Consider the following 57,671-nt stretch of genomic DNA (forward strand, 5'->3'; position numbering starts at 1 on the left):
CCTCGGCCCGAAGGGCACTGCAGCCGGTGGCGTCGCGGACCGCGCCGACCGCCTCGTTGTCGCGGCCCTCGGCGAGCAGTCCCCGTACGCGCGCGAGCGCGTCGCCGGCGAGCTCCCTCCCGGCGTCCTCTTCGGAGCCTTCCAGCAGGGTGTAGCCGCCGACGGGCGCCTCGTCCGGGGCGGCGGCCCCATGCGCGTCGGCGCCCGGCTCGATGTCCCGGCGCCCGCGCCGCACGTGCGCCGACACCCAGCTGCCCAGGCCGAGCACGGCCAACGCGCCCAGCATCGCCAGCACCATCAGCACCATGCTCATACCTGTCAACTACCCAATGCGACGGCACTTGCACGGATCGCGACCGACGGCCCCTCCGCGCACCCCGAGCGCCGCACCCGTCCCGCTTGGGCGTCAGCGGGGGCGTGCACAGCGAAAGGCCCGGGGCGACCGGTGGGGTCGCGCCCGGGCCTTTCGATCCGGAGCCGCCTGTCGGAATCGAACCGACGACCTATTCATTACGAGTGAATCGCTCTGCCGACTGAGCTAAGGCGGCACCGCCCCGCCTGCGCGGAGCGGTCACCAGTGTAGCGCCTTGCGCGGACGCGTCGGTACGCGAAATCCCCGTCGCGGCCCCCGCGCCCGGGGACGCCTCGCCCCGGACGCCGTGGCGGAGGGCCGGGCCGCAGGAGGCTCACGAGCACACGGTGCCCTTCTCGGGCGGCTCGCCGCGCAGCAGGTAGGTGTCGACGGCCGAGTCGACGCAGTCGCTGCCGCGGCCGTAAGCGGTGTGGCCGTCGCCTTCGCGTGTGAGCAGCACGCCCGACTCCAACTCGCCGGCCATCTGGCGCGCCCATTCGTAGGGGGTCGCCGAGTCGCGGGTCGTGCCCACGACCAGGATCGGCGGCGCACCGGGGGCGTCCAGCGGCTCGGGCTCGGCCACCGCCTCCTCTGGCCAGTAGGCGCAGGTCAGTCCGCCCCAGGTGAGCGGCGCACCGAACAGCGGGGCGGTCTTGTCGGCGCGCTCCGCGGCCTCGTCGAAGGCGCCGATGTCGCGGGGGCTCTGCCGGTCCGAGCAGTTCACCGCGACCAGCGCGGACGTGTAGTTGGTGTACTCGGCGGTGTCGCCGCGGTTGTAGAGGTCGCCGGCCATCCGCAGCAACCGGGTGCCGTCGCCGTCGAAGGCCTCGCTCAGGGCCGTGCTCAGCTGCGGCCAGGAGCTCTCGCTGTACAGCGCCGAGTGGATTCCCAGCTCCAGCCACGAGCGGCCGGCCGTGCGCCCGTCGTCCAGGTCACTGCGCAGCGGCTCGCGGCCGGCCCGTTCGAGCAGGCCGGCCAGCCGCTCGGTCGCGGACGCGACGCCGTCGCCGGGCCCGCCCAGCGGGCAGTCCTCCACCTCCAGGCAGGCCTTGACGAAGGACCGCAGGGCGACCTCCGCGCCCTCGGCCTGGCGCATCCCCAGTTCGACGATGCCGGCCGAGGGGTGCAGCGCGCCGTCGAGGACCAGTGCCCGCACGCGGTCGGGGAACCGGTCGGCGTAGTGCGCTCCGACGTAGGTGCCGTAGGACTTGCCGAGGAACGTGAGCCTGTCGTCGTCCAGCGCCGAGCGCAGCACATCCACGTCGCGCGCCACCTCGTCGGTGCCCATGTGCATCATCAGGCCCCCGGAGTCCTCGCGGCAGCCCTCGACGAATCCGCGGTTGAGTCGGGCGAGCTCCCCCAGCCCGGCCTCACCGACGTCGGCGGGGTCGGACCCGCCGCCGGGGCCGGTGAAGTCGACGGCGATGAAGTCGTCCATCTCCGACCGGTCCAGGCAGGCGATCGGGGAGCTGCGGTCCACGCCGCGCGGGTCGAAGCCCACGATGTCGAAGCGCTCGCGGACCGTCTCGCCGACGGTACGGGCGGCAGAGTCGGCGTACTCGACCCCGGAACCGCCGGGGCCGCCGGGGTTGACCACCAGCGAACCGATCGGGGCGGGGCCGGTGGCCGGGATCCGCCGGACCGCGATGTCCAGCCGTTCGCCGCCGGGCTCCGCGTAGTCCAGGGGGACCTCGAAGGTGCCGCACCGGGCGCCGCCGTCGCCGCAGTCGCGCCAGTCGATCGTCTGGCCGTAGAACCGGCCCGGCGCTCCGCCGGGAACGTCGGCGGCGCCCGGATGCTCGTCGCCGGCCGACCCGGTGCAGCCGCTCACGGCGACCGCCAGAGACAGCACCGCCGCCGCGATCCGCGCCGCGGGCCGGATGAACGGCCGGCGGGAGGCGCTGGGGAACGGCGCCGAGAGGGAGGCGCCCGCGGCCGACGTGGTGTCCATGGCGCCACCCTAGATCGGCGGGCTCGGACCGAGGGCCTCAGCCCTGGTAGAGGGCCGCCGTCATCGCCTCCATGGCGATCTGCGGGTGCACGTTGGCGGCGATGCGCTCACGGCAGAGCATGATGGCGTCGATGCGCCGCAGGGTGGACTCCGGCGCCGAGGAGCGCGCGAGGCGCTGCACGTCGCCCTCGTGCCCGGCCGTGGACAGCTCGACCGCGGCGCCCAACTGGAAGGCCAGCACGTCGCGGTAGAACGCCACAAGGTCCATGAGCGCGACGTCGTAGGTATCGCGCTTGATGCGGGTCGCGCGGCGCTTCTGCCGCTCCTCCAGGTCCTTCAGGGCGCCCGCTGCGCCCCGCACGGCCTTGGCCACGCCCTTGCCCGTGGAGCCCTCGCCGAAGGCGGCCTTGAGGTCGTTGCGCTCGCGCTCGTCCAGGTGCTCGGTGGTGGCCTTGGCCTCGGCCTCCGCGAGCTCGTAGAGCCGCGCCGCGGCGGTCACGCACGCGCCGGTGCCGTCCAGTCGCACCGGTATGCCCAGCACCTCCGAGCGGCGCTCCCGGGCCTCGGGGTCGGTCGCCAGCTGACGCGCGCGCTCGACGTCGCCCGACGCCGCCCGGGCGGCGTCGGCGGCCCGGGCCGGATCGACGCCGTCGCGCCGGACCAGCAGGTCGGCCACGGCGCCGGTCGGCGGCGTCCGAAGGGTCACCTCGCGGCAGCGGGAGCGGATGGTGACCAGCATGTCCTCGGCGGTGGGGGTGCACAGCAGCCACACCGTGCGCGGCGAGGGCTCCTCGACTGCCTTGAGCAGCGCGTTCGAGGCGGCCTCGGTGGCGCGGTCGGCGTCCTCGAACAGCACGATGCGGAACCTTCCGCCGGTGGGCCGCGACGCCGCCTGGAGCACCAGCTCGCGGGTGCGCTCGACGCCGAAACTCAGCCCGCTCGGGCGCACGTAGAGCACGTCGGCGTGGGTGCCGGCGAGTACCTGGTGACAGGATCCGCAGTCGCCGCAGCCGCCGCGGGGGCACTGCAGCGCCGCGGCGAAGGCGCGAGCGGACTCGGCGCGGCCGGATCCCGGCGGCCCGGTGAACAGCCACGCGTGGGTCATGCCCTCGCCCGGCCCTCCGGCGAGCAGGTCGCCGGCGCCGCCGACGGCCGCCCGCAGCCGCTCGACCGCGGCGTCCTGGCCCACGAGGTCGCCGAAGACCCCGGATCGGCCGGCTTCCACTCGTTCGCTCACCGCTGCGCCCCACTGCCGCTCGATCGCCGACTGGGCCCGGACGGTGCGGCACCGCCTCAGGGTCGGCACCCAGGATAGACCGCCCGGCCGACATACCGCCGGCGTTCGGCCGCCGCCTGCGGGAGCCGCCCGGACACGGAAACGGCCGCCGGAGTCGCGGCGGACTCCGGCGGCCGTGTACTCGGACCCGGTCCCCGGCCGACCCGAGGCACCGGGCGGCGGCCCTACTCCTTGATCGTGGGCATCATCCCGGTGATCGCCTCGGCGTCCTGGGGCACCGGGTCGGGCAGCAGCGGGCGGAGGCGGCGCCGGATCTCGCGGCCGATCTCCTCGGCGGACTCCCGCCCGTCGACGACCAGGTACCGGGAGGGGTCGCGCTCGGCGAGCTCGCGGAAGCCCTGCCGCACCCGCGCGTGGAACTCCTCCGACTCGGCCTCCATGCGGTCGGTGCTGCCGCCCAGCCGGGCCAGCCCCTGGTCCGGCGGGATGTCCAGGAGAACGGTCAGATGCGGCGCCAGGTCCTCGGTCGCCCACTCGTTGACGCGCTCGATCTCGTCACGGGCGAGCTCGCGGCCGGCGCCCTGGTAGGCCAGCGTGGAGTCGACGTAGCGGTCGCTGATGACGATCGCACCCCGGCGCAGTGCGGGCAGGATCACCGACGACACGTGCTCGGCGCGGTCGGCCGCGTACAGCAGCGCCTCGGCGCGCGCCGACATCCCGGTGTGCTCGCGGTCCAGCAGCAGGGCACGCAGCCGCATCCCCAGCTTCGTGGAACCGGGCTCGCGGGTGGTCACCACCTCGAACCCCTCTTCGCGCAGCCACACCGACAGCCGGCCGGCCTGGGTGGACTTGCCGGCGCCCTCGCCGCCCTCCAGGACGATGAAGGTGCCGGGCAGGCGGCTCTCCTCCGGCGCCGCCTCGGCGCTGGGGAGCGGCACCCCGCGCAGCGCGGCGAACAGCTCCTTGGTGAGCGGGGCCTCGCCGCCGGTGTCGACCCTGCGGTAGACGACCAGCGAGGCCGACACCACCAGCACGCCCGTGATCAGCAGAACCGCGCCGGTCCCCAGGAACTCGTAGTCGAGGTCGCCGAAGCCCACGGTGTAGTCGCCGACGACCGCGGCGATCAGCGGAGCCGCGACCACCGCGACGAGCAGCTCGGTGCGGGCCACGGCGTCGAGATAGCCCAGCGTGCGGGTGCGGATGTCGTCTTCCAGCTCCTGGTGCAGCAGGGTCACGCCCGTCGCCCAGGTGATCCCCGCGGCACCGCCGACCAACGCGACCAGCACCGCGGCCATGACCATATTCGGGATCAGGCCGGCGGCCAGCAGGGCCAGGGCGGCGACCACCATGCTCACCGAGAACAGCCGCGGGCGGCTGAGGTGGTGCAGGATGCGCGGGCCGGCGACCACGCCCAGGCCCATTCCCGCGAAGACGGCGGCGAAGAGCACCCCGAACCCGGCGTTGCCGGCTCCCAGGGTCGTCACGTGCAGCCGGGCGACGCCGACCACGGCGGCCACGGCGGGGAACACGCTGACCATGCCGGCCAGCAGGCCCCGGACGAACGGGGTGGTGCCGGCGAACCGGCCGCCCTGCCACACGGTCCGCAGCAGGTTCTCCGGCCGGTACCGCGGCTCGGCCGCGGGCGGGGCCGCGGCGGGGCGGTCGGCGGCACCGCCGCTCGCCGACGGATCGGCGGCGGGGGCCTCCGCTGGCTGCGGCACGGGCGGCATCTCGGCGGTGGCCTCGTTGTCCGCCGACCGGGTACCCGTGGCGATCGGGGTCGTGCGCTCGTTCTCGGCGGCGCTCTCGGTGGTCTGCATTTGCGCGGTGGCCTCGTCGTCGGCCGACCGGCCGGCGGCGATCGGCGACGTGGGCTCGTTGTCGGCCGCGTTCGGCGGCGCGGCAGGACCGGCCGGAGCCGCCGAGGGCCGGGCCCGGTCCGTTCCAGTACCCGCGGGCGCCGGGGTCGGCGAGGCCTCCACCAGCCTCCTGCGCGGCTTGGGCATCACCCACGCCGCCAGTGCGGCCGCGAGGAACGCGACCCCGGCCGTGTACAGGGCCGCGTCGGCCTGCGGCACGAAGAAGGCGCCGTCGGTACGCCCGCCGCCACCGGGCAGCAGCGCGCCGAGCAGCCAGCTCATGGACGCCAGCGCCGCGAACAGCACGCCGGCCACGGGAGCGGCCCCGTAGAACGTGAGCACGCCGAGCCGGGTCGCGCGGTCCAGCTTGCGCTTGGGCACCGCCTCGGCGAGCGCGGCGTCCTTGGCCGGAGTCCAGGCCAGGGCCGCGAGCTCGGCGAGGAAGCCGGCGATGAGCAGCCAGTCAAGGCGGCCCGCGAGCGGGATGGACAGATAGAGGAGCGCGCGGGCGGCATCGGCGGCGGCCATCGTCATCCGCCGGTCGAACCGGTCGGCCAGCAGGCCGGCCAGCGGGCTCAGCAGCAGCGGAGGCGCGAGCTTGACCGCGGCCGCGCCGGCGACGGCGTAGGCGCGGATCAGGGGGTCGGAGTCGGCGGTCAGTGCGGCGGCCAGGGAAAGGAGGACGAGCAGGCCGAACCAGTCGCCGAGGCTCGACAGCGACAGCGCGGCCCACAGGCGGCGCAACGGCTTGCTGCTGGACAGGACGCCGCGCGTCTCGCCCGGTGCTCCTAGGGGGGCAGATCTGCTCATAGCGATGAAGGTATCGACTGTTCTGGTGCTGGGAAGGTGGGCTTTGGGCCCCGATCGGTCCGGGACGGCAAACAAGGACCGGCCGTGCTGCGGGCGCAGTCGCCAGCCTAGTGCGAAACGTGAGAAGGGCGATAGCTCGCTCGGCAACAGCGGGATCCGGCGCCCCGCGCCTCGCGCCGCGCGGCGTTCAAGGAGCGTTCGCGGCACTGTAGCGCCGGGCGAACCGGGGCGCCACCCCCGCACCGGCGCGGACGGGCTGCTCCGGCTCCGCTGCCGCGGCGGGGGCGGGCGCCGACCTGGAGGCCTGCGGCGGCGACAGCGGGCGTGAATTCTCCGTCACACCGCACGGACGCCCGCCAAGCCTCCGCAGGTACCGGACTGCGGCTCCTCCGCTTTGCGACGCGGGCGGCCGGTGCAGCGCGGGTAGCGGCCGGCCTGTCGGCGGTCGTTCCGGGGGCGCCCCGGCGGCCCATGCGCGGGGCGCCCCCGGTACGGGTCAGGACTGCGACGTGCCGCCCTTGGGAGTACCGTCCTTGGCGCCCGACCGCGCTCCGCTCCCCGCGGTGCTCTTCTTCGTCGCGGCCTTCTTCGTCGCACCCTTCTTCGTTCCCGTCGCATCGGCCGAGGACTTGGCCGAGCCGGACTTGGCGGCGGTCGACTTGCCCGACGAGGACTTCTTGGCCGGGGCCTTCGCGCGCCGTTCCGCGAGAAGCTCACCAGCGCGCGCGTCGGTGACCGCGTCCACCTCGTCGCCCTTGCGCAGTGAGGCGTTGGTCTCGCCGTCGGTCACGTAGGGGCCGAAGCGGCCGTCCTTGACGACCATCGGCTTGCCGGTCTCGGGGTCGTTGCCCAGCTCGCGCAGCGGGGCCGAAGCGGCGGCGCGGCGGCCGCGCTGCTTGGGTTGGGCGAACAGCTCCTTCGCCTTCTCCACGGTGACCGTGAAGATCTGCTCCTCGGTCTCCAGCGAGCGGCTGTCGGTCCCTTTGCGCAGGTAGGGGCCGAACCGGCCGTTCTGCGCGGTGACCTGCTCGCCGTCGATCTCACCCACCACGCGCGGCAGGGAGAGCAGCTTCAGCGCGTCGTCCAGCCCGATGGTGTCCAGCGACATCGACTTCAGCAGCGACGCGGTGCGGGGCTTGGGCGCGTTCTTGGATTTGGACTTGGCCGACTTGGCGCCGCCCGAGGCCGGCTGGGCCTCCTGGTCCTCCAGCACCTCGGTGACGTAGGGGCCGAACCTGCCGTTGCGCGCGACGATGCGCCGCCCGGTCTCGGGGTCGACGCCCAGCTCGCGGTCGCCGCTGGGCTGGGCGAACAGCTCCTCGGCCTTCTCCAGCGTGAGCTCGTCGGGCGCCAGGTCCTCGGGCACGTTCACCCGCTGGCCGTCGCTCTCGCGCTCCATGTAGGGGCCGTAGCGGCCCACCCGGATCATGATGTCGGTGCCCTGCAGCGGGAAGGAGCTGACCTCCTTGGGGTCGATCTCGCTGAGCTGGTCGCCGACGAGTTCCTTGAGCCCGGCCTCCTCCTCGGCGCCGTAGTAGAACCGGCGCAGCCACGGCACGCTCTCGGCCTCGCCGCGGGCGATGCCGTCGAGCATGTCCTCCATGCGCGCGGTGAAGTCGTAGTCGACCAGGTTGCCGAAGTGCCGCTCCAGCAGCTGGACCACCGCGAACGCCAGGAAGGAGGGCACCAGCGCCGAGCCCTTCCGGAACACGTAGCCGCGGTCCAGGATGGTGCCGATGATCGACGCGTAGGTCGAGGGCCGACCGATCTCGCGCTCCTCGAGCTCCTTGACCAGGCTGGCCTCGGTGTAGCGCGCCGGAGGACGGGTGCTGTGGCCCTCGGCCGCGAGGTCCTCGGCCTTGAGCGGGTCGGCCTCTTCCAGCGGCGGCAGGCGGCGCTCGCGGTCGTCGAGCTCGGCCTCGGGGTCGTCGGAGCCCTCGACGTAGGCCTTGAGGAAGCCGTGGAAGGTGATGACCTTGCCGGTGGCGGTGAACTCGGCCGACTCGCCGGCGGTGGAGGTGCCGACGACCTTCACAGTCACCGACTCGCCCACCGCGTCCTTCATCTGCGAGGCGACGGTGCGCTTCCAGATCAGCTCGTAGAGCCGGAACTCGGCGCCGCTCAGGCCGGTCTCGGCGGGCGTGCGGAAGCTGTCGCCGGCCGGGCGGATGGCCTCGTGGGCCTCCTGGGCGTTCTTGACCTTGCTGGAGTACACGCGGGGCTTGGCGGGCACGTAGTCGGCGCCGTAGAGCCGGGTGGCCTGATCGCGTGCCGCGGCGATCGCGCTCTCCGACAGCGTGGTGCTGTCGGTGCGCATGTAGGTGATGAAGCCGTTCTCGTACAGCCGCTGCGCCACCTGCATGGTCTGCTTGGAGGACAGGCTCAGCTTGCGCGAGGCCTCCTGCTGCAGCGTGGTGGTGCGGAAGGGCGCGTAGGGCGAGCGCTTGTAGGGCTTGCGCTCCACCGAGCTGACCGCGAAGTCGCTGCCGGACAGCCGCTGGACCAGACCGCGCGCCGCCTCCTCGTCCAGGTGCAGCACGCCCGATCCCGAGCGCAGCTCGCCGGCCGAGGTGAAGTCCCGGCCAACCGCCACCCGGGCTCCGTCGACGCTCGCGAGCGCGGCGGTGAAGGTGGCGGGGTCGTCGCCCGCGCCGCCGCCCACGGTGTCGAAGACGGCCTTCAGGCCCCAATAGTCGGCGGAGACGAAGCTAATGCGCTCCCGTTCGCGCTCGACGACCAGGCGCGTGGCCACCGACTGGACCCGACCCGCCGAGAGCTTGGGGACCATCACCTTCTTCCACAGCACCGGCGAGACCTCGTAGCCGTAGAGGCGGTCGAGGACGCGACGGGTCTCCTGGGCGTCGACCAGCCGCAGGTTCAGGTCGCGTGTGTTCTCGGCGGCGTGGCGGATGGCGTCCTTGGTGATCTCGTTGAACACCATGCGGCGAACGGGCACCTTGGGCTTGAGCTCCTCGCGCAGGTGCCAGGCGATGGCCTCGCCCTCGCGGTCCTCATCTGTGGCGAGGTAGAGCTCGTCGGCCTCGGCCAGCAGCTCCTTGAGCCGCTTGACGTGCGGCTTCTTCTCCGGGTTGACCACATAGAGGGGCTCGAAGTCGTGGTCGACGTTCACCCCGAGGCGCGCCCACGGCTCGCTCTTGTAGCGGGCCGGGATCTCGGCGGCCTTGGTGGGCAGGTCGCGGATGTGGCCGATGCTGGACTCCACGACGTATCCCCGGCCCAGATAGCCGGCGATGGTCTTCGCCTTGGCGGGCGACTCGACGATGACAAGCCGGTTTCGGTCCTGCTGTCCGGTGTCCTCGGAGCCGTTCTCGCCGGCGCTGCCCTTCTTGGGTGGCACGCTGTTCCCCTACATCTCGCCTTGCGCTGTCTGTGCGACCGGTCAACGGGTCCGCCAGCCATCGGAATTCCCAGCCACTGACGGTAACCGACGGCGACGGGATTCGCTCCCCCGAGACGGCGTGTACCGGTCGGCGCCGTCGCGAGCGGGCCCGTTGGCCGGTGGGGACCGGTGGTTCACGTGTACGAACGGTATGGCACGAACACCGTCAGCGGTCGCAGAATAAGAAGGATGCTTGAGTACGAATACCGCGAGATCCGCTTTCCACGCGGCACCTCGCGCAGCGCCACCCGTCAGGCGCTGACCGAACAGGCGGAGTACGGGAAGTGGGAACTTGCCCGGGTACGCCTGTTTCCCGACGGAAGTCGCCGCGTGACACTGCGTCGGAAGATCCTTCGACAGCTACGCCCGATGTGATTTAAACCACACTCGCCGCTGCGTCCTGGCAACCGCGAAGGCGGTGGCCGGATCCGGCCCGCCCGCCGACCCGCCGAGTCACTCGGTTCCGACTCCGCCGAGTCCCAACCGCAGGCGCCGCGGCTTGGACTGGCTGCGCCTACGAATATGAAGTTCGGTTTACCCAGTGGCTGAGGGATGTCACGCTCCGAGAAAAAAGGAGTGCTTCGCCAACGGAGGATCACGCGGATGCGCTCGGCTCCCGGCCCGCCACGGCGATCCCGATCCCGCCGTCGAACGGCTACCCGGCCCGCTCGCATACGGCGGCGGCCCTCTCACGAGCCCGAGAGGGCCGCCGCCGCGGCCGTCGCGTCCCCCGGTCCCCGCCACAACATCGGCGCAGGCTGTAGGGCACCGCACCGGCGGCGCAGCCGTTCCATCCCCTGCTTTCCGGACCGTCGCCACCCGGCCTGGGCCGAGAAGGTCCGCGATCCGGCCTAGAGGCCCATGTCGGTGGCTCCCTGGGACGAGAACTGACGCACGGAATCGGTCTGCGTGACCCGGTCCGTCGCCTCGGACAGGCCGCTCAGCTCAGAAGGCACGGAATCGGGGGTCCCGGGCACCTCAGGGGTCTGAGCCTCAACCGCCTGCGACCCCGGAACGGCGTTCATCAAGCCCGACGGGTCGGGCAGCTCGTTGCGCAGCGGCTGCTGCTCGGGCGCCGCGTCGGCGGCATCAGAGCTCTCGGCTGTCTCGGGCGGCGTGCCTTCGACCTCGGAACCCGTCTCGTCGGAGGGAGGGACGGCGCCCTCCACGACCGCGGCACCGTCGCCGTGGGACGCCGCGCCCGCGGTGCCCAGCACCGCGCCGACCGCGTTGCCCGACGCGTTCACCGGCACGTCGCCGTCCAACACGGCCTGGTTGCCGCCGATCACCGAACCGTTGCCCGAAGTCGTGGTGTCTTCGCCGTCTCCGTCGACGACGACCGCCCCCGCGTCGTGAGAGGACGCGCCGGCGACGCCGCCGACGGCGCCGACCGCGTTGCCCGACACGTTGGCCGGGACGTCCAAATCGGCGATCACTTGGTTTCCGCCCAGCGCGGAGTTGCTCCCGGAGGTGGTGGGGTGGGTGTCGGAGAAGGAGACGCCGGCGCCCAGGGCTACGAACCCGCCTGTGAGCACGGCGGCTTTGGCGGTGGTGCGAACCCATTTTTGCATTGGGAGTCCTTTCGAGATGAATGTGCAGCTAGATATGGATGCAGCCAAGACCCGACACCTGCGCCCCTGGGTGAAGCACTCAGTGCCGTGTCCGGTGGCGTTCCGCGGTCGCGCACTTGGGTAGTACGAGTTGCGCGCGGAGCGCGGGGCGTGCGTGCCCCATGCCGGCGCCGGAAGGGCGCCCGGCGGGCGGCGCACGCCGGACCAGCTCCCTCTGGTTCGAGGAGGCTGAGGTGAGTCCCGCGGCGTGGCCGCACCGCGGGGCTCGCGTCAACCCCCCGGTCCGAGGACCGGGGAGCCGAAGCAGGTCAGGAGCAGAGGCCGGCCTTGCGGCGGACGAGGACGAGCACGCCCAGGCCGGCGAGAACCGCGCCCGCGCCGGCCGCCAGCAGCGGCAGCAGCCCGGCGCCGGTTACCGGCAGGCCGCCGTCGCTCATCGGGGGTGCGCTCGGGTCCTCGGGCGGGGTCGTCCCGTGGTCCGGCGGGGTGCTCCCGTCCTCCGGCGGCGTGGTCTCGTCGCCGGGCGGGGTGCTCCCGTCGTCGGGAGGAGTCGTCCCGTGGTCCGGCGGGGTGCTCCCGTCCTCCGGCGGCGTGGTCTCGTCGCCGGGCGGGGTGCTCCCGTCGTCGGGAGGAGTCGTCCCGTGGTCCGGCGGGGTGGTCTCGTCGTCCGGCGGCGTGGTCTCGTCGCCGGGCGGGGTGCTCCCGTCGTCGGGAGGAGTCGTCCCGTGGTCCGGCGGGGTGGTCTCGTCGCCGGGCGGGGTCGGGTCGCTCTCCTTCTTCCCCTCCCCCTTGCAGTCGGCGCCCGCGTTGCCGGCGATGCCGATGGCGTTGCCGCACGCGTTCACGGGGGCGTCGGCGTCGACGCCCACCTGGTTGCCCCCGAGGACGGATCCGTTCCCGCTGGTCGCGGTGTCGCCCTCGGAGCCCGAGACCGACGCGCCGCCGCCGGAGGAAGAGCCGCCGGACCCGGTGGAGGCGCCGCTGCCCTCGCACTTGGCCCCGGCGGTGCCGACGACGGCGATGGCGTTGCCGCACAGGTTGACGGGGGCGTCGGCGTCGACGCCCACCTGGTTGCCCCCGAGGACGGATCCGTTCCCGCTGGTCGCGGTGTCGGCGTGGGCGGGCGGTGCGGCGGAGAGGAGTCCGGCCGCCGCGAGGGCGGCGAGGGCCATGGTGGTCTTCCTGGACATATGGCAATTCCTTGGAACGTCGGACTGCGTCTGGATCGCTGCGGACGGCCGAGCGGGCAACCGTGGGGCCGCATCGGCAGGCTGGCGCACAGGGCGCCGGTGATGGCAGGGCGCGCGAAAACGCACCGCGTTCAGGCGTGCGCGCGAGGCACGCCCGAGCGGCGCGTACTAGTCAGGCGAGAAAGACGGGTCGTCGGCTGTGTAGCGGACGACCACGGCCGGGTCCGCCGGCAGTGCGACACGCTGGGCGACGAGCCGAAGCGTGTGGCCGCGGCTCATCAGGAAGCCGGCGGGCGCGGCGGGGACCGGCGAAGGTGACACCGTGCCGGTGGAGTCGGAGGCCTCGTGCCAGGCCGACCCGGTCAGCGGGGTACCGGAGTCGGCGGTGTCCGCGGACTGCTCCCCTCCGGTGTTCTCGGCTTCGGCGGCGGCAGCAGCAGGCACGGCCCCGGTCCGGGCGTGCTGTGCAGGACGCGCTGCGGAGGCGGCGTCCTCTGCGTCGGACTCGTCGGCCGCAGCGGCGTCGGAGTCGCGGCGGCCGGGACCCTCGCGCCGTTCGTCGGCGGAATCGTGTGCGACCGGCGCCGCGTAGACGCCGTCGAGCCCGCCGATCCCCTCGATTCCGGTCCGCGGGCCCTCCTGGATGGTCTGCTCCAGTCCGCCCTGGATACGCCCGGTTTCGGAGACGATGCCGTCCGAGACGGCGCCCGCGAGTTCGGATTCGGTGAGCGAGCCTTCGCCCAGCGAGTCCTCCGCGAAACCGCCGACCTTGCGGCCGGCGTCCACAGTGCCGGCGACGACCTCGCCGGTGCCCTGCGCCGTGGTCTCCACCACGTCGCGGGCTCCGGCCCCGGCGGCTCCGGCTGCCTCGGTCACGCCGCCGGACTCGGTCACCGAGTCGAGCGCGGGAACCCCGGTCCCGGCGGCGCCGCCCTGTTCGGCGGCGACGCGGTCCGCGACGTCTTCCGGCGCGTCGTCGGCGGTGTGCTCGACAGCGTGCCCGCTCTCCTGCGGTGCGGCGCCGGTGATGTCGCCGGCCTCGGACGCGACCGCGGCGGCGGGCTCCAGGCCCGCGCCGGGAAGGTCGTCCGCGGCGGCCGCGGCTCCACCGAGGAGCCATCCGGCGGCGGCCAGGCCGGTCAGGAGACCGGCTCGGCGCAGGGTGCGCCCCGCGGCCCGGCAGCGCGCGAGAGCGGGGCGAGCCCGCCTCATGCGATCTGCCTGCACCATGGACAACCCTTCACTCTGCGGCGAACACCGGATGGGAGCTGCAATGCGGCGCACCCGCCGCACAGTGGGGTTCGCAAAGAGTAATCATATGCCAACCGAAAGTCACCGTAGCATCAGCGAGGGCAATGAGAAGTGCAAACCCGGGGAACCGGCCGCGGATTTCTCCGGTGCCGGTTCCCCGGGCGTGGCAAAGCGGACGAAGGGCGCATCGGCGGCGTGGGCGGCCGCTGTCGGGCCTCGGGCCGCGAGCAGCGGCCGTGGAGCGGGGCCATTCGGGAAGGGCGGGCAGCAGGCCCGAGCAGCGGGCGGCGCGTGTGGGGCGAACGGGGTCAGCTCATGCCGATGAACCTGTCGAGGACCCGGGCGCCGAACCGGAGGCCGTCGACGGGCACCCGCTCGTCGACACCGTGGAACATGCCGGAGAAGTTGAGCTCCGGCGGCAGCCGCAGCGGCGCGAAGCCGTAGTTGCGGATGCCCAGCGACTGGAAGCTCTTGGCGTCGGTGCCGCCGGAGAGGCAGTACGGCACCGCCTTGGCTCCGGGGTCCTCGGCCAGCAGCGACTCCGACATCGCGGAGACGATCCCGCCCTCGAACTCGGTCTCGACCGATGGCAGGTGGTGGATGAACTCGCGGCTGACGTTGGGCCCGAGCAGCCGGTCGATCTCGGCGAAGTACTCCTCCTCCAAGCCCGGCAGGAACCGCCCGTCGACCTGTGCCGTGGCCGTGCCGGGGATGACGTTGGCCTTGTAGCCGCCGTCGAGCACCGTGGGGTTGACGGTATGGCGCAGCGTGGCGCCGAGCATGCTCGCCACCGACCCCAGGCGGGCGACCGTCGCCTCGGCGTCGTTCTCATCGAACTCGATGCCGAACTCGGCGCAGACCTCCTCCAGGAAGGTGCGCACGGTCTTGGTCAGGTGGATGGGGAAGCGGTGCCGGCCCAGGCGCGCGACGGCGTCGGCGAGCTCTGTGACGGCGTTGTCGCCGTTGGTCATCGAGCCGTGACCGGCGGTGCCGCGGGCGATCAGCCGCATCCAGGCGATGCCCTTCTCCGCGGTCTCAACCAGGTACAGGCGCCGGTTCTCCGCGACGGTGACGCTGAAGCCGCCGACCTCGCTGATCGCCTCGCTGCAGTCGGCGAACAGCTCGGGGTGGCGGTCCACCAGCCACCGGGCGCCCCAGGTGCCACCGGCCTCCTCGTCGGCGAGGAACGCGAGCACGATGTCGCGCGGCGGCCGGCGCCCTTCGCGCATGCGTTGGCGCATGACGGCGAGCACCATGGCGTCCATGTCCTTCATGTCGACGGCCCCGCGCCCCCACACGCACCCGTCGAAGATCTCGCCGCCGAACGGATCGTGCGTCCAGTCGGCGGCGTCGGCGGGGACGACGTCCAGATGCCCGTGCACCAGCAGCGGCGCCCGCCCGGAGTCCTCCCCGGGCACCCGCGCCACGACGCTGCTGCGCCCGGGATGCGATTCGTAGACGGTCGGCTCGATCCCGACCTCGTCGAGCTTCTCGGCGACGTACTCCGCGGCCGCCCGCTCACCGGGCCCGGAGTGGTCACCGTAGTTGGACGTATCGATGGCTATGAGCTCCCGGCACAGCTCCACGACCTCGCGCTCGGCAGCGCTCACCTCGTCACCTGCCCCCACCATGACGCGAACCGCCTCCTCTCCACCACGGACTTCCACGTTGACCCTTCCATGCTCCCCCACGGGCAGAAAACGATGTCCGAGCGGCCCCGGACCTTTGCTATGGTTGATCCAGCCCGCGCACCGAGCGCAGGGCCGCTACGTCCGGGTGGCGGAATAGGTAGACGCGCTAGCTTGAGGTGCTAGTGCCCGTTAAGGGCATGGGGGTTCAAGTCCCCCCTCGGACACTTTCGAATCTCCTATGAGATTGGGGCTGAGGACCACGTCAGCCTGAACGGTCTCCTCACCGGGGTTGTAGGTCGCCCTTAAGCCGAGCTGCTTGTACAGCTCGGCTTTGTCATTGGAGTCGGCCCCGTCCAGAACCCGGACGATGTCGCCCAATTCATGCACCATCTGGGTGATGGTCGCCTCGTCCAAGCGATCGCTGGGGGCTTGCAGGCGCTTCAGCTTGGCCTGGGCGGCTTGGCGCTGGTTCTCGGCCTCAGTGATCCACTCGATCACGGCTGAGGCCGCCGCGCCCCCGTCCAGGGCATCGCGGTACTGGCGAAGCCGGTGCTCGCACTCCTCGATCTCCATACGGATCCGCTGCTCCTCGGCTGCGTGTTCGTCGTGTCCTTGATTGGCCGCCATGGCGGCGATGGTCTCGTCGATGCGGTCGGGGGCGAACTCCCGCGCCAGCCAGGCGTCGAGCTGCGGCACCACGAGGTCTTCGCGCAGGTAGACGTTGCGCGGGTGCTCGATCTTGTTGGCCAGCGCGTACTCCTGGGGGAACCGGCACCGGTAATAAGGAGCGTTGTTGGTCCACTGGCCCTGCATCCGCCGGTTGCAGGACCCGCAGAACAGCAGGGTGCGCAGCACGTAGGGGTAGCGGCGCCGGTGCGGCTTGTGGGAGGTCGGCCCGGTTCCACGCGCGGCCAGGATCTGCTGGGCCTGGCAGGCTCACGGTCGAACGGAGCTCGGCGCCGGGGCTACGTCGCCGGTCCGGGTCGGGTTCGCGGGCGACCGCCCCCATGCCGGCCATCTCGGATTGGCGCGGGCGGCCGGTGAACTCGCCGGCCATGCGGGCACGGTTCTGGCGTTCGACGCCTCCGGTGACGGCGACCGGCGGATGGTCGAGGCCTTCCGGGCCGCTGTGGACCACTTCACCGACCGAGCGCCCCACGTCCATGTCGTCGACGAGGCTCCCGAACTGCGCAGCTTCCAACGGCGGGCCGCCCGCGCGCTGCCGTTGGAGCGCCTGCGGCGAATCTACGGGTTCGACGCGAAGACGCCCCTGACGGTGCCGCTCGATGCCGCCGACATGCTCGGCTACTTCCTCTTCCACCCGGCCGGGAGTGATGCCCCCGGAGTCGCGCTGGTGGATGCGCTCCAAGCGCCGCACTCGGCGGCGCTCCGGCACTGCGCCCGAGCCATCGGTGCGACGCCTCCGGTGCTGCTGTACCGGCGCCTGTCTCCCCACCTGCGCCGCGCCGGGCAACGCGGGAGCGTGCGCGAACCGTCCTCGGTCATCTTCTTGGACGACAGCGAGGAGACTGTGCGTTCCAAATTCGCTACCGCGACCACCGGCGGTGGAGCCAGTGTCGCCGAACACCGCGCCTACGGCGGGGATCCGGTGCGCTGCTCGGCGTTTGCCACCGTGGAACTGCTGTGCTCCCCGCAGCGGGCCCGCACCGTCCTGGCGCAGTGCCGGGCCGGCCACGTCACGTGCGCGCAATGCAAGGACCACAACGCCGACGCGGTCGTGGCGGGCCTGAAATCGATCACCGACCGGCTCCCCACGGCCCGCGCAGGGGTCCCTGCCGGGGTAGGGCCCGCGGTGCAGCGCGCCGTCCCCACACTGCATCGGCCTCCGCCACGCGCGTGCGGCGACCTGGAGGCGGCGATCGCCACGCGAACCCAGGTGACCGCTGAACAGGTCGTGGCGGCCAACGGCTCGACCGAGGTCGTGGACTGGCTGTTTCGCCTGCAGGCCCGGCCCGGGGCCCAGGTGGTGGCGACCGAACCGGGATTCGAGCTCTACCGCGATCTCGCCCAGCGCCACGGGTTCGAGTATGTTCCGGTGTCCTGGGACCCGGCGACGTTCGCCCCCGACCTCGACACAGTGGGGCAAGCGATCGATGAACGCACCCGGCTGGTGGTCGTCGAGCTACCGCATTCGGTGTCCGGGGCCGCCGTTTCCCTCGAGGCCGTCACAGAACGGTTGCTCCCCACGCTGCCCGCCGGCGCGCGCCTGCTCGTCGATCTCGCCTACGCCGACTTCACCGATACACCGCCCCGCATCGACGCCGACCTCCTCGACGACTATCCCGAGGTCGTCGCCTTCGGCACTCTGTCGAAGGCGCACTGCCTGCTGGGAGCACGCGTGGGCTACGGCCTCACTGCGGCACCGCTGGCCACACGCCTGCGCGAACAACGGCTGCCTTATGGCATCGATGCGCTCGCCACGGCCGCGGCACACGCCGCGCTCGCCGACGAGCAACGAGTGCACCGCACGCTCCAGGCGAACCGCACCGCGGGCGCGCCTGTGTCGTGTTCTTGACGAACACGGCATCGCCTATATCCCCGGCCAGGCGAATTTCCTCCTGATCAATCTCGCGGACCGCTATCGGCCGGTGGTCGATAGACTTCGAGCGCGAAACGCCCGGTATCGGGATGGTCACCGGTGGGATCTTTCCGGGTGGATTCAGGTCCATCTGATCGATATCCCCACCATCGCCCCGGTCATCGACGCGATCGCATCTGCTGGGCCGGGCCGACCGTGACGCCTGTGTGGACACCACGACCGACCGACACCTGTGCGAAGGACCCCACCGCCATGACAGATCAGCGGATGCTCACCGGCGACCGACCCACCGGGAAACTGCACCTGGGCCACTACGTCGGCAGCATCGCCAACCGGGTCAAACTGCAGCACCAGTACGAGACCTCGCTCATCCTCGCTGATCTGCACATGCTCACCACCAAGAACGCCCGCAGCGACATCGCCGAGATCTCGGGCAACGCCCGCCAGATGGTGCTGGACTCGCTGGCCGCCGGCATCGAACCCGAACGCGCGACGTTCTACCTGCAGTCGGCCATCCCCGAGATCGGCGAACTCAACACGCTCTTCCAGAACCTGATCACCGTCCCGCGGCTGGAGCGCATCCCCAGCCTGAAAGACATGGCCAGCGACGCCTCCAAAGAGGAAATGCCCTACGGGCTGCTGGGATATCCCGTCCTGCAGGCCGCCGACATCCTCTGCGTCAAGGCCAACGTCGTTCCGGTCGGCAAGGACAACCACGCCCACGTCGAAGTGACCCGGGAGATCGCGCGACGCTTCAACCACCTCTACGGCGAGACGTTCCCCGTGCCCGAACTCGTCACCAGCGAGGTCTCGACCCTGGTGGGCACCGACGGCCACGCCAAGGCCAGCAAGTCGCTGGGCAACGTCATCTACCTCGCCGACAGCGCCGAGGAGGTGCGCAAGAAGGTCGCGGCCATGTACACCGACCCCAACCGGGTCCGGGCCGACGTCCCGGGCACCGTCGAGGGCAACCCGGTGTTCATCTACCACGACGCATTCAACGACGACCCGGACCAGGTCGCCGACCTGAAGGAGCGCTACCAGGCGGGCACGGTCGGCGACGTCGAGGTCAAGGACAAGCTCGCCGCCGCGATCAACCGATTCCTCGACCCGATCCGCGAGCGCCGCGCCGCCTTCGAGGCCCAGCCCGGCCTCGTCGACCAGATCATCGTCGAGGGCACCGAGCGCACCCGCCGCGAAGTCCAACAGGTGGTCTTCGAGGTGCGCAAGGCCATGGGTCTGGCCGGGGCCTACAACCAACTGCGCCGCAAGGCCGAGCGGGCCCAGAAGAAGGCGGCTGCCGAGTCCTGACCCGGCCTCCTCTCATGATCCCCCCACGCCTCGCCTCCGCGGGGCACACGAGCACGAGGAGCGAGGGGCGTGCGCGCAGCGGATCCTCCGGGGCCGCAGTACACATCCTGGAATGCGCCGACGGCTCGCGGGTGGCGGTGAAGATCGCCGCGTCCCCGCGGGTCTCGGCCACGGGCCAGGCGGCAGCCCGGGCACAGATCGCCCCGTTCTTCGGCCAGCGCCTGCCCCGCGTCCTCTATGCGGGACGCCACCAGGACACGGATTTCCTGGTCACCGAGTGCCCCTCTTCGCGCACGTTCGCCGACGCGGCGCGCGACCACGGCCCCGCACCCGACCTGCTGGCAACGTGGGCTCAAATCGTCGACCACCTGGTGGGCGTGTGGCAGCAGTCGGCACAGCCCGGGTACGAGCCGGACCGCGCGACCCGCAACCATCAGCGCCGGCTCGAGCGCGCGATCGACGGCCTCACCTATGCCTTCGGCGTGCTCGGAGCCGAGCTGAGCAGCCGCCACCGGTTCATCGTCAACGGCTCAGACCTGGGCACGTGGGAACAGCTGCAACGGCGGCTGGCCGCATTGGCTCCTCCGGACTTTCGCGTCGCGTGCCTGGGCGATCCCCAGCCGGCCAACGTCCTGCTCACACCGCAGCTCGACTGGTACCTCATCGACTGGGAATGGTCCGGGCGCCACCACGACTGGCGCATGATGGCCAGCCACCTGCTCGGCTGGTGGTTCGTCGAGGATCTCCTCGCCCACGCCCGCGGCACGATCGCGCTCGGAAGCGGCCACGTCATCCTGGACTATCCGCCACCGGGGCCGGCCGCCATACGGCCGTTGCTGGCCCGTCCCACACGCGCCTTCCACACGATGACCACTCCCCGGACGCACGACCGCGACCATGCCGCTCTGTGCCTGCATACGGCCATGCTGCTGCTGCGCGAAATCCCCCGAACGGCGGCCAAGAACAAGCACCTCTTCGCCCCGCTCCTCGGCGAGGCCCTGCGCCTGGTCGACGCGGCCGACCACGGAGCACCGCACCCGCTCCTGCCCGCCCGTCCCCCGTTCCCGAGGACCACGTGGTGATCACCTTCGGACTCGCCCTGCCGCACTACGACGCGCTCTTCCCCGACCGCACCGTCACCGGTGCCCGGCGCACCCAAGCAGCGCTCGACTACGCCCGCCACGCCGAAGAGCGCGGATTCGACCAGATCTGGGTCTCCGACCACCTCGGGCTTGAGCTCGATACCGGTCAGCGGCGGCTCTCGCCCGACTGCTGGAGCCTGCTGGCCGCCCTGGCGACAGCCACCGACCGTGTCCGCCTGGGCTCACTCGTCACCAACGCGCCCTTGCGAGCGAGCGCCTTGCTGGCCCGTCAGGTCGCCACCGTCACCGACATCGCCGGCGCCCGCGTCGACCTGGGCCTCGGGGCCGGATGGAACACCCGCGAGTTCGCCGAAGTGCTGGGTTCGATGCCCCCTACCAATGAACGGCTCCAGGCGGTCGAAGACAGCGCCGACACGGTCCGTCGCCATCTCGGCGCAAACGCTCCTCCGATCTGGGTCGGAGGCAAGCGCCGCGGGATCCTGACGGTCGCCGGGCGCAAAGCCGACGGGTGGAACCTCGCCTGGGACCCCACACCGGAGACCTATCACCAGAGATCGCGCATGCTCGCCAACACGGCCAGAGAAGCGGGGCGCGTCCCTTCTGGAATCCAGCACGCGATCGGGCTGACCACGTTCCTCGGCGCCGACGAGGGCGAACTCCGCCGCCGCTGGAAGCACCTGCGGCGATGGGTTCTCGGCGGCCACCTGGACGATGCCGACTTCGACGCCTGGCGCCAGCGCGGCCTCATCGGCACTCCAGAAGAAGTCCGCAACCGGATCTCCCGCTGGGAAGAACACGGAGTCAGCCACATCGTCTGCGCTTTCGGTATCCCCTTCGGCATCTGCGACGACCAACAGCTGAGCCTCTTCTCCGAAACCGTCCTGGGACGGGTCTCGGCCTGACTGTTACTCAAGCATCATCGTGACGCTAGTCAGCGGTAACTCACCCCCGAACCCGGTGCGGCTCTGCACGCCCACTCAGCCCTAGGTTACTTGGCGGCAAGCCTGCAGATTAATTCGAACATATTTTCGGAAACAGGGCCATTCAAGAGAAGAAGAACATACAGGCAGATAGCACTCAATCGGGCTTCTTTTGGCGAGTTCGTGAAACTGTCAGAGGTCGTCCTTACGCTCCTTCCCATGACGCAGGAGACGACCCTCGCCGACCCTCAACGCCGGGATTTGGCACTGATCGCGTGCTTTGCTGCAGCAAGCGCGGTGGCGGACCCGGACCTCCCGGCGTCGCGTAAGGCGAGCATGCTTATGAGCTGTCTCGGTCAACTCAACGCCGTCCGCGACAGCCATTCGAGCTTGACCATGGAGCAGTTCCGCCGCGGCCTGAGGGGGGCCGTGGACCAGCTTCTTCCCGATGATGTAGCGGACACGTCCCAGGCGTTGGCTGGCACGCCGCTACTGGATGAGAACGGTCTGCTCGGTGACGACGTGGACGCCTTGTTGTCCGAGTACTGGATCCCCAACGTGGCCCTTGAGGAGCACTGGAACCTGCCCCGTGTACGCGCCGAGCAAGAGGAGCAGCGCGTATACCGCCAGCTTCGCCGACTCCCCGCCGAGGACTATTCGGCGGCACGCGCGAATCTGGTCGAGCTTCCCGCCGGTGAACTGCGCACGCTTCGGCGCGGGTGGGACCACCTGTGGACCCGCTTTGACGTGTACACGCCCATCGCCGCCTGGTCATGGTGCCAAATCAGCGGCCACTGGTTCCCCTGCCCCATCTGCCGATGGCCCATGGTCGTCGTGGGAAAGGGTGCCATCGTCGATGTCCGCTGCAAGGCCCACGGCCGCGACGGTGTCTCCTATACCTCCGACGCCACCACCGAGGGAGTACCCCGGGCCCGTCCCGCGGGACCGCGCGCCGAGGAAGTCGAGGCGCTGCCGGCCACCGCGGAATACCTGGCGGTGACGCCGACGGTATGGCGCTACGTCACCCTGCCTGGAGTGCTGGAGTGCCGGCTTCGTGATGTCGCCCTCTCCTATGGCGCGTCCGTAGAGATGTGGCCGCACAAGGACCGCTACGACCTGCGTATCGAGTTGGGCGACTGCACGTGGCGGGTGGATGCCAAGGCTTGGGCCTCCATCGTCGCACTAGGGGAGTCGCTGCGCCCCGGCGGAGAGGACGAGGCCGATACCTCCCTGACCATCGTCATTCCCGACTACCAGCGCACCGAGCGCGAGCTACTGCACAACATGATCTCCGGCTACGGCTACCGCGTTCTGACGGCGACCGGGTTGGAGCGCCAGATCGCGAAGGAGGCACGCCGACAATGACGACAACGTCGGCCACGTTGCAGGATCTCACCGCGCAGATCGCCTGCGCCTTGGGGGAAGCTCTGTTTGCCACCCGCCGCGAGGACGGCACTGTCGCGATCTCGATCGAGCAGGCGCACATCTTCGCGGCCGGCCGCATGGACCTGTGGGAAGACTGGCCCAAGCAGCCCGAGCCCGTGCCCGAGCTCGTCGGGCGATTCCTCCGGATCCGGCACAACGATCTGGGTGCCCCCAAGCGCTTCCGTGAAGCGGTCCTGAGCATGGCGCAGTCCCCGGACAGCCCCTTTCACGAGGAGCAGGTGGTTGATCATCCGGAGTCTTCTCACGTCGTCGCCGTCCATGGGCAACCTCCGCTGGAACTGGCTGAGTCCCTGCTTGTCCAGGCCGAAGGGCACCATGCCGCTTCGCGGCGGCCACTCCCCCTGGCGCCTGCGGGCACCTGGGGATTCGGCTGGGAGCAACTCTCAACAGTCGATATCCCGGACCCGTGGGAACAATCCACAGCCACACCGCCCGCCCTCACCACCGCACCGGCCCTCGATACACTCACGGTCGCCGCCGACGACCTGCGCGTCTTCCTGGAGCGTTCGCTCACCACCCAGGACGGTTCTTTGTGGCAAGCCGAGGTTCTCCACACTCTGCTGAAGCAACTGCGTGACCACTCGGGCGCCCCGGTCGCCCAGATCACGCTGACCTCGGGCTCCCTACGCCTGCTCAACGCCCCCACCGGCGTGGGCAAGAGTGTCTTCACCCGCGCCCTGGCCCTTTACCTTGCAGACCAAGGGATCACGGTGGCCATCGCCGTGGGAACCATCAATGAGGCGCTCACCACCGAAGACAAGATCCGCGCCGAAGCACAAGAAGCACAGTTCGCCGCCGAACAGATCGAGCGAAGCGGCACCGATCTGGGTGTGCAGACCGGTGTGATGATCTCGCCGAGCCGCCTCTGGGAGAAGGCGACGCAGGCGGCCGCCCGCGACGACTGGGACCGCTTCGACCGCGTGGCCTACGGCTGCGAACTCGCCGCCTACGTAACCGACGGCCCTGCCCCGCACGCCGGACAGGAACCCTGCACCAGCCTCCGCAATCTGACCCCCGACGACACGAAAAGCAACCCTACGGGTCCGAAGGCGCCACGGCAGGCGCTGTGCCCCCGCATCCACTCCTGCACCCGCCACCGCGGCGTCCGCGAGGCGACCACGGCCGACATCCTGGTCGTCAATCACCACAACCTCATGCACGGCACCGTGCGGGCACCCCTCACCGTCGACGGGACCCTCTACGGCCGGCTGAGCGTGCTCGAGTTCGTCATGCGCCGCTGCCAGGTTCTCCTCATCGACGAGATCGACCTGTGCCAAAGCAACATGTTCGACACCAGTGCCCAACAACTCCTCCTCGCTGCCAACGGCGCCGCGACCACGAGTCCGCTGACGCGCCTCGATGGCGACCGCGGACGCCTAGCGCCTGCCACCGACCGCCAGATCATGCCGGCGCTGTCACGGACCCGGTTCTTGGCCGAGCAATTCCTCAATTACGTCCTCGAGCACGAGATCTGGCTCGAAGACGACCCGAGCCGTCCCAGCTCCGGATGGCACATTCCCGGTTCCAACGACCGGTCCCTGCTGTACCACCTCTTCGACATCGACACCGACAATGCACCCGGGCCCGAGGCCTATCGCCAGTTCAACGCGCTGTTTCCCGACGCCGACGGCGCACCGGCCTCACCCCCGGTCCCACTGCCTTCACATCTGGCCGAGGTCGCCCGCTTGCTTCGCAGCGCCGTCAGCAACGACACCGGAAAGGACGAACTCCGCGACATCAAGCACCACCTTGCCGAGGCACTGAAGAAGCGCGTCCCCACCCCGAAAACACGCAGCACGGTGGTCAACCTCCTGCTCATTCGCGCCTGGCTCGGCTCACTACACCAAGCCCTGACGCGCCTGACCTTCGCGGCCAGCGCATCCAGCGGCCAACTGCCCGCAGCCGGGGAACTCGCCGGCAAGCTCGGCACGTTCGTCCAGCACGCCGCGATCCCCTATGGTCCTCTAGGACAGCTGCTGTTCGGCTTCAAGATCGACAAGTCGAACCACCCCGGCCCCCAAGGCCAGCTCTCGGCGCAAGTCATCGCCGGCGACCCGCACACCACCACCGCCCAAGTGGGAGACACCGTCGCCCTCGCGGCCGCGGGAACGCGACGCATCGTCCTCGGCCTGTCAGCCACCGCCTTCTTCCCCGGAGCAGCACGCGAGCACATCCACACCGAACCCACCTACGCGATGACCGACGCGGCACCGGGCGCCTTCACCACGCTGCGCGGTGACACCGTCGCCACAACGAACGGCGAGGACACGCGCCCGATCCGCATCAGCGGCCTGGTCGAAGCCGACAAAGCGGTGGAACTCGAGCGCCTCGGGGCCTCACTGTGGGACCAGCGCCTCGACGCCCACTTAGCCAACCTGGCCGAGGCTGACCCGAACCGCGAACGAGCCCTTGTCGTCGGCAACTCCTACCGCCACGCGGCTCTGCTCGCCTCCGGCATCGCCCGGCAGGCCGACGAGCCCGCATGGGTGGCCGTGGTAGTCCCCAAGGAGCACGGGCGGTTGACGACGCAACTGCCGCCGGGCGTCGTCCGCATCACCATCGAGGAGATCGAAGACCTCCCCCGCACGCATCCCAACGTCAAAGTCTGCACAGCGCCACTGGGCCTCGTCTCACGCAGCATCAACATCCTCGTACCAGGCGAGCAACGCTCCGCGCTGGCCTCGATCTGGGTCTGCGCGCGCCCCTTCGCCCAGCTCAACGACCCCGCCGAAATGTTCGCCAGCGTCAACAACCGCGCTCTGCGCATTGGCACCGCGGACTCGGACCCCGCCGCGATCCTCAAGGAACAGCACCAAGCCGCCCATCGGCACCTGCGCCGACTGCTGGCGAGCGACACCCGCTTCAGCCGCATTCCCCGCAATCTCAAGGCCGAAATCCTAGCCGGGATCATGGTCGACCTTATCCAGCTCGCTGGACGGGCACGGCGCGGCGGCACGCCCGTCGAGCTGTACCTCGTCGACCACGCCTTCCACGACACACGGCTGGGTTCCGACGTCCCCGGGATCCTGGCCTTCTACTACAACAGCCTCACCGACGAGGACGCCGCCGCCATGCAACGCATCTACGGCTCCACCCTGTCCTCCTGGCTGGACTTCGCCAAGATCGTGCCCCTCGACGCCAAGGAAGCCATGTGAGTCCCACCGGCAACGACGCCCTGTCCCTGCTCGCCTACCCTCTCGACGATGCCCTGCTCGGCGAGGTCCATGTCTACGAATTCGCCGACCATGTTGGTGAGGCGTGGACCGACCTGCGCGATCGCTACAGCGACCAGACCGGTTCCGGAGCCAACCTGCCCTATGCAGGTCTGGCCACCGCGCTGCGCGGAGCGGGCCGCACCAGCGCCAACTTCCACCCCACATCCAAAAAAGCTCCGCCCCAGCGCCTGATCACCCGTCACCGGCTCGACCCCGACGACCTGTACGACGCCGTGACCATCTGGGAGCAGGCCCTCCTCAACGTCCCCCATGACGACATTCGCCTCAGCTATGCCAGCAAACTCGCCGATCTCATCGCCGGTACGCAACCGCGCCGTATACGCCTTTTCGACGAGATCCGGCTGCGGGGCCGCCAACCCGACGCCGCCGGCTGGGTCTACGAGGCTGCGACCTGGCAAGCGGCCCAATACCTGGCCCGTACCCCGCTGTCCGTCGACGACCGGTCCATCGACCTGCGCGCCGACACCGACGGCAACCTCACCGTGTGGGAACTCGACCAGCTCTGGACGGGGCACTGGCCTAAGAAGCCCGAACCGGTGCACTACGCCTGTCTGCGCGTCACCCTTTCCATGCGTACCCTGCCCGGCGTGACGACGCCGGTCCTGGTTCTGGAACCGGCTGTCTCGCGGCTGAGCCGTTGGATCAACTCATGCCGCAGCGCCTGGCTCACCCAGCTCGACGCCGCCGCGCCGCTGTTGAAGCTCGAGCTCGAGGGCAGGGGACCGGCCACCCGCATCGAGCGCACCAGCGAACTGGCACTGACCGTCTGGTCGCGGCTGCGTATGGAACCATCTCCGCTGCCCGACGACCGCGACCTCTCCGGCCTACCCGGACGACTGCGCGCCACCATTCCCAAATCCACCCACTCGCCCATCGGCCGGGGCGTCGGCATGGAAACCATCCGGCGGATGAGCGACTGGGCCTCGCAGAGCCTGCAGACCAATCCCGTCAGGGCGCACAACGTGGCCGGACACCAGTTCGCAGGTCGCCGCGCACTCAAGGACGGCCGCGATGCCGCGATGCTCGACCCCGCGGCGCTCCCCGGAATCATCGAGGCCTCCGGCCGACACCACCTGCGCATCGTCGCCCTTTACCAGCATCACCACACCCGCGCACGGATGCGGCGTCTGCTCGCCCACCATTTCTCCCGCCCCGACCTCGCGCAGGCCTCCATCGAGGATGGCGTCGCCACCCCCTTGGCGCCTCATGTCGAGCTCGTCTTCCACGAAGCGGATGAACTACTGCGCCACGGCAATAGCACCGACCGCCAGCGCCTCGCGGGAAAGATCACGGCGCTGAAGCCCGATGCCGAGACCCGGGTGCTGGCGTTGTGCGAGACCGAATACGACGCCGAGCAGTGGGACGAACGGCGCAAACGCTCACGCCAACGGGACAGCGACGTCGTCGATCCCTACACGATCGACGCCAAACCAGAGGTCAACCGGATCCTGGCCGCCCTCGGCGCACCGTCGCAGTTCCTGGCCACTGTGGCTCCGGCCGAAGCCGTAGACGTCGCAACGGACGCCTCGGACGAGGAGCGCCTCACCGCCGAGGTCAGGAAGGACCACCCGGGTCACAGCGCCATCGCGGACCTGCTGCGCTCGGCCGGCCTCATCCACCACCGGCTGAGCACAGCGCTGTCCAAAGGCCGACTCGGAACGACCGATCCCATCACACACGTGGGCCTGCACATCCGCCAGCAGAACGACACTGCCGCGAGGCGCGGAGCTCAGCGATTGAGCTGGACGCTCGCCGCACTCATCCCGCTCGAAGACGGTCGGTGGCGCACCATGGCCTATCAGCCTCCGGTCGACGGCGGCGGTGGGTGGATGGACTACGCCCAAGCGAACGCCGCCATGCGCGCCCGTCCGCTTCCCGCCGGCCGACGCTACGACCCTGCCTTCCCGTCGGCTATCGAGACCGCCCTTGATCAGTTGCGTGAGCACATCCGCTGCGGCGCCGGCTATGTCCTCTACGTCTCGGGAGACAGCACTCGCTCGCTGTGGCCGCTGCTGGCCAACCGGAACCTCGAACAGTCCGTGGACGCCGCGGGGGAGTTCGAGGGCAAGATCGCCTTGCCCGGAAACAGTCTCCCCTCGGACGGCCAGCCGCGAGCGCTCGTACGCGTGACCTCCGGCACGTCGGACCTTGCGCGCCCGGTCTCCGCAGTCAAGACCACGGTCAAGAAAGGCGAGCACACGAAAACCCTGATCAAAGCGCCGACCGGCCTTCACCAGGTCGATCAGGCCGTCGACACGTGGGTTCTGTCCAATGTGCCCAGGCAGTTCAGCGGCGGGACCGCCAGCAGCCGTGTCGGAGAGCACTACTCCCGCTGGTCTGCGAAGAAACCCGACGTCAAACGGACCTGGTACGCACTGACCGCCACCGAGATCACCGTCATCCGGTCAATCGATGACGCCCTAGGTCATGCGGTCGCGGCCGCGCGTCTGTGCGACCATGCCATCTCCTGGGACGGCAGGACACGCTATCCGGCTCCGGTGCACCTGGCCATGCAGTTGGACAAGGACCATCCCGACTACCGGAGGAGCACCGCCGAGGCGAACGGCGGTGACGAGTCGTAGACAGCAACCACGATTCCGTTCTCTTCACGATTGCAGGACGGCCACCATACAGCGACGGTGGAATTCATAGGGTCGAAGAACTGTGGGATGTCGGCTTCGGGAGCGGTTGTGCGGTTAGAGGATTTGAAAGCCGGGATTCGGATCGAGGGCATCGTTCCGGGTGAGGCCGTCGCCGTCATCGCGGTGGCCTGGCACGGTATGGACGCGGTGGAGCTGACGTATAAGCGGTTGGACGGATCGTTGGCACAGCAGGTGCTGTACCGCTCCGAAGAGCCGCCACTGGCGCTTGCATCCAGCGGCGGACGACCGTACGACGCCGACGCAGACGAGTTCAAACTGGTGGCCGAGGCGCAGCGCATCAAACTTGCCGGACTGTTCGACCCGATGTTGGCCGTGGCCACGAGCGATGTGCAGCCGTTGCCGCACCAGATCCGAGCCGTCTACGGCGAACTGCTGCCACGCATACCACTGCGGTTTCTCCTGGCCGACGACCCGGGCGCAGGCAAGACCATCATGGCCGGCCTCTACATCAAGGAACTGCTGCTGCGCGGCGACGTGCAACGGTGCCTGGTAGTCGCCCCCGGCGGGCTCGTGGAGCAGTGGCAAGACGAGCTCTTCTTCAAGTTCGGCCTCCGCTTCGACATCCTCACTCCGCAGTTGGTCGAAGCGAACATAGGATCGTCGGTCTTCGAGCACCACCCGCTGCTGATCACCCGGATGGACCAGCTCGCACGCAACGTGGATCTACTCGATCAGATCGGTGAATCGGAATGGGACCTCGTCATCATCGACGAGGCCCACCGGATGGGAGCCCACTACTTCGGCGGCAAGTTGGAGAAGACCAAGCGCTTCCATCTGGGTGAGCTGCTGGGCGAGCGGACCCGTCATCTGCTTCTGATGACGGCCACCCCTCACTCAGGCAAGGAGGAGGATTTTCAACTCTTCTTGACCCTGCTTGACCGCGACCGCTTCGCCGGACGGTTCAGGCAGGGCGTCCATACGGCTGACACCAGCGGCGTCATGCGCCGCATGGTCAAGGAAGACCTCCTCACCTTCGAGGGCAAGCAGCTGTTTCCCGAGCGGGTCGCCGAGACCGTTCCCTATGAGCTCACCGAGCTCGAGAACGACCTCTACGAGCAGGTCACCGCATACGTGCGAGAGGGGATGAACCGGGCCGAGAAACTGGACGGAAAACGCCGCAACACGGTGGGATTCGCGCTGACCGTGCTGCAGCGCAGGCTCGCCTCGAGCCCCGAGGCGATCTACCGGTCCCTGGGCCGACGTGCCGACCGTCTGGAACAACGCAAGAACGACCTTCTCGCCGGCCACTACACGGCGGAGCAGGAACCGCAGGCGGACGTCGACACGCTCGACGACCCAGATGAACGTAATGCCGAGGAGGTCGAGCAGTTAGAGGACGAACTGCTCGACTCGGCAACGGCGGCGCGCACGGCACGAGAGCTGGAACGCGAACTGGTGGAGCTCGAAGAGCTGATCATGGTCGCCAAGCGTGTCCGCGACAGCAACACCGACCGCAAATGGTCGGAGCTGCGCACCATCCTGGAAGACAACGCCTTGACGCGCGACGCCGACGGCAACCCCCGGAAGCTGATCGTCTTCACCGAGCACCGCGACACGCTCGAGTATCTGACCACCCGGATCCGCACCTTGCTTGGCAAACCGGCCGCGGTCCAAGCCATCCACGGCGGCGTCCGCCGTGCCGAACGGCGCCACATCACCGAGGAGTTCACCAAGAACACCGACTGCCAGGTGCTGCTGGCCACAGACGCGGCCGGGGAAGGACTCAACCTCCAAGCCGCCCACCTGATGGTCAACTACGACCTGCCATGGAACCCGAACCGCATCGAACAGCGGTTCGGCCGCATCCACCGCATCGGACAGCACGAGGTGTGCCGACTGTGGAACTTGGTCGCTAGCAACACGCGGGAGGGCGCGGTCTTCGTCCGACTGCTGAACAAGGTCGAAGAGCAGCGCAAAGCGTATGGCGGAAAGGTCTTCGACGTGCTCGGCACCGCGTTCGAGGAAACGCCGTTGCGTGAGCTCCTCGTGGAGGCCATCCGCTATGGCGAGCAACCGGATGTGCGCACGAAGATGAACCGCATCATCGATGACCGCGTGGCGGAAGGACTCCAGGAGCTTCTGGCCGAGCGTGCACTCGCACAGGACTCGCTGGCTGAAGCCGACTTGAAGAAACTACGTCGGCAGATGGACGAGGCCCGTGCCCGGCGCCTACAGCCCCACTACATCGAGTGGGCTTTTCGCAACGCTTTCAGCCGCCTCGGTGGGCGGCCGGCCAAGCGAGAGAAGGGCCGCTTCGAGATCAGCAACGTCCCGGCCGCTGTCCGCAACGCGGCTCGGTGGAGCCCTGTCGCGACACGCTATGAGCGGGTCGCGTTCGACATGGACCATATCGACGTGGAGGGCCGTCCCCGTGCAGACCTGCTCGCGCCGGGACACCCGTTGCACGACGCGGTCGCCGACCAGACCATCGAGCAGCTCGCCCCCGTACTCGATCGAGGAACCGTGCTGGTGTCTGCGGCCGTAGACGAGCCGAAGCTGCTGGTCGGGGTAGTCGAGGAGGTGGCCGACGCTACCGGCGGAAGCGTGGCGCGCCGATTCGGCTACGCGTTCGTCGATGAGAACGGAACCGTGTCACCCGCAGGGCCCGCCCCGTACCTCGACTGCATCTCAGCACCGGAGAGTGCGGCAGTCCACGAGGCCCGTGCATTGCCGTGGCTGGGTGAGGCGGAAGCGAAAGCGACCAGCTGGATCGTCGCCCGCCAACTCCCTGCCTATCTGGAGGAGGTGCGGCCTCGGCGCCAGATGGAGATTCAGCGCGTTCGAGAACAGGTGACGCAGCGGCTCAACCAGGAGATCAATCGGCTCGCGGGCGAAGCGATGGAGGCCGCTTCGAAGGAGGCGGCGGAAGAGAAGACCAAGGAGTCGTCGGAGAGCCTCGGCCGCAAAGCCGTCGACCTCGAAGACCGGCTCGCGCGTAGGCGGGCTGAGCTGGACCGGCAGGAGCAGATGTCCACGAAGCCGCCCCGGGTCGTGACATCGGCACTGGTCGTACCCCTGAGCATGGTCGAGGAGGACATTCCGGCCGAGGCGCCGATCCATGCGGTCGAAACCAAGGACGTCGAGCGGCGCGGCGTCGATCTGGTGCTGAAGCAGGAACGTCGGCTCGGGCGTGAGCCGGTGGAGCAGGCGTTCTCCAACCCGGGCTTCGACGTGCTGTCCGAGAGGCCTGATGACGACCCCATCCGCATCGAGGTGAAGGCGAGGCTCGCCGGAGCCGATGACTTCTTCGTCACCCACAACGAGGTCATCACAGGCAAGAACGCGGTGCCGCGGTACCGGCTTGCGCTCGTGCGTGTGGATCCGCGTGGCGCGGAGTACGACGAGGTGCGGTACTTGGACGACCCGTTCCGGGCCGTCGAGCTGGGGCGGCTGGACGTTACCGGAGTGCGGTGCGACTGGGAGAAGACGTGGAGTAAGGGGAGGTCACCCTTCTGACTCGAAGTTCTGTCGGTGGGCGCTGGTACCAACGGTGTGAGCTGGGCCGAGTGAGGCCCGATACAAGCTCGTGGCCGCAGGTGACCTGTCGGAACGACTACCGTTGCGGATGGTTGACGGGCGCGTCGTAGCCCGGTCGGGCGAGACGGTCCGTGTGTCGATCGGGCTTCAGCCCATGAGGTGGAAAGAGCGAGGGCTGTGGTGCAGAAGCGGAAGCTGATCGAGGTGGCGTTGCCACTGGAGGCGATCAACAAGGAGTCGGCGCGGGAGAAGTCGATCCGGCACGGGCATCCTTCTACGCTGCACCTTTGGTGGGCACGGCGGCCGCTGGCGACTGCACGGGCGGTACTCTTCGCGCAGTTGGTGGACGACCCCTCCGCGCATCCGGAGAGGTTCCCCGGCGAGGACGCTCAGCGTAAGGAGCGGGAGCGGCTGCACGGCATCATCGAACGTCTCGTCCAGTGGGAGAATATCCGTGACGAGAAGGTGCTCGCGGAAGCCCGTGCCGAGATTCTCGCCTCCACCGACGGCAACCCGCCGCGGATCCTGGACCCGTTCGCCGGCGGCGGGACTATTCCGTTGGAGGCACAGCGGCTCGGACTCGAAGCGCATGCCTCTGACCTAAACCCGGTCGCTGTTCTCATCAACAAGGCGCTCATCGAGATCCCGCCTAAATTCCGGGACCAACCTCCCATTTTTCCTGGATTGGCCAGCTCGCAGATTCGCGAGTGGAAGGGCGCCGAAGGACTAGCTGCCGACGTTCGAGCCTACGGTACCTGGATGCGTGATGAAGCTGAGAAGCGAATTGGTCACTTGTACCCGAAGGCCACGCTGCCCGACGGCTCGAAGGCCACCGTCATCGCCTGGATCTGGGCTCGCACAGTTACCTGTCCCAACCCGGCTTGCGGCATCGAAATGCCCTTGGTTCGCTCCTGGTGGCTGGGTAAGAAGAAGGGCAAGGAAGCGTACGTCATCCCCTCGGTAGTGCCGGACCCGACACATCCGAGTGGGCAGCGGGTTAAGTACGAGATCGGACGTGAACCCGCAAAGGCGCCAACGAAGGACAACGAGGGTACAGTTTCAGGCCGCAAGGGCGCGGTGTGCGTCGCGTGTCAAGGATTCGCGCCAGTAACATTGTTGCGCGCGGACGGAGAAGCCGGACGTCGAGGGCAGCAACTCATAGCAGTCGTGTCGGAAGGGAAAAGGCAACGCGTTTACCTCGCTCCTACCAATGCGCAAGCTCAGGCCGCCGATGTTGTTGCACCGGATAACTCAGTCGACGGTGAGATCGCTGACAATCCTCGTTGGTTTTCTCCGCCTGCCTACGGCTTGACGCGGTTCTCGCATCTATTTACCAACAGGCAACTTGTCACATTGACCACATTTAGTGACCTCGTTTCCGAGGCACGAGAACAAGTCGTCAAGCACGGCGGAACCCCCGCCTATGGTGATGCCGTCGCGACATATCTCGGCCTGGGAGTGAGTAGAACAACAGATCTCAGCAACTCTATCGTAACCTGGTCGAGTAGCCGTGACCAAGCAAGGAACCTATTTTCGAGACAGGCAATCCCGATGGCGTGGGACTTCGTTGAGACTTCTCCCTTTGCGGGGGCAGCAGGCGATCTATCGGTCGCCACAACGACCATGGCGAAGGCGTTAGAGGGATTGCGGCCGAAGAATCCTGGACAAGCTGAGCAGGCTGATATTGGGACCCGCAGCCTAAGTGGATATCTTATCAGTACTGACCCTCCCTACTACGACAATATCGGGTATTCCGACTTGTCAGACTTCTTCTATGTGTGGCTTCGGCGTTCACTCCGCGATATCCACCCCGACCTGCTCTCGACAATGCTCGTTCCCAAGGTGGAAGAACTTGTCGCCAATCCCTACCGTAATAATGGTAAATATGGTGCGAAGAAGTTTTTTGAAGAGGGTTTTCGCTCGGTCTTCGCCAGAGCGCGCCAGTCGGCGTTGAACGACTTCCCGATTTCGGTCTACTACGCGTTCAAACAGTCTGAAGCGGACGGTGATGGCGAGGCATCCACTGGATGGGAGACCCTGCTGGACGGGATGATCCGTTCCGGCTGGGAGATCACTTCGACCTGGCCAAACCGAAGCGAGCGTGGTGGCCGGATGATCTCAGTTGGTACCAACGCCCTCGCTTCCGCCATCGTCCTCTCGCTTCGCCCCCGTCCAGAAGCCGCCCACACGACCGATCGTCGAGGCTTCATTGGCGCCCTCGAATCCGAACTTCCGGACGCCCTTCGTAAGCTCCAACAAGGTCAAATCGCACCCGTCGACCTTCCCCAAGCAGCGATCGGCCCCGGCATGGCAGTGTTCAGCCGCTATGCCAAGGTCATCGAACCGGACGGCACGCCCATGGCAGTCCGCAGCGCTCTCGCACGCATCAACGAGATCCTCGACCAGGTCCTCAACGAGCAAGAGGGCGACTTTGACAGCGCCACCCGGTTCGCCATCGCCTGGTACCGCCAGCACGGCTACGAAACCGGCAAGTTCGGCGACGCCGACAACGTCGCCCGCGCCCGCAACACCAGCGTGGACACCATGGACCGCGACGGCATCCTCACCAGCCGCGCAGGCAAGGTGCAGTTGATCAAACCGGCCGACCTGCCCACCGACTACGACACCCTCACCGACCAGCACACCAGTTCCTGGGAAGTGCTGCACCACCTGATCAGGATCCTTGAGACCGCAGGCATCGGCCCCGCCGGTCAGTTCCTCGGTGCCTCCCTCAACCGGGACGACGACGCCCTCGACAGCGACCTGATCAAGGAACTCGCGCACCTTCTCTTCCGCGTTGCCGAGGGCAACAAGTGGACCAAGGACGCACTCGCCTTCAACAACCTCGTCACCAGTTGGCCGGAGGTACTCGACGCCGCCCGCCAGGCCCCGACCCAGCCGCCCACCGTACAGGGCGCACTCGACTTCGATGAGGAGGCCGACTCGTGAAACAGCTCGAAGCGGGAGAGTTCCCCCTAGGAAAGATTTTCTCCAGCGACTTCGACTTCACGATCCCCGACTACCAGCGTCCGTATGCCTGGGGTACCGAAGAGGCGCTGCAACTGCTGGACGATCTTGAAGACGCGATCGATAGGGATCACGATGAACCGTACTTCCTGGGCTCAATGGTCCTGGTCCAGGAGAAGGGACGCCCGTATGCCGAGGTGATCGACGGTCAGCAGCGCCTCACGACGCTGACAATCCTACTCGCGGTCTTGCGCGATCTGACCGACGATCCAGCGCTTAGGAACGATATCGCGCGACGGCTCATCGAGCCCGGTGATCTGGTTACCGGGATCGAAGCCAAGCCGCGCTTGACATTGCGTAAGAGGGATTCCGGCTTTTTCGAGAAACAGGTCCAGCAGCCGGGGCACATCGCCGCGCTCTGTGACCTGCCTGACCAGGCGTTGGAAACCGACTCTCAACACGCTATCCGCGACAACGCGCAGGCGTTTTGCAACCGCTTGAACAAGTGGTCGAACGAGGAGCGGAGCAAACTCCTCCGTATGACCGCCACACGTACCTACATGGTCGTTGTCAGCACGCCGGACCTCGCCAGCGCCCACCGCATTTTCAGTGTCATGAACGCTCGCGGCATGGACCTGTCTCCAGCCGACATCTTCAAGGCGCGGGTGATCGGGGAGATGTCCGACAAGGACAAATCCGACTACGCTGACCGGTGGGAGGACGCCGAACAGGATCTCGGCCGCGACGGGTTCGCCGACCTCTTCTCGCACATCCGGATGATCTTCGCCAAGGTGCGCGTACAGCGCGAGCTGCTCATGGAATTCCCACTTCAAGTCCTCAATGCGTACCTGCCGAAACGCGCCAAAGAGTTCATGGACGAGGTGCTCTTGCCGTACGCGCGTTCGTACGAGCAGCTCGTCAACCAGGCATATGGGTCCGGCACCGACATCGACGAGAAGATCAATACCTGGCTGCGACGGCTCGGGGAGCTCGACAACAACGACTGGCACCCGCCCGCTCTGTGGGCACTGCGAAACCACGGCAACGACCCGGCCTTCGTCGAGGTGTTCCTGGGCAAGCTTGAACGGCTGGCCGCGAACATGCTGGTCCGCCGGGTCTACGCGACTCCGCGGGCCAACCGCTACGCCGAGCTACTCAAAGAGCTCGACCAGGGGGACGGGCTGGACGCGCCGGCCTTCGAGCTGGGCGACGCTGAGAAGACCGAAGCCCGAGCAGTGCTGAACGGCGAGATCTATACAATCAAGCGGATTCGGAAATACCTCCTGCTCCGGCTGGACGAGACCCTGGCTGGGGAACCGGGTGTCGCCTACCAACACAAGATAATCACCGTCGAACATGTTCTGCCACAGAGTCCGCCGTCCCACAGCGTTTGGATGTCGGACTTTACAGAGGACCAGCGAGCTTTCTGGACGCACCGGTTGGCCAATCTCGTGCTGCTGAATCGACGGAAGAATTCCGCTGCGCAAAACTACGACTTCGACAAGAAGAAATCATCCTACTTCGGGGGGAATCAGGGAGTCGCGACCTTCGCGCTCACCACGCAGGTTCTGGCTGCCCAGACCTGGACGCCGGACGTGCTCGATCAGCGGCAGCGCAAGCTGGTCGAGGCTCTCATCACCGAGTGGTCTCTCTAGGAGAGGTGGACTGACGTGGCACTCAGCAACCGTGAGCGCGTAGGGCAGATGTTCGAGGTGCTCGCCCCGGCGCTGGACGACTTCATCTCCACGGCGATCGGAGAGAACACGTCAGCCGGGGCGGAATGGGTGAAGTTGGTCGAGGCGCGGGACGCCAAGAAGGGCATCTCTGGCAAGACCTACGACCCGCTCGACCCGCAGGTGCAGTTGCGGATGCTGACCGAGAAGGCCATCACGACCAGTGCCAAGCAGGACTGGTACCCGTTCAGCGCGCCGCTGGGACGCACCGGCGAGTCCTTCGCCAGCGAACTGCGGGAGTACCGCAACACCTGGGCGCACAACGGTTCCTTCAGCGATGACGACGCCTACCGGGCGCTGGACACCGCAGAACGGCTGCTTCGACTGGTTCACGCCCCTCAGGAGGCCGACAAAGTCAAGTCGATCCGGCTGAATCTGCGCCGGGTGACCGCTGACAAGGATGACAAGCGCACCCTGAAGACCGCTGTCAGCAACCCCGAGTCCGCCGGGCTGCGCCCGTGGCGAGAGGTACTGCGCCCGCACGAGGACGTGGCGACCGGAAACTTCCACGCCTCGGAGTTCGCCGCGAACCTCTACAAGGTGGCGGCCGGAGCCGACGACCAGGGCAAGGATTACGCCGACCCGGTCGAGTTCTTTAACCGCACCTACCTCACCGAAGGGCTGCGCGACCTGATCGACCGCGCGGCGCGGCGACTCTCCGGCGACGACAACGCGTCCCCGGTGATCAACCTGCAGACCAACTTCGGTGGCGGCAAGACCCACTCCATGCTCTCCCTGTGGCACCTCGCAGGCGCCACACCGCTCGGCGACTACCCGCAGGAACTCCAGGAGCTGCTCATCGCCAGTGGCTACGAGGCGCCGGAAACCGTCCAGCGGGTGGCCATCGTCGGCAACCACTTCAGCCCGTCCGGAGAGGACAAGCCGGACGGCACCAGAGTCAATACGGTCTGGGGAGAACTGGCCTGGCAGCTAGGCGGCGCCGAAGGCTACGCGATCGTCGCGGAGGCCGACCGCACGTCGACACCTCCGGGTAAAGCCCTGCACACAGTGCTGGAACGCTATGCGCCCGCAGTGATCCTGATCGACGAATGGGTCGCCTACGCCCGCAGTCTGCTGGGCCGCGACGACCTGGTCGGAGGTACGTTCGACGACCAGTTCACCTTCGCGCAGTCGCTGACCGAGGCGGCCAAGGGCACCAGCGGCGTGCTGGCCGCCATCTCCATCCCCGCCTCGGAGGCCGGGGACGACTCCGAAGCCGTGGCCGGCAGTGATGAGGAAGTCGGCGGCGAGAACGGGCTGCGAGCCCTGAAGCGGTTGCAGAATGTCGTGCGCCGAGTAGCCGACCAGTGGCGACCGGCATCCTCCGACGAGGCGTACCGGATCGTCCGACAGCGTCTGTTCGTCGAGGCGGACTCGGAAGCGTTGGCGGCGATCCGCGCCACGGCGGGCGCGTTCGGGGACATGTACAGCAAGTACTCGCACGACTTCCCGAGCGAGACCCGCGATCCAGCGTACGGGGAGCGGATCAAGCTCACCTACCCGATCCATCCGGAGCTCTTCGACCGGCTTTACGAGGACTGGTCGAGCTTGGAACGCTTCCAGCGAACCCGCGGCGTGCTTCGGTTGATGAATACGGTCATTCACGCGTTGTGGGTCGGCGAGGACTCCTCGCCGTTGATCATGCCTGGGTCGATTCCGCTCGGCGTTGCCGCCGTCAACTCCGAGCTGACGCAGTACCTGCAGGACTCGTGGAAGGCGATCATCGACGCGGACGTCGACGGTCCCAACTCCGAACCCGCGAAGATCGACAAGGAGAAGTCGCTGTTCGGTCAGCGATCGCTGACCAAGCGGCTGGCGCGGGCGGTGTTCTTCGGCTCGGTGCCGACGATCGGCTCGGCGCACAAGGGGATCGAGACCCAGCGGGTGTTCCTGGGCACGGCGGCCCCCGGCGATGTCCCCGGCAATTTCCACTCGGCGCTGACCCAGCTCGGAGACCGGGCGACCTATTTCTACTCCGGGCAGGGCAAGTACTGGTACGACCTCCAGGCCAACATCACCCGGCGTGCCAGAGATCAGGCCGAGCGCATGCACCCGGAGGACGTGTGGGCGGAGATCGTCCGCCGACTCGGTAGTCAGCCCCGTAACCGCGGCAGCTTCGCTGGTGTTCACGTCTGCCCCACGGAGAACTCCGATATTCCGGATACGGATGAAGCCCGCCTGGTGATCATCCACCCCCGGCTGTCGCACAGCCGCAAGGAAAGCGAATCCACCGCGCTGGAATTCGCACACAAGGCAACAGAGAATAAAGGATCGGCCCACCGCGGATACCGCAATATGGTCGTCTTCCTTGCCGGCGATACCGATCGAATGGCAGAACTGCAGACCGCGGTCCGTGAGTATCTGGCCTGGAACACGGTCCTCTCCTCACATGACCTTGACCTCACCCAGAATCAACGCAACCAGGCCGAGGAGAGGCGGTCGACCGCCGACAGCACGGTCGACAGCAGGCTGCTGAACACCTACCAGTGGGCACTCGTCCCTTCGGCGCCCGAGCCCAGCGCGCCATTTATCGTCAGCGCGACCAAGGTGGAAGGTCAGACGCCGTCGCTCGCGGATCGGGTGTCCAAGCGCCTCGGCAACGACGGCGCTCTGAACACCCAGCAGGCGGCGGCGGCCATCCGCCTCGCGCTCAATCGCGTTCCGAAGCTTTGGGAACAGGGTCACGTGCGCGTCGGCGACCTGTGGAAGGTTTACGCTTCGTATGCCTACATGCCGCGCCTGCGCGATCAGACTGTGCTGAACACAGGATTGGTCGAGCAGCCCTTGCTGTGGGAGACGGACGGCTTCGCGCTGGCCCAGGGCTATGACGAAGCCGAACAGCGCTACCAGGGGCTCGTGCTGCCGGAAGGCGGCGGCAACATCGCGTCGCATGTCACCGTGAACAACGACCTACTCATCGTCAGACCCGAAGTGGCCGAGGCGCAGCGCGATGCGGAGTCCGCGACGGAACCGGCCGGTGAGTCGGACGAGAGAACACCAGATGATACTGGTGCAGGCGATTCCGCTCACTCGGTCGCCGGCCAGAACGCGAGCGAGGCGAGCGGTGGCACCTCCCCAACCCGGCGGCCCCCGCAGAGGACCAGATTCTTCGGCAGTAAGCAACTGAGTGAGGAGCGGTACGCGCTCGATTTCAAGAAGATCGCAGATGAGGTGCTTGCTCATCTCTCCGCCGCTCCGGGCACTGATCTAGTCGTCCGTGTCGAGATCGAAGCCACTAATCCTAGTGGTTTCGATGAAACCAAAACGCGGACAGTGTCGGAGAACGCGCGGACTCTCAAGTTCGACCAGTCCGGGTTCGAGGAGAGTTGATGGGATGAGAGAGCGGAACTGATCTCGCAGCTTGTCACCGATATTTTTCCGGACGCCGCCGCGGCGGAGTGGGTCCCAGTCGCCGCGCGGCGGCAACGCTGCCAATCGGCTCGGCGATGTGGGTTGCTGTGGTGGGACCATCCCCGCATGCGCGGGGGCACACCCACCTGCGCGTAGTTGCGGGAGATCACGAGGGACCCTCCCCGCGTGCGCGGGGAGCACACTGAATGAACTGCGCCTTCGCCGACCCTATAGGCACAACTCTTTCACTTTACGAGAAACCGACAAAAGACCCCCGTCCGCAAACGCGTCCCCGAAGCCACTACCGGCCCCTTACAGCGCGAGCGCGGACACAACGTCATCGAAGCGCCCTTGCTGTCCCCACTGCTTGATCAACCGGCCCCAACGGTCTTTGTGATCGAAGTGGGCCGCGATCTCGCGGCCGGTAGGGAGGGAGCCGTCCTCGCGGCGGTTGGCCAGGGCCCAGTGCCACGCTTCGACTTGGATCCTCGGTATCGCGTCTGAAGGGCGAGCGATCTCCGTGGCGATCGTCGACCCGTGCTGGTCGGTCGCCTCCACCACGTGCAGGCGAGGATGGCCCTCGACGTCGGATGCGGGGACGCCTTCGCCCTCGGCCTGAACAGGCGTCTCCGACTCTGCTGGTTTGGGCTCGGCAGTGCGTATCGCTTGCTCATCGTGTGCGTTCGCATTGCGTACGCCGCGGGCGTCGATGCGGAACTCGCGCATGAGCAGCTCATAGGCACCCATCAGGGCGAAGCTCGGCCAGGCGTGGATCACCCGCGACCACAGCGTCGGATCTGCCACTGCGATGTTGGCCGCAAGCGACGCGACGCTGCCGAGGATGAGCAGGGTCCACGGCAGCAGGCCGCCGCGCCGGCCGTGCCGGGCGTCGGCCAGCAGCGCCATCGACGACGCGACGATCATCCCGTCAACCGATAGGGGGAACAGGGCCGCGCGCCAGGCGGGTTCGCCGTGGCGCTGGGCCAGTTCGTACATGTGGCTGTAGCTGACCACCGCGGCGATCACGGCCAGCATGAACACGGCGAGAATGGTTGTCCAGCGCGACCAGCGGGAAGAATTCACACCAGGTCACCGCCCCGCCAGATCCAGCTGGGTGGTCAGGCGGACCCGCGCGGTGGAGAAGGCCGAGCGAGCCGAGGGGCCATAGGAGATTGGTTCAACTCCCCCCTCGGACACAGAATTACCCCATAAGCGGGTACTGGCCCGGCTCGGGCGCCTCGACGAGGTCGCTTTGGGACGGGCCTTTCGCGTGTTCGGCCCCGACAACCTCCCACGTCGCCGTGTCACACACGACCGCCAGCTCGTTCGCGCGCAAATACCGGGCGATACCGAGCGGGTCGCGCCCGGGAAGGCCGAGGGCAATAGCCTCCAGGAGACGGTCCTCGCGCACGTACAGGCTCTTCTTCCGGACGACGCCGCGCGGCCGGGAACTGCTGTATCCGTGGCGGCACCGATACCCCGCCCGCCCGTTGATCCAGTGCGCATCCATCCGCCGACCGCAGACCCCACACACCAGCAGCCCCGCGAACACGTACTCGCGCGCGCTGCCGTCCTTGGTCGGACGAGCCTTTCGCACCGCCTGGGCCGCCACGAACTCCCCCTCGCTCACCAGCGCCGGATGCGCCGCCTCCTTCGACACCGCCCACTCCTCCCGGCCGGGGCGCCCCGCCCCGCTATCCGGCGAGCACGCGCCCGAGCGCTGCCAGACCTGGCGGCCGGTATAGCGAGGGTTGGCCAGGATCGCCGCCACCGTCGGAACCATCCACGCCTGACCCGGCCGGTGCGAATTGCGCTCCCGGTCCGCACCCGAAGGACACGGCACGCCCCGCTCGTTGAGCCGCCGCGCGATCCCCGCCAGGCTCCGCCCCGCCAGCCGCTCGGCGAATATCCACCGCACATGGACCGCACACACCGGATCTACGTCCAACCGCTGCAGACGCCGCCCCCACTTGGCATGCGCCTTATTGGGATGCGGTCCCGCATCCACCAGCCGGTACCCATACGGCGGCCGCCCGCCCAGATACCGCCCCTGCTCACACGTCTGGGCCCGCATCGCCGCCAGCACCTCCCGCTGCGACTGCGCCCCCAGCACCCGCATCAACACCGCATGCTCCGGATCGGACAGGTCCACCAGCCCCTCGCCCGCGGGCGCATCGGCTGCCGGGCGGGGTTGGGCGGGCGCGGACGCTCCCGAGCGGCGTCCGTCGTCGATGCGGATCCAGTTGCGCAGCGTCTCGCGGTTGACGCCGAGTTCGTCGGCGATCTCGGCGAAGGTGGCGCCGGGCCTCGACCGGTAGAGCGCGACGGCGTCGGCTTTGAACTCGGCCGGGTAGTGCTTCATGGCCATGTGGGTGGACTCCTCCTTGGTTTCCATTGTCGGAGATGTCCACTACTCAGGGGGAAGCTCCAACCACACCCGCACCCCGCATCCCGCCAACTTGGCCACGACCTCCTCGAACTGACCGCCAGCGAACGCCCGCTCGTACTCGCCCACCACCACCGCGTCGCACCGACATCCTGAACCGCATCGGCGCCACCGAAACCGCCGGGGCGTTTTGGCACCTGCGCGCCCTCCCCCACGGCCCCGCCTTCGCCCGTACCGCCCTGCGCTCCTGGACCGGCTGACGGGATCTCGACGACCCCGCCCTCGATCGGCACGAAACCAGCACCGCCGAGCCCGGAGAGTCGCCGCCGGGACGACACACCACCGCAAGAGAGGAAGGGCCCTGCTCTACCGTTTCCCTCAACGGACAGCGTTTTCTCCCACTGCGCCGGTAAGGTGCCGCTGTGGTGAAACCGGGCAAAGCCGAACTCGAAAAGTTGGTGGAGCAGGCCGTCGTCGACGCCTACGGCGAGGACAAGCAGTTCACGGCCCTCCAAACTGCGATCGAGGACAACCTCGCCGTCCCGTTCCAGACCACCGTCTTCGGTGTCGAGGTGACCGTCGCGAAGATCGACCTGGTACCCGGTAGCGACATCGTGGCGATCTGCACCCGCGGCAAGCACCGCCAGGCGATCGGCATCCTCGACCTGCCGCTGCCCACTCCGGCCCCGGCCGGCGCAGAATGGGTCGAGGCCTACCGGAACTGGGCCCGGTGAAAGCGCGGCGACGATGAGCGAATACCAGTGCTACGAATTCCTGGCCGTCGACCTGCCCCTGGACGAGCGGCAACAGGCCGAGGTCCGCGCCGTGTCCACACGGGCCCGGATTACCCCCACGAGCTTCACCAACGAGTACCACTGGGGCGACTTCCGCGGCGACCCGCACACCCTGATGCAGCGCTACTACGACGCCCACCTCTACCTCGCCAACTGGGGCACCCACCGGGTCATGCTGCGCCTTCCCCTCGCCCTCCTCGAACCCGAGACCGTCGAGCCGTACCGCATCGACCCCTACGTGGACGCCTGGACCACTACGGAACACCTCATCCTCGATCTGACCAGCGAAGCCGAAGAAGAGGACTGGGATCCGGAGACCGAGGTGTCCCTGTCGGCCATCGTGGGTGTCCGCGCCGAACTCGCCGCCGGCGACCTGCGGCCGCTCTACCTGGCCTGGCTGGCCGGCTCCGGCACGTGGGAACGCGACGAGGTCGCCTTCGACTACGACGAGGAGGAGGACGAAGGCGAACCGCCGGTGCCCGCCGGTCTGGGCAACCTCACGACGCCGCAGCGGGCCCTTGCCGATTTCCTTCGCCTTGACCCCGCCCTTCTCGCGATCGCCGCCCAGGCCAGCCCACCTCTGACGGCGAGCGGAGCCGACCGGCGCGAACTGGCCCGGTGGATCAGCGGCCTGCCCACTAGGGAAAAGGAGACGCTCCTGGTCCACACCGCCCAAGGCCACGGTGCACGGGTTGGGATGGAGTTGCTGCGGCGATTCCGCGGCGAGCCCGGCAGCCTCCGCGACGGCGCCCGTCCCCGCCGCTCGGTGGCCGAACTGCTGGATGCCGCCGCAACCACCCGTCAGGAGCGCCGACGGCACGCCGAAGCCGCCCACGCCGAAGAGGAAGCCCGCCGCGTACACGAACAGGCGCTGGCCCGCGAGAAGCGACTCGACGCCTTGGCCCGCGACCACGAGGCAGCCTGGGAGCGCGTCGACGCACTGATCCACACCCGCAGGCAGAGCGACTACGACGCAGCCGTCGATCTCCTCGATGGTCTGCGGGAGGTCGCCGAGCGTGTCGGCCAGACCGACGAGTTCGCGCAGCGATTGTCCCGACTCCGCAAGGAGCATCGACGCAAACCCAGCCTCATCGCCCGGTTCGATCGGGCGGGGCTCAGCGCCGCGTCACCACCTGATGGAGTGGCTCGCTGAAGCGCACCTGCGCCGGCGGTGAGTGCAAGCGTCCCCGAACCCACGTGTGGGGCCGTAGGTACCGAACCGGGCGGTAGCGACTCAACTTCGAAGCACTATTGCGACTATAAGTTCTCCTCATGCTAGAGTCTGGCCATGACGAGCATCGAAGTCAGTCGCGATACCTATGCGAGGCTCTCCGCAATCGCCACGTGGGAAGGGATATCCGCAGGAGAGGTGGTTGCCCGCCTCCTCGACCGGAGGCCCGAGCCGAAGCCCCGAGAGCATGGCCGCATCTCGGTGCACGCCGTCTACAGACAGGTCCGCGTCGAGGGAACGTATGACCCGAACACCCACACGGTGACGATCGAGTCCGCCCCGTGGAACGGCGAGGAGTTCGCCAAACCCAGCGCGGCCGCCATCGCGGTCGTCACTCACTACAACCCGGCACGCAACGCCAACACCAACGGCTGGCGGTTCTGGCGGGTGAGCGACACCGGAAAGCTCCTGGACTCGCTCCGCGACACGTAGCACACACGGGCGAGGCACCACAGGCTTATGCAGCGCCTCCTCCTGAGCGGACTCCTCTGATCCGGATCCGCTTGCTCCCGGAACTTCGCACAGCCTTGCCAGCTGATGTCACGCGGCGCGTTGACTCGGCTGCGACGGCTCACCGGCACGACTCCTCCGCACTCCGCATGGCGTCGCGCGATGGGACGGACTCACGGAAATCCTTGAACAGATCACATACCCATCAAAACTAAGACCACTATCCTTGAATAGAGGACAGTCCCATGAAAGGAAAAACCGCTGATGGCAAGGTGGGAGGAAGCCCACTGGGAGTCCAGCGTGGACGCTGGCCTACCGCGCTCCGCGCGACGCTCGGGGCCGTACCAGCGGTACGTTCCCGACACCATCGACGGCTTCGCGCTGGGTGTCGACGGAGGGCTCTCGCGTGAGGTCACCGCGACCGCCGCGCACTGACCGAGCGCCTGCGCGCAGCAGCCAAACCCAACGGCCCGTGGCCGCTGGCCGAACTGCAGCGCCAGTTCGCCTACGACCGCCTACTCGCACGGCTCTACCACCTCGACAGCGGATGGATCGTCAAAGGAGCCACAGCGCTCCTCGCCCGCGAACTCGCCGTCCGCCGCACCGTGGACATCGACGTCTACCGGCCCGGTGACCGCGGCCAGGCAGAACACGACCTCCGGCGAGCCGCCACTCTCGATCTCGGGGACTGGTCGGAGCAGCGCCCCTCCACCCGCTTCAAGGATCTCCTCGACATGCTCTCCGTCATCGGCAGCCAAGGCGTCACCGCCGACATCCAACTCGACGCCCTGCGATCCGAGGCCCAACGCCGGGGCCTCACGCTTCCCCCACGGTTCACGGTGCCCGACCGCCAACTGTGGGAACGCGGCTTCGCCGCCGAAGCCCGCCGCGCCGTGGCGCTCCTGCCGACAACCACCCTGGACGGGGCCCAGGCAATAGCAGCGCCCTTCCTCGACCCACTGCTGGACGGGACCGCCGCTGGGACCTGGAATCCGCGCACTGCCTTGTGGGAGCCTTCGGCATAGGGAAGTCCGGCAGCTTCCCTGCATGCGCCGGGTCCTCCTTCTCACTGCCATGGCAAGCCCAGGGCGAGCACCCGTCGGGTTCGGGCCCGGTCTCGATGCCCAGATCCACCTGGTCGAGCGGGATGCGGTCACGGTGGAGGTAGGCCGTCCCCTCCAGTGCCGTGGCGCGGGCGGTGGCGCCCGGCTGACCGGGCGGCGAGCAGCAGCAGGGTGCTGGACTGCACGCCCGCCCCCGGCGACAGCAGCTTCAACGCGGGTGCGGGCCGGTACGGATCACGTGGGCTCATGGGTCGGTGCCGGCGGCGACCGAAAACACGTCCTACTTATATATGCAGATTTCATCCCCGCAGAGCGTCCACCCGTGCCGAAATTGACCTTGAAGCATGCGTACGCACGCTTACGCACACCCGCCACTGCAACTCCCCCAGTCGGCTGCGCCGAGAAAGAGCAACCGGCGCCTCTCATTCGCCGGGTCTTCGCCAAAAGTGAGCAGGATCTTCACACCCGGATGCGCGAAGACCATGCTCAGTTTTGACTAACGGTCTTGTGTATCACTGGTGGCTCCCGACAACGCGAGGGAATGTCGATTCTGGTGAGTTCCACGCCGTTTTCCGTGCTGCGCCGCTCTTAAGGCCACCAGCTCACCGCGGTCGCCCGCGAGTTGGGGTTGGGGTATACGACCGCCCGACGCAGGCGGACCAACGCCCGCACACGCCTCGCCCACGCGCTGGTGAGCAGGAAATCCGATGAGCGGGTGGACGCTTTTGGAGTCTGAATTATGCATCTATAAGTGAGTGGGTTTTCACTCCCACACCCGACGGGGCAGGGGCGCGGCCATCACACATCCCCTGGTTTCGGTATCCGTTTCACGAAAGGAGAAGTCGGCGCACCCCTTGCCCTTGCCCTCCCTCGCCTTTTCCGTTCCTTTTTCGAGGTGCACGTCGGGTTCCTCGCCGACGTGGCCAACGCGCTGGTGCGCGCCCTGCTGGCCGATGCCGACCGGCGGCAGCGGAGGGCGCGGACCGACCGGCGGTGGCCGCGGTGGCGACAGTGGTGGCTTTCAGGAGCCGCTGCGCGGCCGGGTCCGCCCGCCCCGCGGCAACCGGAACGGCGACGCCGATCGTGGCGGCGGCTCGCCTGGGGGCGAGCGGCGCGGCGGCCCCCGCTCCAACTCCGGCCGAACGGGCTATGCCAACGAGACGTCCCCCCGCGGTCGGTGGTCGCGCCCGGTCCGGCCACAGCCCCGCCCCAACCGCCGCAGGAGAGGAGACCGGGAATCCAGAAGGCCGATCGGGGGCGGCCCGCCGGCACGTGCTGCCCCCTGCCAGGGCTTGAGGGCCGCGTGACCAGCGTGAGCACCGACCCGGCGATCCTTTTCTTGCGCGCCAGGGCGTTCCCCGATGCTTCGGTCGCTCAAGTCCGTGTGGCGCATGTGTTGACGCTACTCATAGCGCTCAGCTACCTTCCATGCAGTTTCTGAGTAATCCGGCATTTTGACGGGTACCCGGAGATTTCCGTACAGCCCCTTATCAGAGGAGACACGGTGAGCGAAGAACTGCTGGAAGACGAATTCTCCCTGGACCTGCGCATCGATCACACGACGGTTTCGACCAGTTCCGCCGCTGCCACGAACAACGGCGGTTGCGAAACGTCGCGCACATCGCTCTGCACCGACACACTCAGCACATGCTGCTGACAGTCGCGCCTGTGATGCGAGCACATCCATAGCGAGCCGCGCGGAGGGCCCTGGGGGGCCGTGTACAGGGGTTCTCCGAGCCCTCCGTACGGTCGTTCACCGAAATGGCCGAGAGAGGGAACGACGCAACCATGGAGTCTCGTTCCGTGGAGAAGGTGACCGACGACGAGGTCCTGCGGCTGGCTCGCGAACTGGCCGACCGGCTCGCGGAACCGGCCGGCGGCGCCGCAGCGAAGACGGACCTCGCCGACGGTGCCCCCGGCATCGCGCTCGCCCTCCGGTACGCCGCCGAAGTCTTCGACGACGACAGCTACTTCAAACAGGGCCGGCTCCTCCTGAAGCGCACCGCCGAGGCGAGTGCCGCCGCGCCCTTGCTCGCACCAGGTCTGTACCTCGGCGCCGCCGGTGTCGTCTGGACGGTGACCGAGTACGCCCGTCTTGAGCCGCGCTACCTCCCGACGCTGGCCACGATGGCCGACCGGCTCGCCCGGCAGACGCTGGCGATCACACTCCACACCACCGCGGGAAGCGTCGCCTCCCACGATTACGACGTTATGGGGGGCGCGGCAGGCTGGCTCGCAGCGCTCCGCAAGGCGGCCGGCGTCCTCGGCGGGCGCGCGACGGACGCGACCGGGGAGGCCGCAGACCGCCTCGCCGACTACCTGGTGGAACTGACCCAGGACGACGGCGGCAGGCTCAGGTGGTTCTGCGCGCCCTCCCACTTCCCCAGCATTCCGGGCCCCGACGGACAGCCGACACCGCTTCCGGGATACGTGAACCGGTTCCCCGACGGCGTGTACAACCTGGGCTTCGCCCACGGGCCGCCGGGGATCCTCGCGGCCCTCTGCCGCCCCGACGCCGGCCACGCGGCCGGAGACGCACGGCCGCACCGGGTACGACAGGGAGTCCGCGCCCTCTCCCGGACGCTCGGAGCGCTGCGCATCGACGGCCTGCACTATCCGGCGTGGCCCAACCTCCTACTGCCCCACCCGGACTCCGGGCGCCCCGACACCGATGCTCCGCAGGTACCCGCCAGAAGCGCGTGGTGCTACGGCGCGCCCGGTGTCGCCGCGTCCCTGCTGTCGGCCTCGGCGGCCTGCGGGGACCCGGAGCCGACCGACCTCGCGATTGCAACGCTCCTCGGTATCGACCACACCCCTGCCGAGTACCAGCGCATCAACTCACCGACGCTGTGCCACGGTCTGGCCGGGCTGCTGACCATCTACGGCCGCGCCGCCACCCAGACGGGCGTGCCGGAACTGCGGCGCATGCACGACGAGTTCCTGTCGCGGATGTGCTCGTACGCGCACCCGGACCACCCCTACCTCTTTCCCGACTACGACCCATGGGGAGGGCGGGAGCACAGTCCCGGGCTGCTGACCGGTGCTGCCGGCGTCCTGCTCGCCCTTCTCGGCACCGTGTCCGAGGCGGCGGCCGAGTGGGACGAACTGCTGTTCCTGACTCCCAGGCCGCCGTGCGGGGACGAACCGGGCGGGACCGAGGCGGCAATCGGGGGCGACCGAGGCGTGGGGGAGCAATGAGCGAGAAGGCCACCGAAACCTACAAGGCCAGCGGGTTCTTCATGCTGAGGGCGCCGGCCCTGCCGGCGCGCCCGATGCTCGAACTGCTCAGATCGCTTCCCGTGGCGGACGGCGCCACCGTGCGAGACGTCGTGCACGGAGACGCCGCGCGCGGCGACGCCTGGCAGGACTCCTACGCGGACCAGCTCCTCAAGCTGTGGCGGACCCCGGGCGTACCGGACGCCGTGCGGGCCGCCTCGCCTCATCTGACCGACGCCGTGGAGCGCTTCGACGGCCTCACCGGCCGGAGCCGGCGGAAGGCCGTCCGCGGCCTCAGCCGCTACCTGAACCGGATGAGTTTCCGTTCGACACCGTTCGGCCTCTTCGCGGGCGTGACCGCCGGCGTGTTCGGCGAGGAGCAGAGCACCCGGCTCGGGCATTCCGCCCTCGGAACCGCCCGCGCGCGTGCGGACTCCGGGTGGGTTATGCACCTGGTGAAGCGGCTCGCCTTCGGCGCCGAGCGCCCCCGCGACCTGCGATTGCGGCGCAACGACCTGCTCCATGTGGCCCGCGGCCGGGTGTGGCTGTCCACCGCCGAGGGGTACGGAATCAACGACGGGGCCGCGGCCCCGCACGGCGGCGGGGGGCGAACCGCTCCCAAGGGCCGACGTTCCGTCAGCGTGCAGCTCACCTCGCCGGTGCGGACCGTGCTCGACCACACCCGTACTCCGACGACGTTCGGCGACCTCGCCGCCGTGCTGACCGAGGCTTATCCGAACGCCGGCGCTGAGCGTATCGCGGCCCTCCTCGACGGCCTTTTCGACAGCGACATCCTCATCACCGCCGACCGCCCCCGAATGCTGGTCCCGCCGACCGGCGGCACGGACCGCGACGACTCCCTGCTGTGTTCGATGCTGCCGCCGGTCACCGACCCCGCCGTCGCGCGGGCGATCGACGACGTCGAGGCCGCGATCAGCGCGTTCAACCGGGGTGAGCTCCCGGTACCGGAACTGCTCGGGGCGGCGAGCGCACCGATGCCCGACAGCATCGCCGGCCACTCGGGCCCCCTCCTCCAGATCGACTCGACACTGAACCTGGACGCGCCGCTGGTCCTTCCCCGGCCGGTGGCCGACCTGGCCGAAGAGGCCGCCCACCTGTTCCTGCGGGTGGGAGCGGAAGACCGCTACCCGACGCATCTCAAGGAGTACGCCGACGCGTTCTCCGCGCGGTACGGGCACGGCTCCGAGATCCCCTTGCTGGAGGCACTGACCCCGGAGACCGGCCTCGGCCCGCCGCGCAGGTACATCTCCCCGGGGCAGGCGTACCCGCTGCCCGGTGTCGTCCCGTCGCCCGCGGACCGGTCGGAGCTGCCGGACGGGCCGACTCGGGAAGCCGTGCTGAACCGGATGGCGGCCGGGGCCCTAGCCCGCCGGGAGCTGAGCGTCCAGCTCGACGACCGGCTGCTCGACGAACTCTCCGAGGTCTCGGCCGCCGAGAACGACCACCGGCCGCCGATGCCCGCGCTCGATCTGCACCTCGCCCTTCAGGCACCGGGCCCGGGCCGTGCTCACTGGCGCGGCATCTGCAGCACAGCCGGGGTAGTGATGGGCGGTCGGACCTTCGCCCGCTTCCACGATCTTCTCGACGACGGGACCCGGGCATCGCTGCACGGGCTCGCCGCCGCGGAGGAGCAGCGCCAGGGCGACGCCGTCTGCGCCGAGCTGTCCTCCCTGCCCCAGGACGCCCGGTCCATCAACGTCACGATCCGTCCCGTCGCGCACACGTGGGAACTCCCGGTCAACGTCACGCCCGGCCGGGACGAGGAGCATGTGATCCGGCTCGACGACGTCCTCGTCGGCGTGGCCGACGGAATGCTCTACCTGCGCAGCCGCACGCTGGGCCGGCGGCTGCACGTCACCGACCGCACGATGCTCAACTGGGCCGGTGCGCCCGACCCCTGCCGGTTCCTGCTGGAGGTCTCCCAGGCCCTCTCGGGCACGGTCTCCTGGTTCAGTTGGGAAAGCCTGGGCTGGAGCATGCCGTTCCTGCCCCGTGTCGAGCGGGGCAACCTGGTGTTGCGCCGGGCGCGCTGGCGGCTGCGACCTGGCGAGCTCACCCCGGCCCCCGGCGGCGACGGGGACGGAGCCGGGTCGGCAGCGTTCGCCGACGCCGTCGGCGCCTGGGCCAGGAAGTGGATGGTCCCCCGCCTGGTCAACATCATCGCCAACGACAACACCTTGCTGCTCGACCTCACCAGCGCCCCTTCCCTGCGCGAGCTGCACGACAGCCTGGAACAGGCTCCGGCTGACGGGATCACCCTGGAAGAGGTCCTGCCAGCGCCCGACGAGGGCTTCCTGCGGGATACCGACGGCGAACCGTACGCCTCCGAGATCGTGGTGCCCCTCGTACGGACCAGCGAGGACCCGGGCCGCGTGGCCCGGCGCATCCAACCCCGTCCGGTCCGGGACACCACCGATGCCGCGGAACGGTCCAAGCGGATCGGCAGCGACTGGCTGGCCGTGAAGCTCTACGCAGAGCCGGACGCGCACGACACGTTGCTGGGTGTGGGCCTGGCCGGACTCATCGCGCGGCTGTCCGAGGAGTACGGCGTGTCCGCTCCGTTCTTCCTGCGCTACGGCGATCCAGCCCCTCACCTGCGGGTGCGGTTCTTCGTGCCCGAGAAGGACGCGCGAGGGGACGTCCTGCGCGAGGTGACCGCCTGGGCGTACGACCTCGCCAATGGCGGGCACATCGCGGACCACACCTTCGTCGGCTACCAGCGCGAGGTCGAGCGGTACGGCGGCCCCGGGCTGATCGACGCGGCCGAGGAATGGTTCCGGGAGGACAGCGCGGCCGTCGTCCGGCTCCTCGGGCGCCTCCGCGGCTCTCCGACCGGTCTTCCGGGTCTCCCGGACCTCGGCCTGGAGGCGTCCGAGGAACGCACCGCGCTGGTCGCCCTCACCCTCGACCGGCTGTGCGCCTCCCTGGTCCCCGACCCCGAGGCGCGTCACGCCCTCGCCCGCGTCGTGGGGGGCGGCAACGCAGGCGGCGGCCTGTACCGTACGGCAGGGCGCGTCCTGTGGACCGCCCGCGCCGAAGACGGCCCGGTCCGCGAACTGCTCGACCAGGCCACCGCCACGTGGCACCCGGCCGCGGAGCGGCTCACCCGACGGATGGCGGCGCTGGAGCGGACGGGCGGACTCCAGGAGGGGCGGACCCCCATCGTCGAGGCGCTGCTGCACATGCACTGCAACCGCATGGGGCTGCGACCCACCGAGGAGGCGGACTCCTACGGGGTGTGGCGGCGCCTTCTCGACCGGGCCGCGCACGCCTCCCGCTGAGCCACGGATCCGGCCACCGCCCCGCGTCGCCGCCGCCCGGTCCGCGGGAGGCCGGGCCCTACCCGCCGTGGCGCCCGCGCACCGGTGGGCGGAGGAGGATCGAACGCCTGTCCGTTACCCTTGCTGCGCCAATGCGGCTGGGGCGGCCGGTCGTCGTGGCAGTCCACCACACGCTCTTTCGCCTGATGGGAGTCGCATGCGCCTGCCGCGCAGGAAGCGGAAACCCGCTCCGCCACCCGCCCACGCCCCCCAGGAGCAGATGGCGACGTCGAAGGTCTCGCCCTACCTCGACGAGCTCAGCGCGACCTCGCTCTGGCACATGTCGACCCGACTGCCCCGCCTGATCGGGCTCGCCTGGACCTGGGCGTGGCGGGCCGCCCCCTGGGACACCGCGGCGACCATCGGCCTGAACCTGGCCGCCGGGGTGTTCACCGCGGTGGGCCTGTTCGCCGTCACGGGCGTGCTGGAGCCCTTGTTCACCGGGGGCCCGACGCCGGAGCGCGTGCTGGCGGCGCTGCCGTCGCTGGCGCTGGTCGCCGCCGCCTACGCCGCGCGGGCGCTGCTCCAGGCCGGGGCGGGCTGGGCCCAGGCCCGCCTGCGTCCGCAGGTCGAGCGCCTCACCGAACTCCACCTGTTCGACCTGACGAGCAGGATCCGGCTGGACTCCTTCGACGACGCGGATTTCAACGACACGATGTACCGGGCGCGCGACCGCGGCCAGTACGAGGCGGCCCAGGTCATCTCCTCCGCTGTCGACTTCCTCACCAGCATGGTCAGCATCGTCGCCGCGGCCGGTGTGCTGGCCGTGCTGCACCCGCTACTGCTGCCGCTGCTGGCGCTCACGGTCATCCCCGACGGGTGGGCGGCGGCCCGGGCCGCGCGCATGCGCTACGAGCGGCTCCGCGACCTCACCCCGGGGCGGCGCCGCAAGTGGGCGCTGGGCGACATGCTCGCCTCGCGCGACTCCGCCGCGGAGCTGCGGGCGTTCACCATGCGCTCGTTCCTGCTCGCGGAGTACACCCGCATCTCCGACATTGAGCGGGCGGCGATGCTGGCCGTGGCGCGCAGGCAGACGGTGACCCGCCTGTTCGGAGAGGGGGCCGGTGGCGTGGCGACGGCCGTGACGTACGCGGCGCTGGGCGGCCTGCTGATCGTCGGGGCGATGCCGCTGGCCGTGGCGGGGACGGCGGTCTTCGCGATCCGCACCGCCCAGTCGTCGCTGTCGACGCTGCTGTTCGCGCTGTCGGCGACCTATGAGTCCGGGCTGTACTTCTCCGACTTCCTGGAGTTCTCCCGCGGGGCCGCGCGGCGGCTGCCCGAGGCGCCCACGGCGCAGGACCCCGCCCGGCTCTCCGAGGTGCGGACGCGCGCGGTGGTGTTCGCCTACCCGGGCGAGGAGGAGCCCGCGCTCGACGGCGTCGACATCGACATCACCCGGGGCGAGGTCGTGGCGCTGGTCGGGGAGAACGGCTCCGGAAAATCGACCCTGGCCCGGCTGCTCGCCGGCCTCTACACGCCGCAGTCCGGCGCGATCACCTGGAACGGGACCGACATCGCCGAGATCGACCCCGACGCGCTGCGGGCACGCATCGGACTGGTCAACCAGGAGTACACCCAGTGGCCCCTGTCGGCCCAGCGCAACGTCACCATGTCCGCCGAGGCCGACGGCGCCCGGCTGGCGGAGGCCGCCCGCCTCAGCGGCGCCGACGAGGTCGTCGCGGGCCTCGCGCGCGGGTGGGACACGATCCTGGACAAGCGGTTCGCCGACGGGGCGGATCTGTCGGGCGGGCAGTGGCAGCGGGTCGCCTCGGCGCGCGGCCTGTACCGCGACGCCGACCTGCTGATCGCCGACGAGCCCACCGCCGCCTTGGACGCGCGTGCGGAGAAGCGGCTGTTCGAGAGCCTGCACGCGCACGCCAAGGGCCGCACGGTCCTGCTGATCACGCACCGGCTCGCCTCGGTGCGCATGGCCGACCGGATCTATGTGCTGGACAAGGGCCGGGTCGTGGAGCACGGCGACCACGAGCACCTGATGGCGGGCGGCGGGCTGTACGCCGAACTGTTCCGGATGCAGGCCCAAGCCTACGAAGAGAGCATGCCCCGCAAACACGACGCCGGACCGGGCACCTCGGTGCACAGCCTGCTTGCGGAAGAGACGCCGGGACTCACCCACTGAGCCATTCGCGGCCCCGCCACGTCCGCGACGCCCTGACTCACAACGGGGACGCGACGAGGCGTTTCGTGGGATCCTCCCGTGCCGCGACGTGGACCCCCGATTCCCCGGACGCCCCGATTCGCCGAACAGTGGTCGGGCCGCCGCCGGGCGACTGCTGGTCGCCACGCTCCTAGGCGCGACGGCCGTCGAAGCCATGTCCCTCGCCCACGGGCTCGGGCCCCTCCTCCTGGCCGGCGTGATCGGCGAAGCCGAGGGCCGGCCTCAGCGGGAGGGGAGCTGCAGTAGGCCTTCGGCGACCTCGACGAGGTCGGTACCACTGACGTCGGGCTCCGTGAAGACGTCGCCGTAGCGGCCTTCCAGCCGCGAGCACCAACCGGTAGTGCAGCCGGCGCGCTTGGCTCCGTGGCAATCCCAGGCGTGCACGGCGACCAGCGCCATGTCGGCCGGTGTCGTTGCGAGTTCGCCGGCGGCGACGCGGTAGATCGAGGGCGCGGGCTTCCAGATACCGGCCTTGTCCGCAGTGACGACCTGGTCCACGTGCTGTGCCAGGCCCGCTCGTTCCAGAAACCACGCGGTGTTGTCGGCGCTGCCGACAGTCAGGCAGCCGACGCGCAGCCCGGCGCCGGACAGTCGCCGCAGCGCCGGTTCGGCGTCGGGGTGCGGGGGCAGGTGGCCGAACCCGTCGAGTACGTGGTCGATGTCGGCCTCGGTGGCGGTGTGGTGGGTGTCGGTGCGCAACGCTTGCCGTGCCACCGCCTCGAAGGACCCGTAGTCCCCGGCGAGGACCAGTGCCATCGAGTCGCGCTGGAAGCGCATGAACCACGGCTGCAGCAGCTGGGCGGGTTGGCCGATCTCCTCCAGCCGCGCGCGGAGCGGATCCAGGTCCAGCAGGGTTTCGAGCACATCGAAAGCGACAGCGTGCGGGCGAGTGGTCACGAAGCTCCTTCTGTTGGTGGTGCAGCTTCCTTCCTAGTACTGTACATACCGGTTTGTATAGTCGGCGCTCCGGGAGGCGACAGTGGCAGCACCGAAGCGAAGGGCCGAGGGAGGTCCCGGGGCGGCGGATCGCATCCTGGCCACCGCTTCCGCGCTGTTCTACGAGCGCGGCATCCGAGCGACGGGGGTCAATACGATCGCCGAGCAGTCCGGAGTAACGAAGGTCACCCTCTATGCCCACTTCGGGTCCAAGGACGGGTTGGTGGTAGCGCACCTGCGCGCCCGGAATCAACGGTGGTGGGCCGAGTTCGACGGGCACCTCGCCGGGTGTGCGACCGCCGAGGAACGGCTGAGGGCGATGTTCGAGGCCTACCGGTCCTGGGTCCTGGCGGGCGATTTCCGCGGCTGCGGCTTCGTCAACGCCTCCATCGAGCTCACCGCCCCCGAACATCCCGGACACGCCATCATCAGCGACCATAAGGAAGGCATCCGGTGCTGCCTCGAAGGCATCGCAACCGACGCCGGATGCCGGCACCCGGCGAAGGCGGCCGAGGAATGGCGCCTCCTGCTGGAAGGAGCCACAGCGATCGCATCGCTGCGGCACAGCACCGAACCCTTCGACCACGCTCGCCAAGCCGCCCTGCGCCTACTGCCGACCGCGCACCCCGGGCTCGACGGAGGACCCGAGCGGTCATAGCGAGCGCGCGAAGCTGCAAGCCCGCTCTCGCCCGCCAGCCGGGGACCGAGGCCACGAGGGGGCGACACCGAGTCCGATCAAGTCAAGCCGTTGCGCGGGGAAACCGGCGGTAGCTGGACCGGGCACGCGGCGGCGCCCTACGGGTGGCCGCCACGCCCCGCCACGCTCCGCATCGCCGACCCGGTCCGGTGCACGTCCTCGATCCGCACCCCCGGCATAGGCCCCAGGAGCAACGCGGCCAACGTGCCCCGAGGACGCGGCCGCTGGTGCCGCCCGCCACGGGGAAGCTGGTGATCTGTGCGGCGAAGATGCTGGCTGCCGCGAATCCGGCCATGGGGGCGAGCCATGCGTGAGTCCGGGATTGCACGCGCCGAGGATGACGGAGGGCTCCATCGCCGCGCTCGGCTTCTCCTGGAGCGTGGCCTGGACGTCGATCTCGGCCAGCGTTGGGCGATCTACATGCTCATCACGAGGGGTACTGGGGTGAGGCCCAGCCGGTGCCCACTCATCGCAGGGCTCCGCGGACCGGGACAGAGGCGACCGGCATCCAACCGCGTGCTGCAGGCGGCCCACAGGGCGCGGGAACGGGGAGGCGCGGCGGACGACACCCGACCCCCCTTGATACATACGTATCAGGCTGGCATGAACGTATCACCGGCTGTAGGAGATAATCGTCCGGTGTCACGACCCGAACGCCGCGAAGAGATCCTGGACGCCGTCGAACGCATCCTCGGCAGGGACGGTGCGCATGCGGTCACCATGCGCGCGGTGGCCGCCGAGGCCGGGGTGTCCCTGCGCCTGGTCCAGTACTACGGCAAGGACAAGGCCCAACTGCTGACGGCGGCGCTGGATCGCCTCGCCGACAAGAGCATCCGGCGATGGCGGGAACGGTCCGCGGAGCTGTCCGCGAGCCGGCCCGGGGACGCCCTCAAGGCGTTCTTCGACGAGGCCCTGCCCACTGACGAGGCCAGCCGTGCGTTCCATCGCGTCGGCGTCTCGCTCGAACTCCTGGCGATCACGCAGCCGGACGTCGGCGCCACCGCTTATCGCAATCATCTGCGCGCGCTGGCCGACCACCTTGCCGAGGTCCTGAGCCCAGCCGGCGCCATGGACACCGCCGAATTCGGACGCGCCGCCGAACCGGCGCAGGGTGCGCGGAGGACGGCCGTCGAAGCCATGTCCCTCGCCCACGGCATCGGGACACTCATCATGGCCGGCGTGGTGGGCGAGACCGAGGCCCAGGAGTTGGTGCGCGACTACCTGCACCGCATGGAGGAGCACCGGGCCGATTGAGGAGCAGGTGCACCTACCGCCGGGGGGCCGGGGGTGCTCGCCACCTGGGCGGTCAGCGCTTCACGGCCCTCCAGCTCGCCGCGGTGGCGGTGCCGCGCACCCAGCTT

The 57,671-nt window shown here is 69.1% G+C and carries 37 protein-coding genes and 2 tRNA genes (1 of these 39 cut by a window edge); 24 read left to right on the forward strand and 15 right to left on the reverse strand.

The window, feature by feature from the left end; all coding sequences use genetic code 11:
* The 6 genes from RM446_RS00505 to topA form a co-directional block, all read right to left on the reverse strand.
* Positions 1 to 313, reverse strand: the 5' portion of a protein-coding gene (locus RM446_RS00505) for a hypothetical protein (RefSeq protein WP_311543008.1). 35 nt of this gene lie to the left of the window's left edge; the window shows 313 of its 348 coding nt (coding positions 1-313); it begins with the start codon at positions 311 to 313; the stop codon falls past the left edge of the window.
* Between the two features lie 162 nt (positions 314 to 475).
* Positions 476 to 548, reverse strand: a tRNA-Thr gene (locus RM446_RS00510).
* 138 nt (positions 549 to 686) lie between these two features.
* On the reverse strand, positions 687 to 2,303 hold the full coding sequence (locus RM446_RS00515; RefSeq protein ID WP_311543009.1) for an alpha/beta hydrolase: 1,617 nt from the start codon (positions 2,301 to 2,303) through the stop codon (positions 687 to 689).
* Between the two features lie 37 nt (positions 2,304 to 2,340).
* Positions 2,341 to 3,540 carry a DNA polymerase III subunit delta' gene (locus RM446_RS00520; protein ID WP_311543010.1) on the reverse strand — a complete coding sequence of 400 codons (1,200 nt, stop codon included), beginning with the start codon at positions 3,538 to 3,540 and terminating at the stop codon, positions 2,341 to 2,343.
* A gap of 224 nt (positions 3,541 to 3,764) precedes the next feature.
* Entirely contained in the window at positions 3,765 to 6,209 is a 2,445-nt protein-coding gene (gene tmk, locus RM446_RS00525) for a dTMP kinase (RefSeq protein ID WP_311543011.1), read from the reverse strand.
* A 496-nt stretch (positions 6,210 to 6,705) separates the two neighbouring features.
* Positions 6,706 to 9,567 carry a type I DNA topoisomerase gene (topA, locus tag RM446_RS00530; protein ID WP_311543012.1) on the reverse strand — a complete coding sequence of 954 codons (2,862 nt, stop codon included), beginning with the start codon at positions 9,565 to 9,567 and terminating at the stop codon, positions 6,706 to 6,708.
* Positions 9,568 to 9,798: 231 nt separating this feature from the next.
* Here topA and RM446_RS00535 point away from each other — a divergent pair, with 231 nt between their 5' ends.
* Positions 9,799 to 9,984, forward strand: a complete 186-nt coding sequence (locus tag RM446_RS00535; protein WP_311543013.1) for a DUF5703 family protein — start codon at positions 9,799 to 9,801, stop codon at positions 9,982 to 9,984.
* Between the two features lie 476 nt (positions 9,985 to 10,460).
* Here RM446_RS00535 and RM446_RS00540 read toward each other — a convergent pair whose 3' ends face one another.
* From RM446_RS00540 to RM446_RS00555, 4 genes are all read right to left on the reverse strand, one after another.
* Entirely contained in the window at positions 10,461 to 11,180 is a 720-nt protein-coding gene (locus tag RM446_RS00540) for a DUF320 domain-containing protein (protein WP_311543014.1), read from the reverse strand.
* A 308-nt stretch (positions 11,181 to 11,488) separates the two neighbouring features.
* Entirely contained in the window at positions 11,489 to 12,370 is an 882-nt protein-coding gene (locus RM446_RS00545; protein WP_311543015.1) for a chaplin family protein, read from the reverse strand.
* A 168-nt stretch (positions 12,371 to 12,538) separates the two neighbouring features.
* On the reverse strand, positions 12,539 to 13,600 hold the full coding sequence (locus RM446_RS00550; RefSeq protein WP_311543016.1) for a hypothetical protein: 1,062 nt from the start codon (positions 13,598 to 13,600) through the stop codon (positions 12,539 to 12,541).
* Positions 13,601 to 13,929: 329 nt separating this feature from the next.
* A complete protein-coding gene (locus RM446_RS00555; protein WP_311543017.1) occupies positions 13,930 to 15,252 on the reverse strand; it encodes a M20/M25/M40 family metallo-hydrolase in 1,323 nt (440 codons plus the stop codon).
* A gap of 139 nt (positions 15,253 to 15,391) precedes the next feature.
* Here RM446_RS00555 and RM446_RS00560 point away from each other — a divergent pair.
* A tRNA-Leu gene (locus RM446_RS00560) sits at positions 15,392 to 15,476 on the forward strand.
* On the opposite strand, the gene RM446_RS00565 is transcribed toward RM446_RS00560, so the two are convergent.
* Positions 15,442 to 16,107 (reverse strand): zinc ribbon domain-containing protein, encoded by a 666-nt coding sequence (locus RM446_RS00565; protein WP_311543018.1) that lies wholly within the window; start codon positions 16,105 to 16,107, stop codon positions 15,442 to 15,444. The two genes, RM446_RS00560 and RM446_RS00565, sit on opposite strands and share 35 nt — an antisense overlap.
* Positions 16,108 to 16,276: 169 nt before the next feature.
* On the opposite strand from RM446_RS00565, the gene RM446_RS00570 reads away from it, so the two are divergent.
* The 11 genes from RM446_RS00570 to RM446_RS00620 all read left to right on the forward strand — a co-directional run bounded on the left by RM446_RS00570 (position 16,277) and on the right by RM446_RS00620 (position 39,998).
* Positions 16,277 to 17,788 carry an aminotransferase class I/II-fold pyridoxal phosphate-dependent enzyme gene (locus RM446_RS00570; protein ID WP_311543019.1) on the forward strand — a complete coding sequence of 504 codons (1,512 nt, stop codon included), beginning with the start codon at positions 16,277 to 16,279 and terminating at the stop codon, positions 17,786 to 17,788.
* A gap of 276 nt (positions 17,789 to 18,064) precedes the next feature.
* Positions 18,065 to 19,123 (forward strand): tryptophan--tRNA ligase, encoded by a 1,059-nt coding sequence (gene trpS / locus RM446_RS00575; RefSeq protein ID WP_311543020.1) that lies wholly within the window; start codon positions 18,065 to 18,067, stop codon positions 19,121 to 19,123.
* Between the two features lie 14 nt (positions 19,124 to 19,137).
* On the forward strand, positions 19,138 to 20,205 hold the full coding sequence (locus tag RM446_RS00580) for a phosphotransferase family protein (protein ID WP_311543021.1): 1,068 nt from the start codon (positions 19,138 to 19,140) through the stop codon (positions 20,203 to 20,205).
* Positions 20,202 to 21,128, forward strand: a complete 927-nt coding sequence (locus tag RM446_RS00585) for an LLM class flavin-dependent oxidoreductase (protein WP_311543022.1) — start codon at positions 20,202 to 20,204, stop codon at positions 21,126 to 21,128. The genes RM446_RS00580 and RM446_RS00585 overlap by 4 nt, the downstream gene beginning before the upstream one ends.
* A 237-nt stretch (positions 21,129 to 21,365) precedes the next feature.
* On the forward strand, positions 21,366 to 22,511 hold the full coding sequence (locus RM446_RS00590) for a restriction endonuclease-related protein (RefSeq protein ID WP_311543023.1): 1,146 nt from the start codon (positions 21,366 to 21,368) through the stop codon (positions 22,509 to 22,511).
* Entirely contained in the window at positions 22,508 to 25,747 is a 3,240-nt protein-coding gene (locus RM446_RS00595) for a DEAD/DEAH box helicase family protein (protein WP_311543024.1), read from the forward strand. The genes RM446_RS00590 and RM446_RS00595 overlap by 4 nt, the downstream gene beginning before the upstream one ends.
* On the forward strand, positions 25,744 to 28,410 hold the full coding sequence (locus tag RM446_RS00600) for an RNaseH domain-containing protein (RefSeq protein WP_311543025.1): 2,667 nt from the start codon (positions 25,744 to 25,746) through the stop codon (positions 28,408 to 28,410). Before RM446_RS00595 ends, RM446_RS00600 begins: the two co-directional genes overlap by 4 nt.
* A gap of 108 nt (positions 28,411 to 28,518) precedes the next feature.
* On the forward strand, positions 28,519 to 31,947 hold the full coding sequence (locus RM446_RS00605; RefSeq protein ID WP_311543026.1) for a helicase-related protein: 3,429 nt from the start codon (positions 28,519 to 28,521) through the stop codon (positions 31,945 to 31,947).
* Between the two features lie 198 nt (positions 31,948 to 32,145).
* Positions 32,146 to 34,917: a DUF1156 domain-containing protein gene (locus RM446_RS00610; protein WP_311543027.1), complete on the forward strand. Its 2,772-nt coding sequence runs from the start codon at positions 32,146 to 32,148 to the stop codon at positions 34,915 to 34,917.
* Positions 34,914 to 36,590 carry a DUF262 domain-containing protein gene (locus RM446_RS00615; RefSeq protein WP_311543028.1) on the forward strand — a complete coding sequence of 559 codons (1,677 nt, stop codon included), beginning with the start codon at positions 34,914 to 34,916 and terminating at the stop codon, positions 36,588 to 36,590. The genes RM446_RS00610 and RM446_RS00615 overlap by 4 nt, the downstream gene beginning before the upstream one ends.
* A gap of 15 nt (positions 36,591 to 36,605) precedes the next feature.
* Positions 36,606 to 39,998, forward strand: coding sequence for a Swt1 family HEPN domain-containing protein (locus RM446_RS00620; protein ID WP_311543029.1), 3,393 nt, complete (start codon positions 36,606 to 36,608; stop codon positions 39,996 to 39,998).
* Positions 39,999 to 40,331: 333 nt separating this feature from the next.
* Here the strand turns inward: RM446_RS00620 and RM446_RS00625 are convergent, their stop codons facing one another.
* On the reverse strand, positions 40,332 to 41,054 hold the full coding sequence (locus RM446_RS00625) for a DUF2637 domain-containing protein (protein ID WP_398694271.1): 723 nt from the start codon (positions 41,052 to 41,054) through the stop codon (positions 40,332 to 40,334).
* A gap of 166 nt (positions 41,055 to 41,220) precedes the next feature.
* Positions 41,221 to 42,414, reverse strand: a complete 1,194-nt coding sequence (locus RM446_RS00630; RefSeq protein WP_398694236.1) for a recombinase family protein — start codon at positions 42,412 to 42,414, stop codon at positions 41,221 to 41,223.
* A 416-nt stretch (positions 42,415 to 42,830) separates the two neighbouring features.
* Between RM446_RS00630 and RM446_RS00640 the strand changes: the two genes are divergently transcribed.
* The 9 genes from RM446_RS00640 (at position 42,831) to RM446_RS00680 (ending at position 54,638) form a co-directional block, all read left to right on the forward strand.
* A complete protein-coding gene (locus tag RM446_RS00640) occupies positions 42,831 to 43,139 on the forward strand; it encodes a hypothetical protein (protein ID WP_311543031.1) in 309 nt (102 codons plus the stop codon).
* A gap of 13 nt (positions 43,140 to 43,152) precedes the next feature.
* Positions 43,153 to 44,352 carry a hypothetical protein gene (locus tag RM446_RS00645; protein WP_311543032.1) on the forward strand — a complete coding sequence of 400 codons (1,200 nt, stop codon included), beginning with the start codon at positions 43,153 to 43,155 and terminating at the stop codon, positions 44,350 to 44,352.
* A gap of 135 nt (positions 44,353 to 44,487) precedes the next feature.
* Positions 44,488 to 44,862: a hypothetical protein gene (locus tag RM446_RS00650; RefSeq protein ID WP_311543033.1), complete on the forward strand. Its 375-nt coding sequence runs from the start codon at positions 44,488 to 44,490 to the stop codon at positions 44,860 to 44,862.
* Positions 44,863 to 45,144: 282 nt separating this feature from the next.
* Positions 45,145 to 45,315: a hypothetical protein gene (locus tag RM446_RS00655; protein WP_311543034.1), complete on the forward strand. Its 171-nt coding sequence runs from the start codon at positions 45,145 to 45,147 to the stop codon at positions 45,313 to 45,315.
* A gap of 170 nt (positions 45,316 to 45,485) precedes the next feature.
* A complete protein-coding gene (locus RM446_RS00660; RefSeq protein ID WP_311543035.1) occupies positions 45,486 to 45,905 on the forward strand; it encodes a hypothetical protein in 420 nt (139 codons plus the stop codon).
* Between the two features lie 1,543 nt (positions 45,906 to 47,448).
* On the forward strand, positions 47,449 to 47,601 hold the full coding sequence (locus tag RM446_RS00665; protein ID WP_311543036.1) for a hypothetical protein: 153 nt from the start codon (positions 47,449 to 47,451) through the stop codon (positions 47,599 to 47,601).
* 131 nt (positions 47,602 to 47,732) lie between these two features.
* The gene (locus RM446_RS00670; protein WP_311543037.1) at positions 47,733 to 49,142 is read left to right on the forward strand and encodes a lanthionine synthetase C family protein; all 1,410 of its coding nucleotides are present in this window, start codon (positions 47,733 to 47,735) and stop codon (positions 49,140 to 49,142) included.
* Complete coding sequence (locus tag RM446_RS00675; protein ID WP_311543038.1) at positions 49,139 to 52,462, forward strand: lantibiotic dehydratase; 3,324 nt, start codon at positions 49,139 to 49,141, stop codon at positions 52,460 to 52,462. Before RM446_RS00670 ends, RM446_RS00675 begins: the two co-directional genes overlap by 4 nt.
* A 259-nt stretch (positions 52,463 to 52,721) precedes the next feature.
* Positions 52,722 to 54,638 (forward strand): ABC transporter ATP-binding protein, encoded by a 1,917-nt coding sequence (locus RM446_RS00680; RefSeq protein ID WP_311543039.1) that lies wholly within the window; start codon positions 52,722 to 52,724, stop codon positions 54,636 to 54,638.
* Positions 54,639 to 54,899: 261 nt separating this feature from the next.
* Here RM446_RS00680 and RM446_RS00685 read toward each other — a convergent pair whose 3' ends face one another.
* Positions 54,900 to 55,574 (reverse strand): haloacid dehalogenase type II, encoded by a 675-nt coding sequence (locus tag RM446_RS00685; RefSeq protein WP_311543040.1) that lies wholly within the window; start codon positions 55,572 to 55,574, stop codon positions 54,900 to 54,902.
* A gap of 82 nt (positions 55,575 to 55,656) precedes the next feature.
* Between RM446_RS00685 and RM446_RS00690 the strand changes: the two genes are divergently transcribed.
* Positions 55,657 to 56,271 carry a TetR/AcrR family transcriptional regulator gene (locus RM446_RS00690; RefSeq protein ID WP_311543041.1) on the forward strand — a complete coding sequence of 205 codons (615 nt, stop codon included), beginning with the start codon at positions 55,657 to 55,659 and terminating at the stop codon, positions 56,269 to 56,271.
* Here the strand turns inward: RM446_RS00690 and RM446_RS00695 are convergent.
* Positions 56,266 to 56,898, reverse strand: a complete 633-nt coding sequence (locus RM446_RS00695; protein WP_311543042.1) for a DUF302 domain-containing protein — start codon at positions 56,896 to 56,898, stop codon at positions 56,266 to 56,268. The genes RM446_RS00690 and RM446_RS00695 overlap by 6 nt on opposite strands.
* A 51-nt stretch (positions 56,899 to 56,949) precedes the next feature.
* On the opposite strand from RM446_RS00695, the gene RM446_RS00700 reads away from it, so the two are divergent.
* Positions 56,950 to 57,564, forward strand: coding sequence for a TetR/AcrR family transcriptional regulator (locus RM446_RS00700; RefSeq protein WP_311543043.1), 615 nt, complete (start codon positions 56,950 to 56,952; stop codon positions 57,562 to 57,564).
* Positions 57,565 to 57,671: the final 107 nt, after the last annotated feature.

It is taken from the genome of Streptomonospora wellingtoniae, assembly GCF_031845375.1.
Taxonomy (GTDB): Bacteria; Actinomycetota; Actinomycetes; order Streptosporangiales; family Streptosporangiaceae; genus Streptomonospora; species Streptomonospora wellingtoniae.

Coding starts and splice junctions, on each gene's coding strand:
- RM446_RS00515 (WP_311543009.1), bottom strand. CDS start 2,303: ATGGACACCACGTCGGCCGCGGGCGCCTCCCTCTCGGCGCCGTTCCCC.
- tmk (WP_311543011.1), bottom strand. CDS start 6,209: ATGAGCAGATCTGCCCCCCTAGGAGCACCGGGCGAGACGCGCGGCGTC.
- RM446_RS00535 (WP_311543013.1), top strand. CDS start 9,799: ATGCTTGAGTACGAATACCGCGAGATCCGCTTTCCACGCGGCACCTCG.
- RM446_RS00540 (WP_311543014.1), bottom strand. CDS start 11,180: ATGCAAAAATGGGTTCGCACCACCGCCAAAGCCGCCGTGCTCACAGGC.
- RM446_RS00545 (WP_311543015.1), bottom strand. CDS start 12,370: ATGTCCAGGAAGACCACCATGGCCCTCGCCGCCCTCGCGGCGGCCGGA.
- RM446_RS00550 (WP_311543016.1), bottom strand. CDS start 13,600: ATGGTGCAGGCAGATCGCATGAGGCGGGCTCGCCCCGCTCTCGCGCGC.
- RM446_RS00555 (WP_311543017.1), bottom strand. CDS start 15,252: ATGGTGGGGGCAGGTGACGAGGTGAGCGCTGCCGAGCGCGAGGTCGTG.
- trpS (WP_311543020.1), top strand. CDS start 18,065: ATGACAGATCAGCGGATGCTCACCGGCGACCGACCCACCGGGAAACTG.
- RM446_RS00580 (WP_311543021.1), top strand. CDS start 19,138: ATGATCCCCCCACGCCTCGCCTCCGCGGGGCACACGAGCACGAGGAGC.
- RM446_RS00590 (WP_311543023.1), top strand. CDS start 21,366: ATGACGCAGGAGACGACCCTCGCCGACCCTCAACGCCGGGATTTGGCA.
- RM446_RS00595 (WP_311543024.1), top strand. CDS start 22,508: ATGACGACAACGTCGGCCACGTTGCAGGATCTCACCGCGCAGATCGCC.
- RM446_RS00625 (WP_398694271.1), bottom strand. CDS start 41,054: ATGCTGGCCGTGATCGCCGCGGTGGTCAGCTACAGCCACATGTACGAA.
- RM446_RS00630 (WP_398694236.1), bottom strand. CDS start 42,414: ATGGAAACCAAGGAGGAGTCCACCCACATGGCCATGAAGCACTACCCG.
- RM446_RS00645 (WP_311543032.1), top strand. CDS start 43,153: ATGAGCGAATACCAGTGCTACGAATTCCTGGCCGTCGACCTGCCCCTG.
- RM446_RS00650 (WP_311543033.1), top strand. CDS start 44,488: ATGACGAGCATCGAAGTCAGTCGCGATACCTATGCGAGGCTCTCCGCA.
- RM446_RS00655 (WP_311543034.1), top strand. CDS start 45,145: ATGGCAAGGTGGGAGGAAGCCCACTGGGAGTCCAGCGTGGACGCTGGC.
- RM446_RS00670 (WP_311543037.1), top strand. CDS start 47,733: ATGGAGTCTCGTTCCGTGGAGAAGGTGACCGACGACGAGGTCCTGCGG.
- RM446_RS00675 (WP_311543038.1), top strand. CDS start 49,139: ATGAGCGAGAAGGCCACCGAAACCTACAAGGCCAGCGGGTTCTTCATG.
- RM446_RS00680 (WP_311543039.1), top strand. CDS start 52,722: ATGGCGACGTCGAAGGTCTCGCCCTACCTCGACGAGCTCAGCGCGACC.
- RM446_RS00695 (WP_311543042.1), bottom strand. CDS start 56,898: ATGTATCAAGGGGGGTCGGGTGTCGTCCGCCGCGCCTCCCCGTTCCCG.